This window comes from Rufibacter latericius (assembly GCF_003721515.1).
Taxonomy (GTDB): domain Bacteria; phylum Bacteroidota; class Bacteroidia; order Cytophagales; family Hymenobacteraceae; genus Nibribacter; species Nibribacter latericius.
Genome location: NZ_RJJD01000001.1, coordinates 519,044 through 576,714 on the forward strand (window position 1 = coordinate 519,044; position 57,671 = coordinate 576,714).

The 57,671-nt window shown below is 52.3% G+C and carries 46 protein-coding genes and 1 tRNA gene (2 of these 47 running past the window's edge); 21 read left to right on the forward strand and 26 right to left on the reverse strand.

Translation table 11 applies throughout. The annotated features are described in order from the left end of the window. The 4 genes from EFB08_RS02075 to EFB08_RS02090 all read left to right on the forward strand — a co-directional run. On the forward strand, positions 1 to 652 hold the 3' portion of the coding sequence (locus tag EFB08_RS02075) for a TIGR04290 family methyltransferase (RefSeq protein ID WP_123125240.1). It extends 164 nt beyond the left edge of the window; 652 of the gene's 816 nt are visible here — the last part of the coding sequence; the start codon falls outside the window, past its left edge; its stop codon occupies positions 650 to 652. An 89-nt stretch (positions 653 to 741) separates the two neighbouring features. Next, complete coding sequence (locus EFB08_RS02080; protein WP_123125241.1) at positions 742 to 1,299, forward strand: NUDIX hydrolase; 558 nt, start codon at positions 742 to 744, stop codon at positions 1,297 to 1,299. Between the two features lie 171 nt (positions 1,300 to 1,470). Next, positions 1,471 to 2,052, forward strand: coding sequence for a Pycsar system effector family protein (locus EFB08_RS02085; protein WP_123125242.1), 582 nt, complete (start codon positions 1,471 to 1,473; stop codon positions 2,050 to 2,052). 194 nt (positions 2,053 to 2,246) lie between these two features. Beyond that, on the forward strand, positions 2,247 to 3,713 hold the full coding sequence (locus tag EFB08_RS02090) for a glycoside hydrolase 5 family protein (protein WP_227006169.1): 1,467 nt from the start codon (positions 2,247 to 2,249) through the stop codon (positions 3,711 to 3,713). Positions 3,714 to 3,847: 134 nt separating this feature from the next. Here the strand turns inward: EFB08_RS02090 and EFB08_RS02095 are convergent, their stop codons facing one another. From EFB08_RS02095 to EFB08_RS02105, 3 genes are all read right to left on the reverse strand, one after another. Then, positions 3,848 to 4,132 (reverse strand): hypothetical protein, encoded by a 285-nt coding sequence (locus tag EFB08_RS02095; protein ID WP_123125243.1) that lies wholly within the window; start codon positions 4,130 to 4,132, stop codon positions 3,848 to 3,850. A gap of 164 nt (positions 4,133 to 4,296) precedes the next feature. After that, positions 4,297 to 5,622 (reverse strand): inositol-3-phosphate synthase, encoded by a 1,326-nt coding sequence (locus tag EFB08_RS02100; protein ID WP_123125244.1) that lies wholly within the window; start codon positions 5,620 to 5,622, stop codon positions 4,297 to 4,299. Between the two features lie 257 nt (positions 5,623 to 5,879). Beyond that, complete coding sequence (locus EFB08_RS02105) at positions 5,880 to 6,482, reverse strand: histidine phosphatase family protein (RefSeq protein ID WP_123125245.1); 603 nt, start codon at positions 6,480 to 6,482, stop codon at positions 5,880 to 5,882. 285 nt (positions 6,483 to 6,767) lie between these two features. Here EFB08_RS02105 and EFB08_RS02110 point away from each other — a divergent pair, with 285 nt between their 5' ends. Both EFB08_RS02110 and EFB08_RS02115 read left to right on the forward strand, forming a co-directional pair. Further along, positions 6,768 to 7,880, forward strand: coding sequence for a polysaccharide pyruvyl transferase family protein (locus EFB08_RS02110; RefSeq protein WP_123125246.1), 1,113 nt, complete (start codon positions 6,768 to 6,770; stop codon positions 7,878 to 7,880). Next, on the forward strand, positions 7,877 to 9,265 hold the full coding sequence (locus EFB08_RS02115) for a Coenzyme F420 hydrogenase/dehydrogenase, beta subunit C-terminal domain (RefSeq protein WP_123125247.1): 1,389 nt from the start codon (positions 7,877 to 7,879) through the stop codon (positions 9,263 to 9,265). Before EFB08_RS02110 ends, EFB08_RS02115 begins: the two co-directional genes overlap by 4 nt. Before the next feature lie 293 nt (positions 9,266 to 9,558). On the opposite strand, the gene EFB08_RS02120 is transcribed toward EFB08_RS02115, so the two are convergent. The 12 genes from EFB08_RS02120 to EFB08_RS02180 all read right to left on the reverse strand — a co-directional run bounded on the left by EFB08_RS02120 (position 9,559) and on the right by EFB08_RS02180 (position 25,762). Continuing rightward, complete coding sequence (locus EFB08_RS02120; protein ID WP_123125248.1) at positions 9,559 to 10,494, reverse strand: glycosyltransferase family 9 protein; 936 nt, start codon at positions 10,492 to 10,494, stop codon at positions 9,559 to 9,561. A gap of 280 nt (positions 10,495 to 10,774) precedes the next feature. Then, positions 10,775 to 11,659, reverse strand: a complete 885-nt coding sequence (locus EFB08_RS02125; protein ID WP_123125249.1) for a glycosyl hydrolase — start codon at positions 11,657 to 11,659, stop codon at positions 10,775 to 10,777. 328 nt (positions 11,660 to 11,987) lie between these two features. Beyond that, positions 11,988 to 12,785: an alpha/beta hydrolase gene (locus EFB08_RS02130; protein ID WP_193553953.1), complete on the reverse strand. Its 798-nt coding sequence runs from the start codon at positions 12,783 to 12,785 to the stop codon at positions 11,988 to 11,990. Positions 12,786 to 12,929: 144 nt separating this feature from the next. Beyond that, positions 12,930 to 13,658 carry a carbon-nitrogen hydrolase family protein gene (locus tag EFB08_RS02135; protein WP_123125251.1) on the reverse strand — a complete coding sequence of 243 codons (729 nt, stop codon included), beginning with the start codon at positions 13,656 to 13,658 and terminating at the stop codon, positions 12,930 to 12,932. 72 nt (positions 13,659 to 13,730) lie between these two features. Continuing rightward, positions 13,731 to 14,126, reverse strand: coding sequence for a nuclear transport factor 2 family protein (locus EFB08_RS02140; protein ID WP_123125252.1), 396 nt, complete (start codon positions 14,124 to 14,126; stop codon positions 13,731 to 13,733). Positions 14,127 to 14,206: 80 nt separating this feature from the next. Beyond that, positions 14,207 to 14,740, reverse strand: coding sequence for a gamma carbonic anhydrase family protein (locus tag EFB08_RS02145; protein ID WP_123125253.1), 534 nt, complete (start codon positions 14,738 to 14,740; stop codon positions 14,207 to 14,209). A 133-nt stretch (positions 14,741 to 14,873) separates the two neighbouring features. Further along, a complete protein-coding gene (locus EFB08_RS02150) occupies positions 14,874 to 17,309 on the reverse strand; it encodes a carboxypeptidase-like regulatory domain-containing protein (protein ID WP_123125254.1) in 2,436 nt (811 codons plus the stop codon). 4 nt (positions 17,310 to 17,313) lie between these two features. Further along, positions 17,314 to 18,378: a DUF4249 domain-containing protein gene (locus EFB08_RS02155; protein ID WP_123125255.1), complete on the reverse strand. Its 1,065-nt coding sequence runs from the start codon at positions 18,376 to 18,378 to the stop codon at positions 17,314 to 17,316. 6 nt (positions 18,379 to 18,384) lie between these two features. Then, a complete protein-coding gene (locus EFB08_RS02160) occupies positions 18,385 to 21,084 on the reverse strand; it encodes a TonB-dependent receptor (protein ID WP_165864772.1) in 2,700 nt (899 codons plus the stop codon). 140 nt (positions 21,085 to 21,224) lie between these two features. Next, positions 21,225 to 22,205, reverse strand: a complete 981-nt coding sequence (locus EFB08_RS02165) for a radical SAM protein (RefSeq protein ID WP_123125257.1) — start codon at positions 22,203 to 22,205, stop codon at positions 21,225 to 21,227. 379 nt (positions 22,206 to 22,584) lie between these two features. Next, positions 22,585 to 25,035 (reverse strand): TonB-dependent receptor, encoded by a 2,451-nt coding sequence (locus EFB08_RS02175; protein WP_123125259.1) that lies wholly within the window; start codon positions 25,033 to 25,035, stop codon positions 22,585 to 22,587. 127 nt (positions 25,036 to 25,162) lie between these two features. Then, complete coding sequence (locus EFB08_RS02180; RefSeq protein WP_227006170.1) at positions 25,163 to 25,762, reverse strand: endonuclease III domain-containing protein; 600 nt, start codon at positions 25,760 to 25,762, stop codon at positions 25,163 to 25,165. A 210-nt stretch (positions 25,763 to 25,972) separates the two neighbouring features. On the opposite strand from EFB08_RS02180, the gene EFB08_RS02185 reads away from it, so the two are divergent. Together EFB08_RS02185 and EFB08_RS02190 are read left to right on the forward strand one after the other, a co-directional pair. Next, positions 25,973 to 26,692: an MBL fold metallo-hydrolase gene (locus tag EFB08_RS02185; protein WP_123125261.1), complete on the forward strand. Its 720-nt coding sequence runs from the start codon at positions 25,973 to 25,975 to the stop codon at positions 26,690 to 26,692. Between the two features lie 95 nt (positions 26,693 to 26,787). Beyond that, the gene (locus EFB08_RS02190) at positions 26,788 to 27,447 is read left to right on the forward strand and encodes a DUF2238 domain-containing protein (protein ID WP_123125262.1); all 660 of its coding nucleotides are present in this window, start codon (positions 26,788 to 26,790) and stop codon (positions 27,445 to 27,447) included. Positions 27,448 to 27,501: 54 nt separating this feature from the next. On the opposite strand, the gene EFB08_RS02195 is transcribed toward EFB08_RS02190, so the two are convergent. The 4 genes from EFB08_RS02195 to EFB08_RS02210 form a co-directional block, all read right to left on the reverse strand. Further along, positions 27,502 to 28,137: a hypothetical protein gene (locus tag EFB08_RS02195; RefSeq protein WP_123125263.1), complete on the reverse strand. Its 636-nt coding sequence runs from the start codon at positions 28,135 to 28,137 to the stop codon at positions 27,502 to 27,504. A 282-nt stretch (positions 28,138 to 28,419) separates the two neighbouring features. Beyond that, the gene (locus EFB08_RS02200; protein ID WP_227006171.1) at positions 28,420 to 29,136 is read right to left on the reverse strand and encodes an OmpA family protein; all 717 of its coding nucleotides are present in this window, start codon (positions 29,134 to 29,136) and stop codon (positions 28,420 to 28,422) included. 192 nt (positions 29,137 to 29,328) lie between these two features. Then, the gene (gene accD / locus EFB08_RS02205) at positions 29,329 to 30,225 is read right to left on the reverse strand and encodes an acetyl-CoA carboxylase, carboxyltransferase subunit beta (RefSeq protein WP_123125264.1); all 897 of its coding nucleotides are present in this window, start codon (positions 30,223 to 30,225) and stop codon (positions 29,329 to 29,331) included. Positions 30,226 to 30,233: 8 nt separating this feature from the next. Next, complete coding sequence (locus tag EFB08_RS02210; protein WP_123125265.1) at positions 30,234 to 30,476, reverse strand: hypothetical protein; 243 nt, start codon at positions 30,474 to 30,476, stop codon at positions 30,234 to 30,236. Positions 30,477 to 30,801: 325 nt separating this feature from the next. Here EFB08_RS02210 and EFB08_RS02215 point away from each other — a divergent pair, with 325 nt between their 5' ends. From EFB08_RS02215 to namA, 4 genes are all read left to right on the forward strand, one after another. Further along, positions 30,802 to 31,512, forward strand: a complete 711-nt coding sequence (locus tag EFB08_RS02215; RefSeq protein WP_123125266.1) for an OmpA/MotB family protein — start codon at positions 30,802 to 30,804, stop codon at positions 31,510 to 31,512. A gap of 287 nt (positions 31,513 to 31,799) precedes the next feature. After that, positions 31,800 to 32,795 carry an OmpA family protein gene (locus EFB08_RS02225; protein ID WP_123125268.1) on the forward strand — a complete coding sequence of 332 codons (996 nt, stop codon included), beginning with the start codon at positions 31,800 to 31,802 and terminating at the stop codon, positions 32,793 to 32,795. 209 nt (positions 32,796 to 33,004) lie between these two features. After that, complete coding sequence (locus EFB08_RS02230) at positions 33,005 to 33,469, forward strand: MaoC family dehydratase (protein ID WP_123125269.1); 465 nt, start codon at positions 33,005 to 33,007, stop codon at positions 33,467 to 33,469. A gap of 217 nt (positions 33,470 to 33,686) precedes the next feature. Then, positions 33,687 to 34,754 (forward strand): NADPH dehydrogenase NamA, encoded by a 1,068-nt coding sequence (gene namA / locus EFB08_RS02235; protein WP_123125270.1) that lies wholly within the window; start codon positions 33,687 to 33,689, stop codon positions 34,752 to 34,754. Positions 34,755 to 34,858: 104 nt separating this feature from the next. Here namA and EFB08_RS02240 read toward each other — a convergent pair whose 3' ends face one another. After that, positions 34,859 to 37,762 (reverse strand): ligand-binding sensor domain-containing protein, encoded by a 2,904-nt coding sequence (locus EFB08_RS02240; protein WP_123125271.1) that lies wholly within the window; start codon positions 37,760 to 37,762, stop codon positions 34,859 to 34,861. A gap of 297 nt (positions 37,763 to 38,059) precedes the next feature. On the opposite strand from EFB08_RS02240, the gene EFB08_RS02245 reads away from it, so the two are divergent. From EFB08_RS02245 to bglX, 5 genes are all read left to right on the forward strand, one after another. Further along, entirely contained in the window at positions 38,060 to 41,101 is a 3,042-nt protein-coding gene (locus EFB08_RS02245) for a SusC/RagA family TonB-linked outer membrane protein (RefSeq protein ID WP_165864773.1), read from the forward strand. Positions 41,102 to 41,112: 11 nt separating this feature from the next. Continuing rightward, positions 41,113 to 42,696: a RagB/SusD family nutrient uptake outer membrane protein gene (locus EFB08_RS02250; protein WP_123125273.1), complete on the forward strand. Its 1,584-nt coding sequence runs from the start codon at positions 41,113 to 41,115 to the stop codon at positions 42,694 to 42,696. A 25-nt stretch (positions 42,697 to 42,721) separates the two neighbouring features. Then, complete coding sequence (locus EFB08_RS02255) at positions 42,722 to 44,104, forward strand: PKD domain-containing protein (RefSeq protein ID WP_123125274.1); 1,383 nt, start codon at positions 42,722 to 42,724, stop codon at positions 44,102 to 44,104. Positions 44,105 to 44,170: 66 nt separating this feature from the next. After that, positions 44,171 to 45,307, forward strand: a complete 1,137-nt coding sequence (locus EFB08_RS02260; protein WP_123125275.1) for a family 16 glycosylhydrolase — start codon at positions 44,171 to 44,173, stop codon at positions 45,305 to 45,307. Between the two features lie 128 nt (positions 45,308 to 45,435). Further along, positions 45,436 to 47,703: a beta-glucosidase BglX gene (bglX, locus tag EFB08_RS02265; protein ID WP_123125276.1), complete on the forward strand. Its 2,268-nt coding sequence runs from the start codon at positions 45,436 to 45,438 to the stop codon at positions 47,701 to 47,703. A gap of 99 nt (positions 47,704 to 47,802) precedes the next feature. Here bglX and EFB08_RS02270 read toward each other — a convergent pair whose 3' ends face one another. After that, the gene (locus EFB08_RS02270; protein WP_123125277.1) at positions 47,803 to 48,246 is read right to left on the reverse strand and encodes a nuclear transport factor 2 family protein; all 444 of its coding nucleotides are present in this window, start codon (positions 48,244 to 48,246) and stop codon (positions 47,803 to 47,805) included. Between the two features lie 178 nt (positions 48,247 to 48,424). Here EFB08_RS02270 and EFB08_RS02275 point away from each other — a divergent pair, with 178 nt between their 5' ends. Next, on the forward strand, positions 48,425 to 49,168 hold the full coding sequence (locus EFB08_RS02275) for an SIMPL domain-containing protein (RefSeq protein WP_165864774.1): 744 nt from the start codon (positions 48,425 to 48,427) through the stop codon (positions 49,166 to 49,168). A gap of 125 nt (positions 49,169 to 49,293) precedes the next feature. Here EFB08_RS02275 and EFB08_RS02280 read toward each other — a convergent pair whose 3' ends face one another. Together EFB08_RS02280 and EFB08_RS02285 are read right to left on the reverse strand one after the other, a co-directional pair. Then, complete coding sequence (locus EFB08_RS02280) at positions 49,294 to 49,980, reverse strand: hypothetical protein (protein WP_123125279.1); 687 nt, start codon at positions 49,978 to 49,980, stop codon at positions 49,294 to 49,296. Between the two features lie 441 nt (positions 49,981 to 50,421). Continuing rightward, on the reverse strand, positions 50,422 to 51,561 hold the full coding sequence (locus EFB08_RS02285) for a cystathionine gamma-synthase (protein ID WP_123125280.1): 1,140 nt from the start codon (positions 51,559 to 51,561) through the stop codon (positions 50,422 to 50,424). Positions 51,562 to 51,688: 127 nt separating this feature from the next. On the opposite strand from EFB08_RS02285, the gene EFB08_RS02290 reads away from it, so the two are divergent. From EFB08_RS02290 to EFB08_RS02300, 3 genes are all read left to right on the forward strand, one after another. Further along, entirely contained in the window at positions 51,689 to 52,384 is a 696-nt protein-coding gene (locus EFB08_RS02290) for a TVP38/TMEM64 family protein (protein ID WP_123125281.1), read from the forward strand. A 76-nt stretch (positions 52,385 to 52,460) separates the two neighbouring features. After that, positions 52,461 to 52,534 (forward strand) — tRNA-Arg (locus EFB08_RS02295). 773 nt (positions 52,535 to 53,307) lie between these two features. After that, entirely contained in the window at positions 53,308 to 54,753 is a 1,446-nt protein-coding gene (locus EFB08_RS02300; protein ID WP_165864775.1) for a Kelch repeat-containing protein, read from the forward strand. Between the two features lie 453 nt (positions 54,754 to 55,206). Here the strand turns inward: EFB08_RS02300 and EFB08_RS02310 are convergent, their stop codons facing one another. The 3 genes from EFB08_RS02310 to EFB08_RS02320 form a co-directional block, all read right to left on the reverse strand. Continuing rightward, positions 55,207 to 56,037: an MBL fold metallo-hydrolase gene (locus EFB08_RS02310; RefSeq protein WP_227006172.1), complete on the reverse strand. Its 831-nt coding sequence runs from the start codon at positions 56,035 to 56,037 to the stop codon at positions 55,207 to 55,209. Between the two features lie 745 nt (positions 56,038 to 56,782). After that, positions 56,783 to 57,100 (reverse strand): alpha/beta hydrolase family protein, encoded by a 318-nt coding sequence (locus EFB08_RS02315; protein ID WP_123125285.1) that lies wholly within the window; start codon positions 57,098 to 57,100, stop codon positions 56,783 to 56,785. 33 nt (positions 57,101 to 57,133) lie between these two features. After that, on the reverse strand, positions 57,134 to 57,671 hold the 3' portion of the coding sequence (locus EFB08_RS02320) for an alpha/beta hydrolase (RefSeq protein WP_123125286.1). It continues 386 nt past the right edge of the window; the window shows 538 of its 924 coding nt (coding positions 387–924); the start codon falls outside the window, past its right edge; the stop codon is at positions 57,134 to 57,136.

The window sequence follows — 57,671 nt, forward strand, 5'->3', positions numbered from 1 at the left end:
GCTGGATGTGGGCTGCAACGCCGGGTTTTACACCATGGAACTGGCCAAGCGCGGCGCCTCGGTGCTGGGCATTGACGTAGACCCGCATTACCTTCGACAGGCCGCCTGGGTAGCCCGGCAGTTCGGGCTGGATGACAAGGTGGAGTTCCGGCAGATGCAGGTCTATGATGTGGCCCATTTGCAGGAGAAATTCGATTTGATCTGGTACATGGGGGTGATGTACCACCTGCGCTACCCGCTGCTCTCTTTGGATATCCTGTCGCAGAAAACGACCCGTTTGATGGTGTTCCAGACCCTGACCATGCCGGGTGAGGAAGTGGCCGAAATCCCGAATGATATTGAATTCAATGAGCGCGAGGTGATGCTGGAAGAAGGCTACCCCAAGATGGCCTTCATTGAAAACAAACTGGCCGGCGACGTTACCAACTGGTGGGCACCCAACCACGCCTGCATTGAGGCCATGCTGCGCTCCTGCGGCCTGAAAGTGACCGGCAAGCCAGACCATGAAATCTACGTATGCGAACCAGATCCCAACAACCAGAACAGCACCCACACCTGGAACAGCTCTGAACTATTATCAGCGACGGGACAGGCCTGGCAAGAAGCCGTAGCCGCAAAGGTGGAGGGGAAAAACCGTACCCTCACCCGGTAACCTCCGCCCGTAATTTGTGCTCGATTTTGGCCTCTTTTCAGGAAATCAGGCCAAAATCGAGCATCTTTGTTTTCAATTAGCTTAAAACCATGTCAACCCCGCGCCCCTGGCGATTGCTTCGCTCCCAAATTGCTTTCCAACACAAGTGGTACACCCTGCGCCGCGATGAGGTAGAACTGCCCAACGGCCACGTAGTAGACGATTTCTTCGTTAGCGAGCGCCCCGATGGCGCCTACGTTTTCCCGGTGACCGAGCAGAACGAAGTCATTTTCGTACGCCAGTACAAGCATGCCGCGGGCAAGATCTTTTTGGAACTTCCCGCCGGTTCGTTTTTCCCCAAGGAAGAGAAAGCCGAAGACGCCGCTACCCGCGAGTTGCTGGAGGAAACCGGTGCCGTACTCACGCAAGACTTGGTGCAACTGGCCGTGTTGCATGACAACCCTGCCAAAGACACCAACCGCATTCACTTGTTCCTGGCCCAGAAGGTACGCATAGAACAGGCCCAGATTCTGGATGTGACCGAGGATATTGAAGTAGTCAGGGTGCCGCTTGACCAGGTGCTAGCCAAAGTACTGAACGGCGAGATTTGCGTGTCAGGGTCAGTAGCGCTGTGCTTTCTGGCGTTGCGGCACCTTCAGGCGCTTTAAGTCCGAAATCCTGAAAACGGCTAAGAAACGGCTAACAGAAAGAAATTAGATTCAGACCTCAACCACAAAGCCAAAACTAAGTATAGGGAATGTAACCGTGGCGGGAGGCACTACGCCCCTTCGGCTATCCCTGGTTACGAATCCCCAAGATACTTAAAAGACCGCAGCGCAATGGCTGAAGTGAAAGAGGGTCAACTCCCAGAAGAAAAGAAGAAAAAAGACAAGCTCGAAAAATCAAGGAAGGGGGTGGAAACCATGTTCCGGATCACGGCTGCTAACCAAATGCGGCTCAGTGACATGGCCGACAACAAGGCGCATATCCTGCTCACCATCAATTCCATCATTGTCTCCATCCTGCTTTCGGTGCTTTTCAGGAAACTTGACACCGAACCAGAACTGATAGTCCCGGCCATGCTGTTTCTGCTCACTTCCCTGAGTACCATGGTGCTGGCTATTTTGGTGACCATGCCCCGCATCAAGAAAGACAACCCGGTGCAGAACCCTTCGCCCCAAAAAATCAACCTCATGTTTTTCGGGGACTTCCACAGTATGTCTTTGCTGGAATACGAGGCGGGTATCAACGAGATGATGTCCAGTCCTAAAACCCTGTACGGGAGCATGATCAAAGACAACTATTACCTGGGGTTGGTGCTGCAGAAGAAATATACCAGCCTGCGGTTCGCCTACATTTTCTTCATGGTGGGCTTTGTGGTATCGGTGTTTTCCTTCGTGGTGACTCAGCTTTTTTTCTAGAATTAACCCTTTCATTTCAGGTATTTATTCCTCATCCCTTACCCTATTCTTTACGTTTAGGCTAGGCAGGACAAAGGCCACTTTGTCTGCCCCCTGAACTTCTCCAAGGGCTACAACAGATTTTCAAACCAAAAAACCATGGCAGATAAAGCCACTGCCTTTTAGATTCAAACTTCTATAGCAAGCTCAGATACATGCGCGACGCCTCCATCTTAAAACCCGCTCCTGTTTCAAAAAAGTCACCATTACCTATTTCAGCTTCTCTGCCCTGGATTCAAGTGGCACCAGACGCTCCTTATTTTATCACCGAAGACGGGCATCCTTGGACTCCCGTGGGCCAGAACGATGCCATCACCTGGCCCGAGTTGGAAGGCTTGTTCCGGCGCAAGAACCTGGCCGCGGTAGAAGAGTACCTGGCGTATGTTTCTGAGCATGGCGTTACCTGCCTGCGCCTGATGCTGGAGTACGCCCAGGTGAAGCATCGCTATTTTGAGAAACCGGCCGGCACGTTCAACCCCAGCATGGTCAAACTCTGGGATGATCTTTTCGCCCTCTGCGCCAAGTACGGCCTGCGCATCCTGCTCACCCCTTATGACACCTTCTGGATGTGGCTGAAGTGGAAGAACCATCCTTACAACAAACAACTTGGTGGCCCCTGCGCCTCCCGTGGACAGTGGCTCCTATGCCGCGATACCATGCAGGCCATCAAGGCCCGGCTCACGTTTGTGGTAGAACGCTGGGGCGGCAGTGGCGTGCTTTTCGCCTGGGACCTCTGGAATGAGATGCACCCCGCCCACATGGGCAACAGCTCCGCCGATTTCTCACGGGTAGCCACCGAGCTAAGCCAACACGTACGCGACCTGGAGATTCGCCTTTACGGACGCTCGCACCCGCAGACGGTATCTATTTTCGGGCCCATCCTGCACACGCACCCAGACACCGCCGATACCATTTTCCGGCACCCTTTGCTTGATTTCGCCAGCACCCACTTCTACGATGCCAAAACCATTGACTATCCTAAGAACACGGTAGACTCAGCCATCAAGGTAGGCGAACTGGTGCGCGAAGCCTTGGAACATGCCCCCGAGAACCGTCCATTCTTTGACTCTGAGCACGGCCCCATTCACCTGTTCAAAGACAAAAAGCACACCTTGGCCCCCGAGTTCGATGATGAGTATTTCCGGCACATCCAATGGGCGCATTTGGCCTCGGGAGCGGCAGGCGGAGGCATGCGCTGGCCCAACCGGCACCCGCACACCCTTACGCCGGGCATGCGCGTGGCCCAAAAGAACATGACTGGCTTCCTGGACCTGGTCAACTGGGCTACTTTCAAACGGAAGAACCTGAACCAGGAGATCAAGATTTCAAAAGCAGCATTCGCGGTATTTGGCTGCGCCGATGACCAGCAGGCAGTGGTCTGGCTTCTGCGCCAGGACGCACTCTACCAGCGCAAACGCCTGATGAACCCTGAGGCCTCTCCCCTCTCCGTGGAGATACAAATCCCGGGATTACAGAATGGCCTTTACCAGATCACCACCTGGAACACATCAGAAGGTGCCGTGCGGGAGCAGTTTAGGGTGGAAGTCAAGGATGGTAATTGTAGCTTCACCGTACCGGAAGTACGCACGGATGTTGCGGTAGCGGTGATGAAAGTTTCTTGAGGTAAAACCTGAAATACAAGCCAGAACCATTACACCTTTTTTCATCAACCATGTCACGCATTCCGTCCCCCTTCAAAGGGGGATGATACGCGTGTTAGTAATTATTACAAGTAAGTAAAAGGCTACCTTTTACCTTACAAAAACGCCTTCACCAATTGCTCCCACTCCTCTTGTAAAGTACCAGACGGCCTGGTTTTGCCGGCTCGCTTGTACCAGTAATCTGCATTCCAGAGGTCACCTTCTTTTCGGTGGAAATAGGCATGAATCCAGGCGGCGTTTTGGTCAGGAACATCCTGGATGAGTTCGTGGCCTTTCTCCCAGTTTCCGTGAGCATCATGCCACAAGGCCTGTAAGTACACCGAGGCGCCGGGCGGAGGTGTTTGCGAGGAGATGCTTTTCTGGAAGGCTGCAAAATCCATGATTGTTCTAAATACAGGTTAATGGACTGATTGTCTGCTTTCGTATTGGTAAGAAGCTCTTGCCTGTTTCCAGAAAGCAGACGTCCCTTGTTTTTAAGCCTAATTTAGAAAATCGGCTTAGAAACAAGGGACGTTTTATTGGGCTACGTAAAACGTAGGTGCTGTTACATGGCTTCGATCATGTCCTGGTAGTAATCCATGCCCAGGTGGGTGATGAGGTCTTCGCCCATCATGTGGCGCAGGGTATTCTGCAGTTTCATGAGCTGCTTGAAGATGTCATGCTCCGGAGCCAGGCCCTCGGCGGTTTGCGGGGATTTGAAGTAGAAGCTCAGCCACTCCTGGATGCCCGACATGCCGGCTCTTTTCGCCAGGTCACTGAACAAGGCTAAATCCAGTACCAGCGGGGCAGCCAAGATAGAGTCGCGGCACAGGAAGTTAATTTTGATCTGCATCTGGTAACCCAACCATCCGAAGATGTCAATGTTGTCCCAGCTTTCTTTGTTGTCGCCGTGCGGTGGGTAGTAGTTGATGCGCACTTTGTGGTAAAGATCGCCATATAACTCAGGGTTATCCTCGGGCTTGAAGATCTCGTCCAGCACGCTCAGTTTGGATACCTCCTTGGTCTTGAAATTCTCGGGCGCATCCAGCACGTAGCCGTCGCGGTTGCCCAGGATGTTGGAGGAGAACCAGCCTTTCACGCCCAAAGCTCTGGCGTGCAAACCAGGGGCCAGGATGGTCTTCATCAAGGTCTGGCCAGTCTTGAAGTCTTTCCCGCCGATGGGGGTTTCGGTTTGTTTGGCAAGTTCAATCAGGGCCGGGATGTCGCAGGTTAGGTTAGGGGCTCCGTTCATGAACGGCACGCCCAGTTTGATGGCGGCGTAGGCGTAGATCATGCTGGGCGCAATGGCCGGATCGTTGTTGCGCAGACCTTCCTCAAAAGCGGCAATGGTTTGGTGTACCTCAGATTCCTCAATGTATTTCTCCGTAGAGCCGCACCACACCATCACCAGGCGGGCACAGTCGTTGGCTTCCTTGAAATTCTCGATGTCTTCCATCAGGGCCTGGGCCAGTTCCATCTTGTCAGCGCCCTCTTTCACGTGGGTACCGTCCAGGTTGGCGATGTAAGATCGGTCAAAGACCGCTTTCATGGGCTTAATGGCTTCCAGCTCGGCTTTCACGGCGTGCAGCATCATGGGCTCCAGCACCTTGGCGTTCATGGCTGCCTCAAACACGTTGTCTGCGTACACATCCCATCCCCCGAAAACAATATCATTCAGATTAGCCAGAGGAACAAAGTCTTTGATCTTAGGATGCCGGTTCTCGGTTCTTTTTCCTAACCGGATGCTTCCCATTTGGGTAAGGGCACCTACCGGTTGGGCCAGATCCTTTTTCACGGCTTCAACCCCGGCAATCAGGGTGGTGGCCACAGCCCCTAGTCCGGGCATCAACAAACCTAGTTTTCCTTCTGCTTTTTCAACGGCATTATGCATGTAACACGAGTTTATGGGTAAGTAAAGAGTTTAGTAAGGCTTATAGAGCCCTTTCCGGGCTTCTATTAAGTATTTGAGAGGTAAGAAAGGTATTTCTGAGGAAGCGTCAAAAACAAAGCATGTAATAAAAGCCAACTAGCCCGAGGCTTCTGTTTTAGCCTCCTTTTCTATAAAATGGCATGAAAACAGACCTAACTTCGGCATTGGAAAAGAAGGTAGGTATTCTGCTGCTAACCCGCATTACTCCATTTAGGGGTCTAAGGTTTTAGTTCTCCGGTTGAATTTATTAGCAGAATCCGAGCGGTTTCTTCGTATACTTCAATAATGGTCACCGATGCCGGGCTGATTTCCAGACGTTGGAACATATCCAGCGGAATGCCCGCGTAGTAGGCCACGGCGGCTTTGATCAGGTCTGAATGGCTTACCACCGCCACCGTTTCGTGCGGATGTTTTGCGCACAGTTTCTGCAAACCGGCCATAAAACGGGCCTGCGCCTCCAGCATCATCTCGCCCCCGGGAACGCGGGTACAGCTCCGGAAAGTATTGAACCGCTGGAAATCAGGGTCTCCGGCGAGTTCCTCAAAGGTGCGGTTGGTCCACTCCCCGAAGTTGAGTTCCAGAAAAGCCTCGTCTATGATAGGTTCTATTCCGTGGGATTGCGCAAGATAATCGGCGGTTTGGAGGGTACGCTCCAGAGGACTGGTGTAGAGGGCGTCAAGGGGAATTTTGGAAAGCTGCTGGGTTAGTTGCCGGGCTTGCTCTTTTCCTTCTTCGTTCAGGGACACACCCGGCGTGCGGCCAGACAAGCGTTTGCCCACTGAGTCTGTGGTGGCGTGGCGGATCAATAAAAGTTTGGTCATCTGGTTGGGGTTGCGGAGCTTGGGGTGAGTTGTTATCTTGGTGGAGCGTCTACGGCCCACAAAATAGGAAACCGTGTCCTTAAACGGGCAGGAGTCTAAACCGTTATCACAGTCCCCGGCAGGACCAACCCCTTTAAATCTGTTTTAAGGGCATTTTTCCTGAAACAGGGTATAACCTAAACAGAACAGAACCCGTTGGCATGAATCAGCAGCCAACCTGCGCTTGCTTTCCCTTTTCTAACCGCCCTCTTGGGTTGAGTTTTTAAACCTATTTTTAGAAAAACATTGGAGAAAAATACAGATAAATCCGCTTTAAAAATTGGGGTCCTCACCTTTCACCGCTGCATCAATTTTGGAAGTTACTGGCAGGCGCGTTGCCTGGCCGAGGGCTTGCAGGCGCGCGGCCACGAGGCCGTGATCCTGGACCATGACTCGCGAAGGGTGAATCTGGTGGAGTGGAAATGCGCGTTTCAGCCAGTGCTTCCCACACCGGTTCCGGTCTCAGACCGGCCCTTGTACCGCGAGAAAATCAGGAAGTTCTTTCAGGTGTTTGACACCCTGCCGCTTTCGCCGCGTTTTCAGTTAGACAACCCCGCAGAGATGGAAGACTACGATGTGGTGGTAGTGGGCAGCGACGAGGTTTGGAACCTGTCGCACCCGTGGTACGGCCGTTGTCCCATTTTCTACGGCGATGGCGTGAAAGCCGACCGCCTGATTTCCTACGCGGCCAGTTTTGGGAACTATGATGCTTCCTGGGGCTTGGAGGAAGCCTGGGCCGATAAACTTCGGAACAACTTTGAGTCTATCTCGGTGCGCGACGCCAACTCGCAGACTATTATCAAGAACGCCCTCGGGTTCGAGCCCGAAATGGTACTGGACCCTTGCCTGCAGTTCCCCATCACCCCTGAGGATCGCGACCTAGAGCCATTACAGAAACCGTACATAGCTGTGTACGGCCACAACTTCACCGAAGACTTCGCCCGCGAGATCAGAAAGTACGCTGACAGCAAAAACCTGCCGCTCATCAGCATCGGGTACCGCAACGACTTCGCCGACGAACAATGGATCACCACAGATCCGCATGACTTTGCCCATTTCATGGCAAAAGCCGAAGCCGTGGCTACCAACTTCTTCCATGGTTGCGTGTTTGCTTTGCGCAACGCCAAACCGTTTGTGTGTGAGTCATCGCCCTACCGGCGGCATAAACTGCAAGGGCTCATGTCTAAGATTGGTGGCGAAAACCATCTGCTTCCAGAGGGCACTCCATCTGAGGTGTACCAAACCCTTTTGAGCGATCCTTTGAACCCGGGCATCCTGCAGAAGATTGAGCAGCTCCGGAAAACCTCAGATGCCTATTTAGACCGCGCCCTGGTGTTACATCAAGTACCCGCAGTATGAAGGAATTAGTAAGCCCCCGTGATATTGTCCATTCTGGTTTGTGCATAGGTTGCGGCAGCTGCGTGGCCCAAGCTAACCGGCAGGACACGCGCATGGACTTTGACGGGTATGGCCAGTTGAAGCCCCAGGGAGACCCGCAATGGTTTAAAACCAAATCAGAGAGCTTTTCCAGAACCTGCCCGTTCTCGCCGAAGGCTAAAAACGAAGACTATTTGGCAGCCAACCTGTACCCAACTGCTCCTGTAACGGATGCTGCTTTAGGGCGCTTCCAGGCGGCGTACGTAGGCCATGTGGCTGAGGAGGATTTCCGGATGCAGGGCAGTTCGGGCGGCATGGTCACCTGGGTTGCCACAGAACTCATGCGCCAGGGTTTAGTTGACGGCGTGGCCCACGTCATCGCCACGAAAGACCCACAGGAAGACGGACGCTATTTCAGGTACCGCATCGCCCGTACAGAGGCCGAAGTCCGCGAAGGCGCCAAGTCGCGCTATTATCCCATTGAGTTGTCTGAGGTGCTGGCGCTGGTGAAAGAGGTCCCGGGCCGCTATGCGGTGGTGGGCATTCCGTGCTTTATCAAGGCCGTTCAGTTGCTGCGCGAAGAAGACCCGGTCATCTGGGAGCGTATTCCCTACACCCTCGGCCTTTTCTGCGGCCATATGAAAAGTGCCCGTTTTGTGGAGAGTTTCGCCTGGCAGTTGAACGTGCCGGTAGACCAGGTAGAAAAGGTAGATTACCGCCAGAAAGACCCTAACCGTCCGGCCAACTGGTACAACGCCAAACTCACCCTACGCGACGGCCAAACTGTGAACCGCGACTGGTGGCACCTGGCCGACGGAGACTGGGGCGCGGGTTTCTACATGAACTCGGCCTGTAATTTCTGTGACGATGTAGTAGCTGAAACATCGGATATCTCCTTCGGCGATGCCTGGGTTGAACCTTATTCCTCAGATGGCCGAGGCACCAACGTGGTGGTGGTCCGTTCGCCTCTGGTAAACACCTTGGTCACAAATGCCATCCAGGAAGGTCGCCTGCAGTTAGAAGAAGTTGATGCCAAGTTTGTGGAGCAGACGCAAGCCGCAGGTTTCCGCCAACGCCGCGAAGGCCTGGCTTACCGCCTTACCTGGAGCCGTAGCGGCGTCACCCCGTGCAAGCGCGTCGCACCCGATGACAAAACGCCCACCCGCCAGCGTAAACTGATTTACCGGATGCGCTATCACATCTCCGCGGGTAGCCATAAGATGTTTAAACTGGCCCGAAAGCTAGAAGCACCCAAACTCTACATCAACTGGGCCCGCATGGCCCTGGCCGCCTACCACGGCTTTGCCTACCACCAGGGAAATTTCAAGGAAATAAAGAAACGCTTCACTGACTTGAAAGGCCAATAAAAAAGCGGAGGGTTTCCCCTCCGCTTTTTTATTGTTTTCTTGAAAATGGGCCTAAATCAGAAACGGTTTTTTATCAAGCAGCTTCCTTGCTCTGGCTTTTCTTCCTCCCCTGTCATTTCGGAAAGATCTTGTGGGCAAACTAGAATGGCTCTTCAGTAACGCTATCCTAGTTCGCCCACAAGATCCTTTCAGGATGACAAAAAAGAGATCAGGATGACAAAAAAGGTTGGAAGAACAAAAAAGCAATGTCGTCAAGGAAAGTCCTGTGAAACCAAGGCACTCAGCTCTTCTTCTTACCTCTCTATCTGAACTTGTAATTTAAACTTCTCCAACTCGGCGACTACCCGTTTGATGAGCCCCTCCCAATCATCTGCTACTTCTTGCCGGAAAAGGCGCATGGAAGGGTACCAGGGGCTGTCTAGGCGGTCATCCATCCAGCGCCAATCGGCTTGGGCGTGCAGCAGGGTCCAGACGGGGATGTTGAGGGCTCCGGCTAAGTGGGCGGGCATGGAATCAACGGTAATCAAGAGATCCAGGCCTTTGATCACGCGGGCAAAATCATAGAGGCTGAATTCGCCGGGATGAATACCGAAACCTTCCTGCCAACCGGAGTTTGAAGCATCGGCCTGAAGGATGTAGAGGTTGATGCCGCGTACCTGTGCCAAGGGCAGCAGAAGATCAAACGGAATAGACCGATGGGGTGCCCAATCTCCGGGTTTCCAGACCAGGCCTATGTTTAGTATCTCCTTTGCTCCCCCCAACGGCAGTGGCTCTACCTGAAGGTAAGGGATTTGGGAAGGAATGGTCTTCACGGTAGTCCGAAAGATATGGGGCAGTTCCATAACCTCCACATCCACATCGTACTCTGCGTCGGGAGTGCCGTCGTGCAGGGGCAGCAATTGGTCAATGCCGGCCACGGTTTCCAGTAGCGGAATGAGCGGGACCTGGGCCCACACGATGACTTCTTGGGCGATGGCTTTGATGAGGGGCGCGAACCGAATGAACTGGATGGTATCCCCCAGGCCGTGGTAGCAGCGCACCAGCACGCGTTTGCCTTCCAGGGAAGAGCCGTCCCAGATGTATTGGAAGTGCCTGGGCCAGTGCCAGCAAGGTTTTCCGGCGCGTTCCTTTAACACGGCATCACTGTGTTTCCAGGCCTCTTCAAAGGTACCCCGGCGCATGTTCAGCATCCAGACATCGGTGGTTTCTTCCTGTGTTTCCTGGCTCATAGAATGGTTTGATGGTTTGGGTGGAAGAACTTTTCCTTTTCAGGGTTTCTTTTCAGAAAATGGCCTTAAAGCGGCATTGCTCAGGAAAGGAGTTTGCTGACGCCTTTGTGGCAAGGATTAATCCGCGACTTCCTGCAAGTTGATAGGACCCTGAAGTAAATCAGCACCATAGAAACTCCAGGAAAGGTGGCTTTGATTCTTGGAAAGAAGCATCTCTGTTTAGACTTGTTTTAGGGAAAACGGGCCAGAAACAGAGATGCATGTTGGCGCTGTAAAAAGACTAGGCGTAGCGGCGCATCATGAGCGCGCAGAAATCGGCGAACTCTTCTACGTTTTGGGGTGGGCTGGTGTGGTGCGGCTGAATGCCTTTGGCTTCTGGGGTAAAGCAGAAAGTAGCGGTCACATCGAAATCATCCAAGGCCAGCATCACACGGTCAAACCATTTTTCGGCATCGGGGCGGAGCCAATCGGCCCAGCTTAGGCCGGTGCGCAGTTTTTTCACGCCCAGGTTCTTGAGGTGCCGAACGGCATCGTCCAGGCGGTGGTCTTCGAAGTGGAACCACTGGCAAATGCCCATTTCGGGGGTATAATCAGCGAAGAATTTATGCGAGAGTTTGGGTGTTCCGTCTTCGCGCAGCAAACCCATGTGGAAATGGCGGTAATACGAAGAACCTTCGGCTTCGCGGTGCCGCGTGGTGGCTTCCCAGGCCTGCGGCAAGTCATAGAGGCTGTACCAGAAAATGCGGTCCACGCGGCCCATCAGCAACTCGGCGGTTTTCTGGAGACCGAACTCCTGCACTTCCTCGGCCCCGAAAGAGGAAATCCCCACCTCGGTCACCCACACGGGAAGGTTAGTCACGGCTTCAATCTCAGCGATCTTGCTTGGCCACTCATGGATGCTCCATAGGTTCCAGTCCAGCGGAAAACCATGCACGGCCACGGCATTTAGATCATCCAGGGTTCCCTGTTCCTTGAGCTTGTTGATAAAGTGTGGATCAATGGGCGAGATGCCTCCCAGCACCCTGAGGACATCGGGCCTCTCGGCTTTCACGGCTTGGGCGGCCTGTTTTACCATCTCAGAGAAAATGCGCCACTCAGGGTCAATCTCAAAAGCCCAGTGCGATTTGTTGTTCGGTTCGTTCCAGAATTTAACTGCTTCTATCATGGTTTGTTTCTTAGCATTTCTTTTCGCCGGGCAAGCGGCACGCGGTCAGGCGTAGGGATGCGGTAGGTACTGGCAAATTCCTTTCCTCGGGACTACTCTGCCCCTTCAGGTTTCCCGGAGGTGCATGAGGCTGAACTTAACCAATCAGTTACTGGCAGGAATCTGGTGCCTTTAGCCGTTTACCGTTGTTTAAAGCTTAGGTTGTACACAGCATCTACATTCCTCGCCTGAATCAATGCCTACTACGCACATCTGTCCCGTCCGTTACAGGTATATTGAAAATTTACGATATTTATGGAGTTGGCAACTTGGAAAAGTCTTGCGCTTTTTATCTCTGGAGAACCCTTTGCAGCTGGGTTAAATACGCCGGATTGCTGCTCATGCCGTTGTGGGTTTGCCCTTTCAGGGTGATCAGGGTGTCTGTGTCTTTGAACAATTGACTCAATCTGAGCGAAGAACCGTAATAGATGATCTCGTCCTGTTCCCCGTGAAAAAGTACCACGGGCATGGTACATTTCGGAAGGAACTTGTAGGTCTCAAACTTGTATTTCAGGATCAAAGGTGGAACGAAGGGAAAATAATGCCGCATAAGATCCGTCAGGCTGTAATAGGGTGCCTGCAAAATCAGGAGCCGGGGCTTGTTCTCCGCCGCAAGCTTAGTGGCCGGCCCCGTCCCGATGGAATAGCCCAGCACCACAATGTCCTGCTCGGCGTAGCGCGCCTTTAGGAAATCATAGGCTACCTGAACGTCTTGGTAAATCTGCCGCTGACTGCTTATTCTTCCTTCGCTTTTGCCGTATCCTCTATAATCCAGCAGGAAAACGTCATAGCCCAAATTGGTATAGATGGGAGCCACATCCCCCCAGGAGTGCACCGAACCGGCGTTGCCATGCAAGTACAGAATCACACCCTGAGGTTGGTTTGCCTTAAACAACACCCCATGAAGTTGCACCTGATCTGGCGTTTGGAGGCTGATTTCCTGAAAAGTCTGCGGAAACCGGAACTTGAATCCCGGGCTTAGTTTCTCAGGGAAGAAGATGAGTTTCTCTTGCAGGAAATACAACACCGCACAGACCGCCACATACAACAGGAGCCCTATTTTAAGGAAAGAAAGGAGTATCCGCATGATGGTTGCCGCAAGCTAAAGAGGAGAAGTCCAGACTACTTTCCGGTTCCGGAAAGAAACATTTCCTTAGGTACGCATGCAGGGGAGCTTTGATGTAAAAACCAGCAGAAAGTGACGCGGGGCAAGCTGGGCCAAACCGGTGTTTTAAAGAGTAATAGAAGTTACTTCCTGGGTGACAGTATCCAACAGAAGGATTCCTTCCTGAGTGTCATTCAACTGCCCCAGCAGATTGCCTTGGTTGTCCCAGATCGCAGATTTGCCCGCACATTCTTCTCCGTCAGCCAGGCCCACGGAGTTTGCCATTAGAACGGTCATGCCAAAATGCTCCGCGATGTCCGACAGACGCTGCCAGGCCTTGTCTATCCCCCTCACAGATTTCACCACGCTGGCCAGGTACATCTCTGCCCCACTGGTAAAGGCGTGTTGGGCATGTTCGGGCACTGAGAGTTCATAACAGATAGCCAAAGCAATGCGATTGTCTTCCCCAATGAAACCAGTGGCGTTTTGCCCGGCCACAAAGTACGGCTCTTCGTCTGCGTGCAGGTATTGTTTAGAGTAGATTTGCTTTTCCTGATAAGGTTTCAAAAGAATCAAGCTGATGCAGGTGCCCGCTTCTTGTTTGGTAGGCACTCCTACCCCGATGATGATCTGGTGGGTGTCACTCATTTCCTGGAAAGCGTCCAAGCGGGGATCCTCCGGATGGGTTGCCAGCTCCTGCGCGAGACTAGGTTCATACCCGGTCAGGGAGAGTTCCGGAAAAATAACCATGTCTGCCGCATTGGTCACCGCCAGGTCAATTAGTCTCCGGTGCCCTTCCAGATTTTGTTCAATATCACCGGCTACAGGTCTGTTCTGCGCTACCCCTATTTTCATATCGTTGAAGTCTTATTTGATTTACAGCACCGGATGTGCACGAAACAGGCCTTCGGTTGACTGTCTCCGCCTTTAGCTGATGTCTGTTAACTTGGCGATTTTACCGGATGAGAAAGTAAAAATAGACTTTCCCTGCAATTGCAGTTTTTCTCCCTTTTTAAGCCCGTTTGGTAAATCTACCGCTAAAACCGCTTCATAATCCAGGATGATTTCGGTCTGGTTTTCCTGGTGTTTGAAAGACTTCACCGTTTGGGTGCGGGTTGTGAAATAGGCTTTGGCTTGTTCTGCTTGTTTTATGAAATCTGCCAAGCCTTCCAACTTTAGGTTTACCTCACCGTTAGACACATTTTCAAAGACTATGGCCTCGTCAAAATGCGCCACCATTTTGGGGATGTCAAAGGTATTGTACCCTTCCAGGTAATGCTGAATTACATTTTCTCTTTCGGTTTCTTCCACAGATATTTTCATTTAGGGTTTAATGCATTGGCTTTGCTCCTACCTCCGGATTCAGGATGTTTTCCTGCCTGTTTCTGAAAACCAAGCCAGAATCAGGAACCTACCTCTTTTACCTCTTCCTGGAACCAGCTGGCGTAGAGCACATAATTGTTGGCGGTTTGGGCCATGGCGGAGATTTGTTCCGGGGTGAGCTCCTTTACTTTCTTGGCCGGAACCCCGGCGTAAATAGAGCCCCGTTCGCAGATGGTTCCTTCCAGCACAACCGCACCGGCGGCAATGATGCAGTGCTCCTGCACCACCGCCCGGTCCATGACAATGGAGCCCATGCCAATGAGCACGTTGTCTTCTACGGTGCAGCCGTGCACCAGCGCGTTATGCCCGATGCTCACGTTGTTCCCGATGACGGTGGCGTTTTTCAGGTAGGTGCAATGGATCACGGCCCCATCCTGGATGTTGGTCTTCCGCCCAATGCGGATGCTGTTCACGTCGCCGCGAACCACGGCGTTGAACCAGACGGTGCACTGTTCGCCCAGCACCACGTCGCCCACCACAGTGGCGTTAGGAGCCAGAAAACAACCTTCGCCCATGACCGGGAGAATGCCTTTAACCGGTAAAATAAGTGCCATACTATTTTTTAATTTATCAAATCGAATTGTCAGTCACTCGGAAGGCTTCATCCCGGAAATCTCCCCTAAATAAGCTTTTCACACCTGACGTTCCTATACCTATTAAAGAACCTTTTCTAACCTATACGGCCGGTTACAGGTTCGGCACGACAGAAAACCGGTAGAACTGAGATCCCAGCAACCCACTTTTACTGTACGCCTCCACCTCTACCTCAAAATCGCCAACGTCGTCTGAGGTATAGAACGTAACCGATCCGTTGCCTTTGGCATCAGTAAGGATTTGCGGAGCCCAGAAAAGCAGGTTCCTGAAATCTGGGGCTGGTTTTGGGACCGTGTACTCATACGACGGAGTGTTGAACGCATGAACCGGGGCTAGCCCAGACCACCCAAGGGTGCGGTTGTCCTGGAAATCTTTCGGAGCGGGGTGCGGGGCCTGGGTAGTAACCGACAAAACGCCGTGCCTTCCAATGAGACCTAGATTGCTTAGTTTCCGCTGGGCATAGAAAAGATCTATTTTCCGGATGGAGTTACCCGGCAGTTTCAGCAACCAATCATTGTTGAGGGTGGGTACGCCGTCTATAAAGTAAAGGGGATGCTCCTTGAATTTCGCGCCCACCCGCTCAGGGGAGAATATCCGGATCTGTTTTCCGTCATCGGTTTCCACCACGCTCGCCAGCGGCAGCGTTTCCTTGACTACTTCCGCCAGGTCTTTAAAAGTGATGTACTTGCTTAAGTCGATGGACTGATCTGGGCGTCCCAACTCTGAAAGCAACGCGGCCACTGAATCTTGCTGCCCAGATTTGATGATGCCGCCCTTAGAATGGAAAAGGGAGTTGGAGCGACGCTGCAGGGCAATTTGTTTCAGGTACCGGGCTTCGGTTTCGGTTAGTTGCAGGGGCAAGGGGCTGGCAGCAGCAAAGATGGGCAAGTTGATCCACTCCAGTTTTGCCTCTCTAAGCCTTGATCCGCCGCGTAACACCTCAAAGGTGAACTGGTCTGGGTGAACGAACTCAGGCGACTGAAAGGAGAAACGGCCATCTGGCCCTGGCGTGAAAAGCATAGGTTCTTCGCTTCGCTTTCCGTACAAAAGTACCGTGGAGGTTTCCATTGGCGCTCCGTTGGCATCCACTACCCTTCCTTCAATTTGCAGCCCCTCAAAGGCCACAGCTTCGTTTTGGGTTGATTTTCCTGAAACAGGGCCAAAACGGAAATCTTTCAAGCCAGTTTGGGTAAGAAGAGACCACTCAAGGGTAGAATCAAGCAGTTGGGAAGCAGATTTGCCCGGAATGAGAGCGGGTACTCCGCGCCCAAGTACGGTTTGTTCCAGCGAGGAGGCACGTAAAGCATCGGCCTGGGAGCGGGTCCGGACGGCAAACGACAGGGAAGCTTCTACAGGGTTACCAGCGGCATCAATCACCGAAGCCGTGATGCGCACGGGTTCCCGGCGGCCATAACGTATCCGGTCTGTCTTTACTTGGATTTGAAGGTGGTTGGGGTGTTGCAGCAACACGAGCCGCTGCGCCTCTACCTGACCATCGGCGTTGGCGATAGTGACGGCAAGCAAACCAGCCGGAAATTTGCCTCGGGGTACCACTACTTCGGTGCCTTCAGGTTTGCTCAGTTTCTCACCTGTAGAAAAAACGGTTTTGCCATCGGCTTGGAACATCACCTGTACCCGTTTATCGCCTCTTTTCTGCAACCAGGCCGCATTCGGCAACAAAGTCAGGCGCAACAAACTATCGGGTCCGGTTTGTACCCTGAGACCCACTCCCTGTGTTTCTACCGTTGGGAATTTAGCTTCGTTCAGGCTCAGCGATGCACTCGTATTTTCCAGCGCCCACCGGTACCCATCGCCGCTGCCTTGGGGTGTGAAAAGCACCAGACCTTCACCGCGCTCATTGGTAGAGAAAGGCGTGGCGGCACCAGAAGCACCTATGATCCTGCCTTTGGTAGCCACTCCCATTCCGGACTGATCGGTGGCTTTGATGGCTACCCGGCTTTGCACCTGCGAAACCAATTTTCCGCCCTCAGGGAAAGCAGTCAGGGTCACCGAAATCGGAGTTGTCGCCTCGGCTTTTGATTTGTCAGTGGCGGGGCCCAAAACCCGAAGCCTTTGCTGGAAGGCTTCTTTTTTACCTCCTGCCAGCATGGCGGGCGTGTAAGCCACTACTTCATACTGCCCACGGGAAAGCGAATCTGGCAAGACAAAACTCCCCAGGGCAATCCCGTCCTGTACCGCAAACCGCAAATGTTGCGTGGTAGCCATAGCCGGGGTTCTGAATTCCACTTCCAACACGTGGCTTTGCCGTGTGGGCTGCAATGAGGCGGCATTTAGCACATATGCTTTGAACCGCACGGTGTCGCCGCTGGCATAGTAGGGTTGGGAAAAGCGGACATGGATCTGCTCTTTTTCTTTGTTCTCCTGCTGAACCAATCCTTGTTTCAGGGCCGTTTTCCAGGAATCTGCCATAAAGGTAAATCCGGTCAAAGGAACCAACAGGAGCAACAACAGACCTAAGAAGGCAAACGACTTTTCCCCTCGGTTTTTAGTGACGTGACGTGTAGGCATACTTTTACCAGAAAGAAGGACGGATGGTGGTACTAAACTTCATGGTTAGGCAATCATCGGGGTACTTCAGGAGAGGAGGCACCACGGGCACATCTTCCCGGTTAATGAAAATAGTTTTTCGGGTTACCGCCGAAGCCCCAAAGTACCCATAGACAGGTTCATCGGGATCAGAGGTACTGGTAATATTGCCTCTTGGGTTAGCCGGGGGCGGATCCAGCACGGAGCCGGTGTTGCGTGTCTGGGAAATGAAAACCCGCCAGAAATCATAGGCTTCCGCCGAGACGGAGTATTGGGCAACATCCAGCCGGTAGCGCACATTGATGTTTTCAGCGGTCAGGGGAAGATAGCCTATGATCTGGCGGTACCGGTTTCCGTCAAACAAGCGGTCTTCGCCTACCTCGGTAACATGGATGGTGTCATACACCCAACAGGTCTTACAGCAGGATTTAGGCATCGGGATGGGCCCATTCCCCAAGGGAGGCCAGTATTCATAGTCCCAAGGCTGGGTGGAGACTTCAAAGATGCCTCCCCACTCCCAACGGTAATAATTCTTTTCCAGGGCCGGATCAGTGACATCAACCGAAACCTCGTAGCGGTAATTTTGGGTAGTTTCACCCTCCTGCAGGGGCACCTTCTGAAACTGCAACTGTATGTTTTCTACCTCGGGGCTTGGGGTGAGCAATTGAGCGGTGGAAGTATAGGAACGCCCGTCTTTCAGTCTCACCTGTAGGGTATAGGCCTCGCCCACCTTGCCCCTTATTCCGTTGGGTAAGGTCTTAAAGATACCCAACCCATGTTCGCTTAAGACTTCCCGCTCGCCGGTACTGCTGGTGATTTCTACCTGGGCACCTTCTAACTCCACGTCTTTCAATCCGGTGGGCCTGCCGTAGGGTGCCGTCATGGAGAGTTCTACGGTGTATGGCCCGGGCTCATTCGTGACCAAACCCTGTACCACCAGGTTCCTTACATTGGTCGGCAGTTTCAAGTCAACGGGCTCTACGCAGGAGAAAAGCACGAGAGAAAGAACCAGGAGAAGGCTATTTTTCAGACCAGATTTATGTTTTGCCATGGGGGACTAAAATTTGAAGTCATACGTGAGGGAAGGCAGGGGCACGCCCACCACTGAAAGCTTATAGCCTTGGGGTGGAGCGCCAACATCGCGCCGGAAGAAGACGGAGTAGGCATTCTGGCGGCCGTACACATTGTACACTGAAAGGCTCCAGCGGCCTTCCCATTTTTTATCTTTCCGATGGTTGGGCTCTATGGTCATGGACAAGTCCAGGCGGTGGTAATCTGGAATGCGCGCCTGGTTTCGGTCTCCGTAGACCGGCACTTCTACTCCCCCGATCTTGTAAAGCCCAATGGGCGCAGTAGTAGGTCTTCCGGAGCTGTAAACGAAATTAGAGGTAAAGGCCAGGCGTTTGGTTAACTGGTAGGCGGCCACCACAGAGACGGTATGCGGCTTGTCATAGTTGGTGGGGTAAAAAGCCCCTTTGTTTACCTTCTCCTCAGGGAAAGAACCGTTCACCTGAATCTCTGACTTAGAATAAGTGTAGCTAGCCCATCCGGTTAAATCACCCTGTTTCTTAGCGAGTTGCACCTCCACGCCATACGTACGGCCTTTGCCCGGCAACAAATCGGCTTCAATGGTGGGGTTCAACCAGAGGTCTGCTCCTTCTTTGTAGTCCAACTGGTTTTGGATGCGCTTGTAGTAAGGTTCCACCGAAAATTCAATGGAGTTGCCAGCGAAGTTGTGGAAGTAGCCAATAGACCACTGGTCTGCCACTTGGGGCTTGAGATGGGTGTTACTGGTTTGCCAGAAATCAATGGGAGCCACCGCCATGGCACCCGAAACCAGGTGCAGATACTGCCGCATGCGCTGGTAACCTGCCTTGATGGAGTTAGCCTCGGTAATGCTGTATTTTAGCGAAACCCGCGGTTCCAGGCCATGGTAGAACGCAATACCTTCTCCTGAACTGTAAGAGAGCGTGTCTATAATGGTGCGTTCCTGCTTTGGTTGGCCCGGCGCATACACGTACACCTGGCCTGGCCCCTGGTTCTGGTAAAAGGAATACCGAAGCCCCAGCATCAAAGTCCACTGCGGGGTAATGGTGTACTCGTCACTTGCGAAAATCCCCCCTTCTATGGCCTTGTTTTGAGCCAAGGAAATGGGGTTAACGCCTGAGTTGCCGGTGGCGGGTTCCAGTTTGCCCGGCTGAAAGGTATAGTACGTTCCTTCCGCGCCAAACCCAAGCTGGTGCTGGCGGGCATCATAATTTCCCTCGGCCTTTAAGCCAGCCGACCAGATTCCGTTGCTGAACTTGGAGGCATTGGTTGAATCCTGGTCCTCAATGCCGAACCGGTATTTACTGAACACTCCGCTCAAAGAACCTACCAGTTGCTCACTGAAGGAATGGGTATGTTTCAGTGAAGCGCCCATGTTCTGCCAGGAATAGATACTGTCCTGGGTGAAGCCAAAGGCATCATGGCTCAGGTAACTGTTGAAACTGAGTTTGTCTTTGGGGCTGAACGTATGGGTTACGTTGGCATTCCCGTCGTAAAAGGCCGCGTGGGTTTGGTTTAACTGTTTGTCTTTGAGGCTGTGCAGTATCCAATTAGGGTAAGAAGCGCGGCCTGCTACCAGAAAAGTGGTTTTCTCTGAAAACAAAGGCCCCTCAATGGCCAGGCGGCTGGTGATAGGCCCCACCCCTCCTTTGCCGGTTACCTTGGGCTGTCCTTCTTTCTGCTGCACCTCCAGCACTGAGGAGAGCCGTCCGCCATACCGTGGCGGGATGCCGCCCCGGTAAAAGGTCAGATCTTTCACCACATCTGGGTTGAAGACCGAAAAAAAGCCGAATAGGTGCGATGGATTATAGATAGGAATCTGGCCCATGAGCAATAGGTTCTGGTCTGAGCCGCCGCCCCTCACATTGAACCCCGCCGACCCTTCGCCTACCGAGCTGACACCCGGCAACAACATCACGCTTTTCACCACGTCAACCTCCCCCAGGAACGTAGGCATTTTCCGGATGACGCCAATGTCCAGCTTGTTCATGCTCATCTGCACGCCGTTCACATTGTTGTCGTTGAGGCCACTGGCGCGCACCTCCACTTCGTTCAAAGCCACCACCGACTGGTGCAGCTGTATGTTCACGGTGCCTGCGGCGTAAAGGCCTACCTGTCTTTCTTCGGGGAGTAACCCAATAGATTTAAAGGAAACCAGATGCTCGCCCATGGGCAGAGAAAGCCGGTATTCGCCGTTGGCATCGGTCTGGTCTCCTAAAGCCAGGGAGGGCACAGAAACAGTGGCTCCAATAATAGGTTCACCCGTTTTGGCGTGGGTTATTTTTCCGCGCAAAACTACCTTCACGTTTTCCTGGGCGTTTTTGGGTAACCCGAATAAAATGCGGTTCAGGGGGTTTCCTTTGGCGTCTTTGTAGACCACCGCCGGATGGTTGGCCGCCGAAGGAAAAAGAAGCACAGCATAGTCATGGTACCAGGCGGCCTCCAGGTCAGTGCTCTCCAGCAGGATCTGGATTACATCAGCTACCTTTTCCTGCTCAAACTTCTGGCTTACCCGGACCTCCTGCACCCACTCTGGTTTAAAGTAAATCCTGACGGGGGTTTTACTTTGGATATCCTGCAGCACCTGCTGGAGCGGGGCTTGGTTGTAACTTCCACTAAACAAAGTCCCGGATGGGGTCTGCGAAAAGCCTACCAGCGGGAAAAAGAAAGTAAGAACGAGAAAACAGAGGCAAAGGGGGTGACGCAACATATTTTGAGGGGCCATCTTGCTATGAATCTCAAAACAAGCAAAATTTATATAGACATCCGTATATAGTATCGCATATTTTTTCAGCCTGCTGCCAGGTTCCCCCAACTTTCAAAGAACACCAGACGCTCAGCAGGATAGGGTTATCCCAGCATGCGTTTCCAGGTGCCTTTCCGGAGGTTGTATTTGAGGGTGCTGGGCAGGGCTTTCCACCAGTAGCTGTTCATCTCCACGGCAAAACTGGGTTGCATGTAGCAGTTGATGGTGCAGCCTTCGCAGGCAGGCAGTCGTCCCTCCAGGGCAATGAGTTTCTTTACCTCCTCAGACTTGTAGAGGTCATACAGCTTGCCCTCAATAGGAAATTTCTGGGCGCCCAGATGATAACACGGCAAGACCAACTCATTTTCGGGAGAGATCACCAAGGTGGTGCTGGCGGCTTTGCAGACCGGCTTTTCTATGTGGTTTCCGCCGTCTTTGCGCAACTGCACAAAGGCCTCGTTCAAATACACCCACTTCTGCTTGCTGAATTTCACCAGGTAATCCAGTTCTTCTTCAGAAAGCTGATCGCCGGTTTCCACCTGGTTGTACTCAAAGGCAGGGTTCAAAAGCAGCATCAGGTTGTTGGGCAGACAAATCTCCTGGTACACCCGCTCAATCTGGTCTAAGTTGCGCTTGAAAACCGTGAACAGAATATCGGGGCGCTCTCCCAGGCTTTTGGCCATTTTTATGGATTCCAGCACGAAATCAAAACAAGCCACACCCCGACCGGTGTCATGCTCGGTTTTATCAGCGGAGTCCAGAGAGAAATGCAGCATGTCTACCTTGTCCTTAAGCCGCTCGGCCCACTTGGGGTACAGCATGCCGTTAGTGGTAAGGGTGGTGATGAAACCCAGCTCCTGCGCCACCTCCAGGAACTGGTCAATCTGCCGGTGCAGCAAAGGCTCTCCGCCAGTAAAGTCCACCACGTTCACGCCCAATTTGCGCAGGTCTTTGAGGTTCTGCTTCACATCTTCCAACTGGATGTACGGCGAGGGCTTCTCCCAGATGTCGCAGAACGAGCATTTGGCGTTGCAACGGTACGTCACGTAGTAATTGGCCAGTACGGGATGATGGATTAAACGCATTCTCTTCTTTTAAACGGTTGCCGGAGCAGTTGCAAGGTACGCATTGCCTACGGAATTAAAGCAGTAACGGAGGTAAGGCCGAGGCCGTACCTGGCCGATCTTAAGTCGTTTCCCAGAAACCAAGCTAAAAACGCCGCTCTTTTGTATCCCCCTTTGAAGGGGGATGATAAAGCCAGCAGAAGAACCATCCGCTAAAGAAATGAAACGTAAAGGAATGATTCTCGGGAATAAAAGGAATGATTCTCGGGAATATTCGAATCTTCAAAGGTTGTTCCCCACGAGAAAATCATCCCCCTACCCCCTCCAAAGGGAGACGGAATGCGTGAAGAAAACCATGCTTTGGGCCTGATTTCCAGAAATTGACCTTAAAACACACTGCTTAGAATTCCAGTACAAATCCTACCGTGGGCAGAAAGGTCACATCATCCTCGTCCAGAAGCAGCGGGATGGCGTTGGAGCCGTCAGGGTTGAGCGGCTGGCCGTTGGTGGTGGCAAAACCGGTATTCTCGGTGTTGCGCTGGAAGGTGTACTGGGGCAGAGACGGGCCTTTGAACCGGAAAATGTTCTGGATATCGACGTACACGTCTAGGGTGGTGCGTTTGAAGTTCCATTTCTTGTCTAGGCGTACGTCCAGTTGTTGGAAAGAGCGCAGCCGTTGGGTGTTGAGGCGGTCGTAGTCCAGCAGGCCGGTGCCCAGCGAGGCGTAGTTCCGTTGCGAGGCCTCCAGGTCAAAAGGCGTGTAGGGCGATCCTCCCGCAAAACGGTACTTCCCACCCAATTCCCAGTTCCTGCCAAACTGCCAGCCCAGCAACGCCGATACCAGATGGCGGTTGTCCCAGGCCGAGGCCACGTAGTTATTTCTATCCAAACCGGTGAACTCGCTCCGCACCAAGGTATAGGAAACCAAGCCATACAAGCCCTGGGTCAGTTTCTGCTGAAAGAAAAACTCGGCCCCGTAGGCACGCCCTTTGCCCACGCTGGCTACGTCTTCGTTCCCGATAGCACCAAACTCAATGCCCTGATTGGCCAACGAGACCCCATCTCGCACCGAGACCGGATAGTTGGCGTATCGTTTATAGAAACCTTCCACGGTGAGGCGGTTGGCAATGGACGGCAAAAACTCCACCCCGGCCACGTAATGCGTGGATTTGATGTACTTGCTGTCTTTGTTGGCGTACCCACCGTTCGCATCTTTATAGCCTAGCACCGTGTAAATGGGCAAGCGGTAATAAGTCCCCACCGAGGCGTTCAGTTTCCAGCGGTCGGCTAAGGCGTACGAGGCCGAGAGCCGGGGCGAAAGCGTTTCCAGCGGATTATTCCCGTCCGAGGTAAAGGAGTTCATGTCTGAGCGGATGCCTAGGGACAGACTCAGTTTGTCTTGCAGGAAACTCCTGGAAGTTTGCCCGTACAAGCCGTAGCGAAAGAAATCTAGGTTGGTGTCAAAGTCCACAGTTACCCTAGGCTGCACCACGTTGCCGTTCTCGTCGCGCAGTTCCTGGCGTATCTGGCTGAAGAAGCGGTTGTCATAGCTCACGTACTGCCCGATGGCGCCATAGGAGAACTTCCAGCCACCCACAAACTTGTTTACGTCCAGCCGCAGTTTGTTTTCCCTTTCCTGTGACCGGCTTTTCAGGAGCCTGCGGGTTTCATCTCCGTACTGCGCGTCTTCAAAGCGGTCTAGCTGGTTTTCAAAAACGTTTCGGCTAAGCGACACCTGCACAAACCCGTTCTCCAGAGACCGTTTCAGGCTTGCCCCCACCGTGTAGTTCCACTGGTTTATCAAAGGGTTAGATCGAAGGGCGTATTCTTTCTCCGGTGAGCTTTCCTTGGGCACCGCGAAACTGAAATCGTCAATGGCCCCAATTCCCAGCGTGGTCAAGGTAGTTTTAGAATTAAGCTGATGGGTGACTTTGTACTGGAAATCCCAATAATTGGGCCTGATGGGGAGGTCAATGGCTTTGAAGAGCAGTTGTAGGTAAGACCTTCGGGCCGAGGCCAGGAATGTGGTTTTAGGAGCCAGTGGCCCTTCCAGCGTAGCAGCCAACTCGGTGGCGCTGAGGCGCACGTTGCCCTGCAACCGATCGGGGTTGCCGTCGCGCTGCCGGAACTGGAACACGCTGGAAAGCGCGTTGTCATAGCGGGCATCAAAGGCGCTGGTGCTCAACGTCACGTCCTCAATAAACGACACGTTCAAAATCCCCTGCGGACCGCCGCTGCTGCCCTGGGTGGAAAAGTGGTTGATCACCGGGATCTCAATGCCATCCAGGAAAAAGACGTTCTCGCTTGGCCCACCGCCCCTTATCACGATATCGTTCCGGAAACCAGCGCCCGTGCTCCCGGCCCCGGCAACTCCGGGCAAGGTTTGGATTACCCTAGAGATGTCAAAGTTGCCGCCCGGGTTGCTCTTGATTTCCTCGCTGCTCAAACTCTGAACAGACAAAGGCGTCTCTACGGTGGCCACCCGAATGGAACGGTCTACGGTGATGTTCACCTCCTGCAACCGGTTCTGGCCCGGCGACAGCTCCAGATTCAGGGTAAGGGCGTTGCCCGAAGTCACCGGCACGTTGTAGCGCGTCACCGGTTCATAGCCCAGAAAAGAGGCTTTGATGTTGTAGCTGCCCGTGGGCACATCCTCCAGACGGTAGCGTCCCTGCGCGTCAGTAGAGGCGCCGATGGTGGTTTCTTCCAGGGTCACCGTGGCGCCAATGATGGGTTCCTGCGTGTTCCTGTCCCGCACTACCCCCGTAACTCTTCCCGTACTTTGAGCCCACCCTTCCCCAGCGTTCAGGACGAGCAAAAATAAGATCAGGAAAGCGTAAAATCTATGCATGAGAAAGAGGAAAAAGCGTGTACGCCTTCAACCAGATAATCGCCTGGTTGTTTTCAGAAAAGGATAGGCTTTGGTAAGGGTTAGGTTGCTTTCCGCCTGTTTTCCGGAAAACAGCCTCAAAACAACTTTATAGGTCAATGCCTTTCAGGCGCACCTCGGCGTAATAATTACAGAGGTCCTGCAAGACGCAGCTTTCGCATTTGGGACGGTTCCAGGTGCAGATCTTCTGGCCGTGTTTGAGCATGTGGCGGTGCAGGTTGTACAAGACAAGCGCGTCTTTGGGCAGCATGTCCAGCAGAATCTGGTGGGCTTTGTCATGGGTGACCTTCGCCCCAATGAGCCCCACCCGCTGACTGATGCGGTGCACGTGCGTGTCTACGGGGAACACGGGTTTATGGAAGTTAAACAAAAGCACCAGGGTGGCGGTTTTCAGCCCAACTCCGGGTAAAGCCATCAGCCAGGCCATGGCCTGGGGTACGTCCAGGTCGTTCAGGAAATCGAGGGAAAAGTCTGGGTGGTCCTGCTGAATGAGCCGGAGGGCTTTCTGGATGTTCACCGCTTTGGCACCTGGGAACTCAGACGGAGCCAGGGCCTGGGTGAGTTCCTCCACGGGGGCGGCCATGACGGCTTCCCAGGTAGGGAATTTCTCCAGCATCTGGGAGTAGGCTTTCTCCTCGTTGGCATGGGTGGTACGGTGCGAGAGCATGGTGGAGATGAGTTCCCGCATGGGTTCGCGCCGCGGATGACCGGAAAGATGTCCGAAAACTTCATTCAACCGTATATGAACTTGCCATATCTTTTCTGAGGGAGGAAGATGCTGATTTGCTTCAGCCATAGTCATCTATTTTTCCCTCTAAACGAGCCCCCCGATGGTAAAGTTTGCGTGTAACAGCCCTTTAACCAGTGTACACAGAATGGTTTCAGAAAGACAAAAACTATGAAATTCACCTTTTTAGGGACAGGCGGAGCGTTTGACGTGGCGTACGGCAACTCTGCGGCATTAGTAGAATTTAAAGGACACACCCTCCTGCTGGATTGTGGCTTTACCGTGTACCCCACTCTCCGGCAGCATCAACTTACCCGGGGCATTGAATACATTTTGCTCACCCACCTGCACAATGACCACACCGGCAGCTTAGCCAATATCCTGCTGCATTGCCACTTTTTCAACAGCAACTGCCGGCCCACCATCCTGTACCCCGATGATGATTTCCGGGACGAGGTATATGAGTTTCTGCGGCTACAGGTGCAAAAACCAGAGGAGTACGTAGATTTCACCCCGCTGTCTGAGTTGCCGGGCATCACTGCCGTAGACACGTATGGCCTGCATGCCGAGCGGCTGCAAACCTACGCCTATATCTTTGAAGAAAACGGTGAAAGAATAGCATTCTCAGGAGACCTCGGGCAACCCGAGTCGCTTTTTGCCTACTTACGCGGAATGCCCCCCAAAGCCACCACGGTTTTCCATGACATCACGTTCTCTGAGCAGAACACCGCCCATACCTACTATAAAAAGCTGATCCCGATGGCGCAGGATTATCACATTTACGGGTACCACTGTGACCCGTCGCAGAACCCCTCAGACAATCCGTTTCAACTGGTGTACCACCGGCAAGACCTGATGCTCACAGATAGGTTACAAGAAGCAATCAACTAACCAACCCTTTCATTCTCGCTAAACTACTGCCTCAGGAGCACCAACGCCTTCACCCGCTTCTGATCCATTTGACAGCCCTTAAGACCTTCCTTTGCATGGCCTTCTCCTTCGCGACTGATCAGGAACATACCCATTTCCGTAAAAACCCGCTTCTCATTGCCTATGTTATCACGTTTGGGTTGTTCTGGGCCTATACCGGGTTTACCACCACAGACGCCAAAAACTGGTGGCTGGAAAACACACTCACGCTCACGGCTGTCATTCTGTTGGTGGCCTTCTACAAATACTTGCGGTTCTCAGACCTCAGCTACACCTTTATTTTTCTGTACCTGATGCTGCACGCGTACGGTGCCCAGCACACTTACGCCGAAAATCCGCTGGGGTACTGGGTGCAGGAAAAACTCCACCTGGAGCGCAACCACTATGACCGGTTGGTGCATTTTGGGTTCGGTTTTTTCCTGGCCTATCCCATGCAGGAGGTTTTCTGCCGGGTCACCAACATGCGTCCTATTTACACCTACCTCTTGCCCGTAGAACTCACCATCAGCATGGGCGCTTTCTACGAACTGATTGAATGGGCTGTGGCCGATATTTTCTTCCCGACCCAGGGCATGACCTACCTGGGCACTCAGGGCGATGTCTGGGATGCGCAGAAAGATATTGCCGTTGCCTTACTGGGAGCTTTGATCACCATTTCAGCGGTGGTATTTGCCCGTAAAAAAAGCCATCGGCCGGTTTCAAAGGTATTTTCCTGAAAACACCCTTGAAACCGGCCGATGGCAGCGGTTATATTTCCTCAGTAAAAGAAGTTAATCGTACTTCACTTTGATGTCATTTCCCTCAATCTTCACTTTGCCCAGGGGCGTCTCTATCTTGGTTTCCTCGGTGGAGATCTTGATTTTGGTATCGCCGGCTACGTATTTGATGTCTTTGGTAGCCCGGCGGTAGTAATGTTGCCGGCGCAGCCAGTAGTTTCTAAGCTGCGGCAGATCCATCTGGTTTGATCGGCGGGCATCCCGCGCCAGGGAATTCTGCAACTGCTGCCGGGTAGGCCGCACATATTTTTTCTTAACCGAAGCGGCTTTGTTTCCCGAGGTTCCAGCGGCGGTAGTTACGCTCGCTTTCCCCTTCTCGGTGGAAGCACTGGAAGTTCGGGTGCTAGATGTACCAGAAGCACCGGCACCAGCTACATTATGTGACTCAGCACCGGTTTGGTTTTCAGAATCTGTCTCGTCTTGGTAAGAGGTTTCGGTTCCGGACGGGTAATTCTCGTCGGTTTCGTTGAGGAGGGTGTCAATTTCCAGGGTGTCTGGGGTGAGGACCAGCGTGTCTTCTACCGATGTTTTTGGCAGATCAGCGACAGCTTCTTTGTCTTTCACCCGTTCACATGCGCCTAAACCGGCCAGCACCAGCAACAGAAAGAGCCCGTTTCTAAGTTTTCCCATTCTCTACATTCCATTGGTTTCCTTCCCTAAACGGGTAAAATGGACGGAGGTTAATCAAGGCAGGTTCCGCTAAGTTGGTACGAAGTATCCTTCGGCAGCCATAACGTCACTCTGTTTTATCCTGCGCCACGGTTGCTTCCTGACAGGAAGAACCCAAAGAAAGTCTTTCCCTCAGCCCAGTTTTGAGGCCGTTCTATAGAAATCAACCCTAAAACAAGTTGGAAAAGGCATAAAAAAAGGCTAACCACTTGGGTTAGCCTTTTCAATATTGAGGTTGTTTTATTATTTGATCTCACCACGCTCAGCGGCTTTCTTCAGTTCTTCGCTGGCAAAAATGGCTACCTCCACGCGACGGTTCTGCTGACGGCCAGCGGCAGTAGTGTTATCGGCTACAGGCTGGGTAGAACCATATCCACGGGTCTGGATGCGGCTAGACTCTACTCCTAACGAAGTGGCATAGTTCGCAACAGACTGGGCTCTGCGCTCAGAAAGTGGTTGGTTGATGGCATCGTTCCCGGTGTTGTCGGCGTGGCCTTCAATCAGGACGTTGGTGCCTGGGTATTTTTTCAGGGTTTCGGCCAGTTTCTGGATATCAGCTCTGGAAGAAGCTTGTAGTTCAGCAGAGTTGGTGGCAAACAGCAATCCGGCATCGAAGGTAACTTTGATCCCTTCCCCTACACGCTCTACCTGGGCGTTCTGCATTTCTTTCTCTAGTTCAGCAGCCTGCTTGTCCATCCGGCGACCAATCACAGCTCCGGTAGCACCACCTACGGCAGCACCAATGATGGCTCCGCGGGCTGTGTTTCCAGTGGCTTTACCAATAATACCGCCTAAAACGGCACCGCCACCGGCTCCAAGAATACCACCTTTGGCGGTTTTGCTCATGCCTTTTTTCTGGGTAGTGGTTGTATCAGTGCTAGCCGTCTGACTTGATTTGCAGGAAGAGAAAAGTAAGCTTCCTACTAACATGGCGGTGAATGTTCCTTTCAAAAATTTCATAGTCGTTGTTTTTTGGTTGTAAACGTAAGCTTAATAATGGTTAGTATCGGGGATACATACTGATTTCGAAATAAAATGTTCCCATATAGCCCCTGATCTATATAGACTGCAATAATAATCGTGCCAGACCGAAAATAAAAAACCTGCCTTTTGACGAAGCAGGTTTTTAGGTCATTTATGGGGTAAAAAGGCCTATTTGACCGTTACCGTTTTCTTTTCGGTTTCTGCCGTGGCAGGGATTTCTTCGGGCCGAAGAAGGGTAATCAGGTCCGAAATGCGCGTTTTCAGTTCTTTGCGGTGCACAATGAAATCCAAGAAACCGTGCTCCAGCACAAACTCGGCGCTCTGGAACCCTTTAGGCAAATCTTTCCCGATGGTTTCTTTGATCACGCGTGGTCCGGCGAACCCAATGAGGGCACCCGGCTCAGAGATGTTAAAATCGCCCAACATAGCGAAGGACGCGGTCACGCCGCCAGTGGTGGGGTCAGTGAGCAGGGAAATGTACGGAACTTTCTCCTCGGCCAGCAAGGCCAGCTTCGCCGATGTCTTGGCCATCTGCATGAGCGAGTAACCGGCTTCCATCATGCGCGCCCCGCCAGATTTGGAGATCATCAGGAACGGGATCTTGTTTTCGCGGCTGTAGTCAATGGCACGGGCAATCTTCTCCCCTACCACCGAGCCCATGGACCCGCCAATGAAGTTGAAGTCCATACAGGCTACCACCAGGTCTAACCCGTTGATGGTACCGTGGGCGGTACGAACGGCGTCTTTCAGGTTGGTTTTGCGCTGAGTGGCCTTGATACGGTCTGGATACGGTTTCGTGTCCACGAAATTCAAAGGGTCTGAGGACGTCAGGTTCTCATCCAGTTCTTGAAACTCGTTCTCGTCAAACAATACCTCAAAGTACTCCTGGGAGTTGATGCGGTCATGAAAATCGCACTTGGCGCAGGTGTACAGTTGTTGCCGGTGCTCGGCGGTACTGATGACGGTCTTGCACTCGGGGCACTTGTGCCAAAGGCCGTCTGGGGTTTCTTTTTTCTGCTCCGTTGGGGTGACGATCCCTTTTTCTACTCTTTTAAACCAAGCCATATGATGCTCTAAAGGTTTTTATCAACAATGAAGCCTCCAGTGGGGAAACCGCAAGCAGTTACTAATACGCGTGCAAAGATAAAAAAGAAAAGATAGCTCCCTAGTTTACCCTTCAAATCCACCTGTTCTCCGGTAAAAGGGGTTGTACCGGTTTTTACTTTCGATAGTTTCTGGTTTGCCGCCCACCTATCCATTTTCTTCATGAGCCCTTGAGAACCAAAAACCATCCAACGAAGAGCGGTTTGGGGCATGTTTTCAGAAAAGAAGGCTTAAATCATCTACTACTTGTTGCCGCCTGCCCTCCTTCAACGCGGCGTTTTGCCTCCGTTTTCTGGAAAAGCTGCCTTAAACGCAATTGCCAGGGCTTGGCGGGGTTCATCAGGCAAAACCTGCGCGATTGTTTTGTAAGCAGCACCTCCCCAATACTTTACAACGAGGATAAAGTAAATTAGAATACTTCAGGCAATTATTATTTATTTGCGTCCGTTTCAAAGCCAAGGTCTCTGGCAGGCGCTCGTTTGTTCCAGCGGCCTTTTCAAACCACCACCGTTAACCTTTATTGTAAAATTGCCACCTATGAAGAAAACACGTTTCGCCTCATCCGCCGCCGCCTTGATTTTGGGAGTAGCTGTCCTGGGTTCTTGTGTCTCCTCTAAGAAGTACAAAGAGCTGGAAGCAAGCAAAGATGCACTGGAAAAAGAGAAAACTGCCGCCCAGCGCAGCCTGGAACAGGCCAACGCCGATCTGCGTGACCGTGATGCCAAACTGGCTCAGTACCAACAGCAAATTGCCCAGAAAGAAAGAATCCTCAACGAGCTGCGCGAATCTGTGAACGAAGCCCTGGCCGGTTTCAAAGAGCAGGGACTGACCGTGGCCGTAAGAGACGGCAAGGTGTATGTGACCATGCCAGAGAAACTGCTTTTCGCCTCAGGCAGCACCAAAGTAAACCCCAACGGACAGAGTGCACTGGGCAAACTGGCCAACGCCATCCGGTCACAGCGGGACACTGAGATCCTGATTGAGGGCCACACCGATGACGTAGCCGTAGCCGCTGCCAACGTCACTTACAAAGACAATTGGGATTTGAGCGTGCTGCGTGCCACCGAGATTACCCGTTTACTGATCAACAACGGGGTTCCGCCGCAGATGGTGGTACCGGCCGGCCGTGGTCAATTCACTCCGGTAGCCATGACCCGTACCCCGGAGGCCCGCCAAAGCAACCGCCGTACCGAGATTATCCTGGCGCCTAACTTTGAGAAGATCCTGAAGCTGATCCAGACAAACTAAGCGTCTTCCTGTTGTCCAGATTCTTTCCTGTTACCGGGCACGGACACATAAAACAGCATTAATCGAAGAAGCCGGGCGCATGGTCCGGCTTCTTCTGTTTTTGGCCACTTTTCAAGAATCGAGGCAAAAAACGTACCCTCAGGTTTGGGGCAAAGGCCTTGCTGCTTATCTTTGGGTAACGTCTGGCTTTCAGCTGGTCAGAAAACTTGTTCTTTTGCACTGGCCCGTCTGGTACAAAACCACTATACCCTTTGTATTTGCATCTTCCACACTTACTAACCCCTGTCATGTTTCACTCATCTTTGCTCCGGTATGCCGGAGTAGCCGTGCTGAGCACCTTTTTACTGGGTTCCTGCACCACCACCAAGAAATACAACTCGCTCCTGGCCCAGAAAGTAAAACTGGAACGTGAGAAAGCCGATTGCCAGAGTGCCCTCTCCAAAACCAGGAAGGAAAGCTCAGACCTATCCAAGCAGGTAGCCGACCTCACCGAGTACCGCTCGCAACTAGCCGCCGACACTACCCTGCTGGGCGGCACCCTGCGCAAAACCCAGGCTTTGTACGCAGACCTGAGCAGCACCTATGACAAGCTCATCAAAAACCATGACCGCCTCATGGCCAACAGCGCACTGGAGTCTTCCAAACTCTCCAAAGACCTCTCGCGCCGCGATGAGGAGCTGAACAAACTAAACGAAACCCTCACCAAGAACCGCTCCCAACTTGACCAACTGAGCAAGGACCTGAAAACGCGGGAAGAACGCCTTAACGAACTGGAACGCATCTTAGCCGAGAAAGACAAAGCCGTAAATGCCCTTCGCACCAAAGTAAGCAACGCCCTGCTAGGCTTCAACAGCAAAGACCTGTCGGTGAACGTGCGCAACGGCAAAGTGTATGTATCCTTGTCTGAGCAGTTGCTCTTCAAATCTGGCTCCACCAAAGTAGACGTCAAAGGACAGGATGCTTTGCGCAAACTGGCCGCGGCTCTCAAGGACCAGCAAGACGTGAACGTGCTGGTAGAAGGCCACACCGATGATGTTCCCGTCTCAAAAGGCACCGCCGGCATGCAGGACAACTGGGACCTAAGTGTACTGCGCGCCACCGAGATCACCCGTATTCTCACCAACGCAGGCCTGGCTGGCACCAAAATTACGCCATCGGGCCGCGCGGAGAATGCGCCTCTGGATGCCGCCAAAACCGCCGATGCTCGTCAGAAAAACCGCCGCACCGAGATCATCCTCACGCCCAAGTTAGACGAGTTGTTCCAGATTCTGGAGGCCAACTAGTTTCTGGGCCGTTTTTCCAAAAGGGAGCCAAAACACCGGGAATATTCACCGGCGTTTTGGCTCCTTCCTATTAGATATATGCCCAACAAGCCTCATTGATTTCACAGCCTTCTAGGGGCATACTTTTACAAATACTTAAAAGAAGTTACCTTTAGCCCTTTATCCCCGCCACCTTACAGGTTCTACCTAACAGACAAGACCAAAATTTCATGAGCAAGATCATCATCCGCAGTTTCCAGGACCTGCAACAATACGAGGAGACCGAAATTGGTGTATCAGAGTACCACACCATCACCCAGGAACAAATCAACCTTTTCGCCGATGCAACCCTGGATCACCAGTGGATTCACCTGGATGCGGAGCGGGCCAAAACGGAATCGCCTTTTGGGGGCACCATTGCCCATGGCTATCTAACGGTTTCGCTGCTGCCCTATTTGTGGGGCCAGATCATTTCCATTGAGAACCTGAAGATGCAGGTGAACTATGAGATTGAAAGCCTGCGGTTCAACCAGGCCGTGGCGGTAAATAGCGCCCTGCGCCTGCGGGTGAAACTGCTCTCGGCAAAAGACCTGCGCGGCGTCATCAAAGCCCGTTTAGAGGTAACCATGGAAATTGAAGGCAGCAAGAAACCTGCGTTCACCGGCGTGATTACGTTCCTATACCACTTCAACTAAGAAAATCCTTCCCTTCGGGGCTTGGTAAACCAGAATAAGAAAGGCCGCTCAAGTAGGAGCGGCCTTTCTTATTCTGGACATCAGCGAGCTTGCTTTGGGCCTGATTTGCTTAAACTAACCGCAAAAGCATGAGCTGGCACTTTTTCCTTACCGACTGATATCAGCAAACCCTTTGGTACCGGAGGAAGTATGAAGGATTTCAGTAAAATCAATTCCTATGAGCGCGCTTTTCACTCCTTTACAGATAAAAAGTGTCCGGCTGAAAAACCGGATCGTGGTATCACCAATGTGCCAGTACTCCAGCCAGGATGGGTTTGCCAATGACTGGCACCTGGTGCATCTGGGTAGTCGGGCCGTGGGCGGAGCCGGCCTCATCCTCCTGGAAGCCACCGGGGTTTCGCCTGAGGCCCGCATCACGCCCCATGACCTAGGCATCTGGAAAGACGAACACCTTCCTAACCTGAAACGGATTGTCTCTTTCCTGGAGGCGAACGGATCTATTGCGGGCATCCAGTTGGCCCACGCCGGCCGCAAAGCCAGCCACACATCGCCCTGGCAAGGTGGCAAAGCCCTGCATCCGGGCGAGGAAGGCGCCTGGACTACCGTGGCTCCAAGTGCCATTCCCTTTCAGGAAGGCGGCATCACCCCAGAAGCCTTAGACAAAGTCGGCATCCAGAAGGTGGTCACAGATTTTAGAACTGCCGCCGCTCGGGCCCTGGAAGCTGGGTTCAGGGTGGTGGAGTTACACGGGGCGCATGGCTATCTGCTGCACCAGTTCTTCTCGCCCCTGAGTAACCACCGTACCGATGAATACGGCGGATCCTTTGAAAACCGCATCCGGCTGCTGCTGGAAGTAGTGGACAGCGTGAAAGAAGTCTGGCCAGCTGAGTATCCGCTTTGGGTACGCATCTCGGCTACAGACTGGACCCCAGACGGCTGGAACGAGAACGACTCCGTGGCCCTTGCCCGTGAACTGAAAGCCCGTGGCGTAGACCTCATCGATACCTCCACAGGCGGCAACGTACCCAAAGTCCGGATCCCGGTAGGCCCCGGTTACCAGGTGCAGTTCGCCGAGAAAATAAAGAAGGAAGCAGACATCATGACGGGTGCCGTGGGCATGATCACCACACCGCAAGAAGCAGAAGACATCATCTCCAGCGGCCAAGCCGATGTGGTTTTGCTTGCCCGCCAATTACTGCGCGACCCATATTTCCCGCTGCGGGCAGCCAAGCAACTGGGCGTGGACCTGGAATGGCCGGTGCAATATCAACGCGCCCACGATTAACCGCCGTTTCGTTTCCGGAAAGATAAAAGCCACCCTGCCGTTTAGAGCCTGTTTTCTGTAAAACAGGCTCTAAACGGCAGGGTGGCTTACGTATAAAGAGCGCGTTAAAACTTGAGCATAAAATCGGTGAGGTTTTCGCTGCGGTCCAGGCAAAGGCGCTTTCTCAGGCGATAGCGGCTGATCTCCACGCCTCGCACCGAAATGTTGAGCAGCTGCGCGATGTCTTTGGTGGTCAGGTTCAGGCGTAGATAGGTGCTCAATTTTATTTCCTGCGGGGTAAGATTCGGGAACTGGCCCTGCAAACGGTGGATGAAATCGCCGTGGACGTGATTGAAGTGCAGCTCAAACTGTTTCCAGTCTACCTCGCTGGTGATGTTCTGGTCAATGCTGCGGATAATCTTCTTCAGTTCCTCCTGTGGGGCCGTGCGGCCGCCGTTTTCCAGAATCTCCTGCAACTCCACCTTCACGTTGGTGAGCAGTTCGTTTTTGTTGATGAGGTGAATGGTGGAATAGGTCAGCTCACGGTTCTTGTGGTCCAGCTCGGCCTGGAACTTCTCGTTACGGAGGCGGTCAATCTCCTGTTCGCTCTGGTTGGTGATGTGCCTGATCTCAATCTCCTTCTGCCCCAGTTTGCGCTCCTTATCCAGCAGAATGCGGCGTTTCTCGTTCTTAAACCGATGGTCTACCTGGTAGAAAGCCGCCCCCAGCATCAGCATGCCCAATACCGTGTACACCATGTACGCCCAGGTGCTCCGGTAAAAAGGCGGAGCCACCACAAACTCGAAGCTCTTCGCCTCACTGATGGTGCCGTATATGTTGCGAGCCCGTACCTGGAAAAGATAGGTTCCCTCGGGCAGATTGGTGTATTCCTTTTCGGTTTTGGTGGTCCACTCAGACCAACGGTTGTCGAAGTTCTTCAGGAAGTACTGGAACTGCGTTTTCTCGGGCTTTTCGTAAAAAGAGGCCGCATACACAAACCGTAACGAATTTAAGGCGAAAGGCAGCTCCAAATCCGTGGCCTTTTCTAAGCTACGCCCAGACAGCAACAGGGAGTCTGCTTCGTTGGAGATGGTGTACACGCGGGCTAACTGGGTATGGAACGGCACCATCCGTTTGGTTTTGGCGGCGTTGTAATGAATAAACCCTTCCTTGGCCCCGAACAGCACATTGTTGATGTCCAGCACCTGGATTGAACTCAGGTCATCGTTGAGTTGCTCGCGCAGATTTTTAAACAACTGGTCTTCCAGCGTGGGTTTCCCGAATTTATCAAACGTGATTTTGCCCACGCGCTGGTTAGAAAGGAAATAGATGTTGCCCTGCACATCTTGCTCCATCTCAATCACGTGCTCATTAGGGGCGAACAGTTTTGAGTACTGCTGATCCATCACGAAGCGGTCCTTGGCCTTGTCAAACCGATACACGCCAAAGAGCGCGGGAAAGATGAGCTCATTGCCAATCTTCTCCATGTTCACCAACTGGTCTGAGGGCAAGCCGTTTTTGGAGTTGTAGAACCTGACGGAAGTGATCTTCTCCTGAACCGGGTCCAGCTTTATCCGGAAGATGCCTTTGTAGCCATGGGCCATCCAGAGTTCCCCGTCCTTGTCAAACGCCAGCACCCTGGACGATTCATCCAACCCGGGAAGATTCTTCAGGAAATTGATTCCTTGATCAGAGGCAGAAAGCAAGCCTATGCCATTGTAGCTACCCATCACCACCTTCTCTGGGGTGTTGGGCAGCGGCACAAACTCCCAGGCACCAACCCCGGTCCCCGAGTTTATCAGGGTAGCCTGACCATCTTTGATGAGATAAGGGCCATTGTGGTGCCCCATGAGCACCTGGCTTCCTACCTGGTCCAAGTGATACACTTGCCCGGTGCTGTTGGGCACCAGAGAAAACCGCTTTTTATTAGAGGAAACCTCAGAGACATACAACCCGCTGTTGGTACCCACATAAAGCGCATTCCCTTTTTGCAAAGCCGAATAACCTGTCCCAGACAAACCCGTGGTCCCGTCAAGGCGGCTAAAAGGCGAACTCAACTCTACCATAGAAATGCCGTTGTTCATGCCCAACCAAAGGTTCTCCTGGGTATCCTGGTACACCGTATGGATGGTATTGTCCAGCAGCCCTTCCTGCATGGTGGTATTCAGTAGCATCTGGCCTTGGTTGTTCATCAGCACCAGTCCTTTGTTCTGGGTGGCTAAGGCAAAATTACCGTCTTTCAGCAGCAAAGCCTGGTTGATGATGAGCCCGGCTCCTGCTAAATCCGGGGCCATCTGGAAAGGAGTCACTGACCTCCCATCATAAAGGTAAGCGCCTTCTTTGATGGTGAAGATGATGAGTTGGTTCTTGGCGAAGGGCAGAATGGAGGCAATTGGTTTTTCAGAGAAAAAGTTGGTTCCGGGCAGCAGACGCAGTTTGTTGTTCTCCAGAACAGAAAGCCCCTTGCCTAACACCAGGGTGTAAATCTCTTTGTTCACCTGGTAGGAGAAACTCAAGGGGTTGCCCGGGGCAATCACCTGAAGCTTTTTGCCGGGTGTATAGGCATAGATATTCTTGAAGGTAAAGAAGTAAACCCGGCCATCCTGTTCATAGATGCGCCAGACCTCATCAAAATTCCGGTATTTCTGGGGTAGGCTGTCGGCCAGGGAATGGTACTGGAGAACCCCTTGCTTGTTGGGCTTGTAGAACCCGAAGTTAGCCTGACTGCCCACGTAGATCCTGTTGTCAGAACCCACATACACAGATCGCATTTTAATGCCGTTTTTGGAAAAGTACAGCTGCCAGGTAGCCCCGTCAAACTCCAGTAAGCCAAAGTTATTGGCGATGTACAGCACCTCCCGCTCGTCCTGCACAATCCCCCAACTCTGGATACCTCCTTTGAATTCCTCGGGTTTATAATTGCGGATGATAGGATTGCCAAAGAAGTAGTGCTGTGCCTGAACTGATGAGCCCGCCAGCAGGGCCAGACACATCAGAATCAATCGAACAAAACCTACTTTGTCTAGCATTTGGAATATCACTTTAGTATATTATCATATAAATGTAATGATGTAATTATGAAATGTTAATTCTAACCGTAACTATTTTTAAAAAACAGCACAAAACATTGAATACAAGCTTTTCACCTTCCTTGATGTAGTACTGATGTACTGGCTAATCCACCTTTGATGTAGTATTGATGTACCGGCTTATTAGGAGAGACCTTACCATCTCCCCTACATTTATCCACTGTTTTACCACAAGTGAAATAACCACCTTAAAACATGAAGAAAAATTTACTAGTATTCTTGCTATGCCACCTTTGTGTGATAGCATTTGCCCAGACCTCCATCACTGGGCGCGTCACTTCGGCCCGGAACGGGGAACCATTGCCGGGCGTAAGTGTGGTGGTGAAAGGCACCACCGCCGGTTCTTCCACAGACGTGGAGGGTAGGTTCCAGATTCAGGCTCCTGCCACCGGTACTACCCTGGTTTTCTCTTATATTGGTTTCGTTTCCAAAGAAGAGCCTATCAATGGAAGAACTACCGTAGACGTAAGTTTACAGGAAGACCAAAGAGCACTAGAAGAAGTGGTGGTAGTTGGGTACGGCACGCAGGTTCGGCGCGAAGTTACCACGGCTATCTCCTCGGTTAGCGCAGAGGAAATCACCCAAACCCCGATCACCCGTATTGAGCAGGCGCTCCAAGGCCGGGTAGCGGGTGTGCAGGTGACCAACGTCTCCGGCCAACCAGGCGATGCGCCTACTGTTCGTATCCGGGGGATAGGTTCTACCGGCAATGCAAGTCCGCTTTATATAGTAGACGGTTTTCCGGTGGGCGGTATTGATTACCTGAACCCAGGCGACATTGAGTCCATGGAGGTTCTTAAGGATGCGGCCTCGGCAGCCATTTATGGCGCAAGGGGCGGTAACGGGGTAGTGATCATCACCACCAGACAAGGCAAGAGAGATGGCACCATGAATGTTTCCTATGACGGCTACATGGGTGTTCAGAACCCCTGGAGGAAGCTGGAACTGCTTAACTCCCGCGAGTATGCCACCCTCATGAATGAAGGTGCTGCTAATGCCGGCATGACTCCTCCTTTTGCAGACCCCAGCCAATTTACTGGCGGCACCGACTGGCAGGACGCTATCTTCGAGAAGAACGCTCCTATTCAGAACCACCAGATAACCGTGACCGGCGGCACCGAGAAATCAGCTTACTCTGCGGCCCTCTCCTACTTTGACCAGGACGGAATTGTGGGTGGCGACAAGTCTAACTTCCAGCGCTACACTGCCCGGGTGAACGCCGACAACCAGGTGAAAAGCTTCCTGAAATTCGGGACCAATCTGGCTTATACGCACATCAAAAGAAGATCCTTTGACCCCAACCAGGAGTTTGGCGGCATCCTGAACAATGCCCTGAACATGGATCCCCTGACTCCCGTTTATGAGACGGATCCTGAAAAACTGGCTCAAACCACTTATACCCTTAACCCGGTGGTCAGGGATGCAAACGGAAATGTGTTTGCCATCTCTCCTCACGTGTCACAGGAAGTAGTAAACCCGTTAGCGCGTCTGCAGGTAATGAATGGCCTCACCAACGTAGACAAATTTGTAGGCAATATCTACGGCGAGGTTAAACTGCTGGAAGGCCTTACTTTCCGTTCCACCTTGGGCATTGACTTAGCCTATGTGGTAAGCACCAACTACAACCCGGTTTACTTCCTGAATGCGGCTCAGCAAAACGCCACCTCTTTGGTGTCCAGAGGGACCGATCGGTACTACACCTGGCAAGCCGAGAACTATTTCAACTACAACAAGAACTTCGGGGATCATAGCCTGGGCTTGACCGCTGGTACATCCGCTCTTAAAAGACGCAGTGAGGGGTTATTCGGCTCAAACACCGGATTGGTTACGGCTGACCCTAACATGGCTTACCTGAACTTAGCCGTTGGCGCAGGAACTGCCCGGGCTACCGGTGGTTTCGGCGAGGGTTCTATCCTTTCCTTCTTCGGAAGAGCAAATTATGCCTACCAAGGCAAATACCTGTTAACAGCCACCGTGCGGAGAGATGGTTCTTCCAGATTCGGGCGTAACAACCAATACGCTGTCTTCCCTTCTTTCTCTGCCGGCTGGGTACTTTCAGACGAATCTTTCTTCCCGCAGGGAAACCTCATCAGCCTGGCCAAGATCAGAGCTTCCTGGGGCCAGAACGGAAACGAAGAGATTGGAGGTAACTATCCTTGGGCCGCCCAGATTGGCGTTGGCCGAGGCTATACTTTCTACAACGGAGGCAGTGCGATTGGCTACCTGAGTGGTGCCGCCGCCTTGGATGCTCCTAACCCTGAGCTGAAGTGGGAAACCTCTGAGCAAACCGACTTAGGTATTGACCTCGCTTTCTTCAACAACGCTCTTTCCGTTACCGCTGACTATTACATCAAAACCACCAAAGGCCTGCTGGTTCGTCCGCCCATCTTAGGACACACCGGTTATAATGCGCCCTTTGTGAACGGCGGCGAGGTAAGAAACTCTGGTTTTGAGTTTGCCGTCAACTACCAAGGTGATATTCGTGACTTTGGCTATAACATTGGCCTGAACGGAAGCTTCAACAAAAACGAGGTGATCGCCATCAACAATGCAGAAGGCATCTTAACAGGAGCCAACTTCATTACCTACGGATTAGCGTCTCAAAGCAAAGAAGGCTTGCCAATTGGCTACTTCTACGGCTACAAAACAGCCGGCATTTTCCAAAACCAGGCCGAGGTAGAAGCACAGACGCTTCAAGCCAATGCCGTACCCGGTGATGTCAGATTCGTGGACGTGAACGGAGATGGTGCCTTGAATGGCTCAGATAGAACCATGATTGGGAATCCTACCCCTAAAACGGTACTTGGCCTGAACCTGGGCTTCGACTACAAAGGATTTGATGTAAGCGCCTTCTTCAACAGCGCGTTCGGTCACCAGATCTTCAACGGAATCCGCCGCTACGATATCGTGCGGGCAAACCAGCAAACCAGGTTCCTGAACCGCTGGACCGGCGAAGGCAGTACCAATGAGTTCCCAAGATTCACCTGGAACGATACCAACGGTAACTACACCCGGGTTTCTGACCTGTTTATCGAAGACGGAGACTATGTGCGCCTGAAAACCTTACAGTTAGGCTACAGCCTACCGGCAGGTGCCCTTTCCAGCATCCATTTACAGAAGCTACGCATCTACGTTTCTGCTGACAACCTGTTCACCCTTACAGACTACTCAGGATTCGATCCGGAAATTGGAGCCAGAGGCAGCTTAGACATAGGCTTTGACCGCGGGGTTTATCCGCAGTCTAGAACGTTCAGACTTGGAGTTAACGCCACTTTCTAAAGATTTTACAGATGAAAAATATAGTTAAAAAGACATCCACCCTTTTGCTTGCCGGGCTGCTTTTGGGTACTGCAACCAGTTGCAGTGACTTTCTGGATTTAGACCCCAAAGACACCAGAACCGAGGAAAACTTCTACAGAACACAGGCTGATGCCACAGAGGCGCTGATTGGCGTGTACGATGTGCTGCAATGGAACACAGTGGTTGGGTTCCATCCAACTCCGCTGGTCCTGGATATTCTTTCCGATGATGCTTACTCCGCGGGTCAGCCTAGCTCAGAGCCGAACCTGTTGCAAATGGACCGCCACCAGGTCCTAACCACCAATGGGGAGGTGCTGGGCCTCTGGCGGAAAGGGTTCATTGGCATTGCCCGGGCAAATACCCTGTTGCAACGCATTGCGGATATAGACGCGCCAGACGATTTCAAAAAAAGAACCATTGCCGAGGCGAAATTCCTCAGAGCCCATTTCTACCTGGACTTGGTTCGCTTGTTCGAGAATGTTCCGCTGCACCTTACTCCGCTTGCCCCTAGTGAGTACAACCAGCCGCAGGCCACTCCAAAAGCCGTGTACGATCAGATTGCGTTGGACTTAACCGAAGCCATGGCTGATTTACCCGCCTCAAACCTTCGCGCCAGCACTGGCCGCGCTACCAGATGGGCCGCCAAGGCGTTGTTAGCCAAAGCGTATCTGTTCTACAAGGGCGTTTACAACCAGGACTTGCAAGCGGGCAGCACGGCCATCACCGCTCCGGTGGCTTTGCAGCACCTGAACGACATCATCGCTACCAGTGGTCATAATCTGCTACCGAACTATGCAGACAATTTCACCAGAGCCAATGAGTTCAGCGTGGAGTCTGTGTGGGAGATTTCTTACTCAGATGAAAACCCGTGGTTTGACTGGGGGTATGTACAAGGTGGCGAAGGCAACATGCAGCCGCAGCAGCAAGGTCCCCGCATCAAGAACACGGCCATAGAAAACTACTTGGCCGGTTGGAGCACAGGAACCCCAACCCAGGAGCTGTATGATGCCTTTGAAGCCAATGACCCTCGCCGTGACGCTACCATTCTCGCCGAAACTGAATTAGAAGGCGGCAAGGATAACCTGAACATCGGGTACCAGCACACCGGGTACTTCAGCCAGAAATACACCACCTCCAAAGAGTACGCGCCATCAGCCGGGCAATTGGAGTTGAACTGGGGAAACAACTACCGCGCCATCCGTTTTTCAGACGTGTTGCTCATGGCCTCAGAACTCATGGTAATGACCGGCACCAGCGATGCCCAAGCGCCTTTGACCCGCGTGAGAGCCCGGGTGGGTCTTGCCCCCGTACCGGCTACCCTGGAGAATATCTTCAAAGAGCGCCGCGTAGAGTTGGCCCTGGAAGGACACCGCTACTGGGATTTGCTTCGCCAGGGAACCGCCGCGGCGGCGGCAGCCATCACCGTCAACAGAACCACCCTTCCAGAGAACTACGAAGGAACTTTAACTGATTACAACCTTCAGTTCAACACTGCCAGAAGAGGATTCCTGCCTGTTCCTCAAAGCGAAATAGACCTTTCAGCGGGTCTTCTCAAGCCAAATGCAGGTTATTAATTTTCATCTTAAAAGAAACAAGACCATGAAGAAATATATATCATATGTCACCCTCCTGTTTCTGGCCTGTTTTGCCTGGACTGGCTGCGAACTGGAAGATCCGGAGTTAGGCACGCCGCCTACCGCAGAGCAGGTCACCTTCACCCACACCTATGATGCCGCAAACCCCAACATCGTGCATTTCAAAAGCACGGCTCCCGGGTTCAAAGCGCTCTGGGACTTTGGCAACGGAACCACCGCCGAGGGCATGGAAGTAGACGGTGCCTTTCCGCTGGAAGGGAATTATACCGTGAAACTCACCATCTACACCAGCGGCGGCTCGGCTAGCAGCAGCAAAACCATCAACATCGCACAAACCAACCCTGTCATGCTGAACCGGGAAGACTATAACTTCCTGACAGGTGGCGCCAGCCAGACTGCAGGCAAAACCTGGGTGTTCAGTCCGGTAGGGCCTATGAACTTTGGCGGACAGGTGGCCGCGGGCGGTAATAACTGGTGGAGCCAGCCCCTTTCCGAGCAGAACGACTGCATGAAAGATGATGAATACACCTTCTCCCTGGCCGGCTTCAAGTTCGAAAACCAAAGCAAGGGTGCCATGTGGGGTATCAACAACGGGGCAGAAAACCAGTGCGTTCCCCAACCCGCCACCCCGGTAGCCAGCACCTGGAACCTGTACGAAGAAGACGGCAAAACCATGCTGTCAGTGAGCAACGGAGAAACCATCGCTTGGGATGACAACGAAGGCGTGTACCAGGTCATGGAGCTTTCCGAGAACAGACTGGTCATTCGTAAGGTTTGCTGCGGCGGGGAAGGAGTTCGTAATTACGTGCTGGTACCCAAGGGATACACCCCACCGGTAATTCAGAAGCCTTTCAAGGTGGTAGACATCAACGACACCTTTGATGAGCCTGGTAACTTCACCTGGTCTACTGATAGAGCCCTGTTCAACGAAAGCTTTGACAACCCGGCCCAGGTAGGCATCAACACCTCAGACAAAGTAGCCCGTTACACCAAGTCCGCTGGTCAGGCTAATGAATTCGCGAACATCTTCATTGACCTGGGCTACCGCATTGACCTGTCACAGCGTAACATCATCAAACTGAAAGTGTTTGTGCCTTCCTTCAACGACTATACCAGCATGTTGGGAGCCGAGGACTGGGCCGTGAAAACCCTGCAGAAACAGGTATCGGTGAAACTCCAGAACTCACTGTTGGGAGGGAATGCTTATACCACCCAAGCCGAGGTGATCCAGAAAGTAACCCAGATGGATCAGTGGGTGGAGCTTACCTTTGATTTCAGCAACGTAAGCGCCCGCACCGATTTTGACAAAATTGTAGTGCAGTTAGGGGGCGAAGGCCACTTCAATCCGGGTATTTTCTACCTAGACGATTTCCGTCTGATGCCTTAACCCTTCACCAGAAAGTAAGCCAAAGACTTCCCGTTTTTGGCTTACTTTTTATGAACCTCCTCTAAAATGCAGAAAATATACTATCTGACCCTTTTCCTCTGCTTGGCCCTCGGGTGGCAGGCAGTGGCCCAGACCCCTACGTTTAATGAATTGATCTGGAGTGATGAATTTGAAGGCGAAGGCGCCCCCAATCCCGCTTACTGGAGTTATGACCTAGGCAACGGACACGACGGCTGGGGAAACCACGAGCTACAGTCTTACACAAACCAATTGGCCAATGCGCGCCAAGCCAACGGCAAGCTGGTGATAGAAGCCCTTAAAAAGGATGGCAACTGGACTTCGGCTAGATTGAAATCACAGGGCAAAATCAAATTCACGTACGGCCGGGTAGAATTCAAGGCCAAACTGGCACCCGGGGTGGGCACCTGGCCCGCGTTGTGGATGCTGGGTGAATCGGTGACCACGAAAGGCTGGCCCGCTTGCGGCGAAATTGACGTGATGGAATACATTGACAAAAGGCCGGGCATTGTGCAGACCGCCTTACATTCGCCTTCCAGCTACGGAAACACGCAGAACCTAGCCTTTACTCCCGTGCCGGATGCCACTACCGCTTTCCACGTATATGCCTTGGAATGGACCGAAAACGACCTGAAGGTTTTCGTGGACAATACGCTTTACTACACCTATGCTCCTCCCGTGAAGGACGCCAAAACCTGGCCCTTTGAGGATGATTTCTTCCTTATCATGAACATCGCCGTAGGCGGAAACCTGGGCAGCGAACCTTCGCTTGAGACAAACGGCCTGAAAAACGGGATCGACCCAAACCTCACCAGCACCCGCATGGAGGTAGAGTATGTACGCGTGTACCAGCAGTTCAAAGACCTGGCCCTCACCGGCCCGGCAGTAGTGGAACCAACGGCCCAGAACGTCACCTTCAAAGCCAGCCGCCTGGCCAATGCCACTTACAATTGGAAACTTCCATCAGGCGCTACCCTTGTCAGGGGCCAAAACTCACCCGAGGCGGTGGTCAACTGGGGAACAAAGCCAGGAAAAGTGAAAGTGCGGGTACAACACAAAGGCCAGACCTACACTAAAACTCTAGCGGTGAAAACCCAGAAAGCCTCCACCGGTACTACGTCTTTTCTCCCGAAAGGCCTCTTCCCTTTTCTCGCGAACACCTTACCCACAAATCGGCACCAATAAGGAGCCAGTCCGGAAAACGCTTTTTTTCCTACCCGTTTTCCGGGCTTTTTCCTTAAAACGGCCTTATTTCAAATCCCTTTTCTTCAGACGGAAGAAAGGGGCAACAACTTTCACCTAAAACCAAACCCATGAAAAGGTTTACCACCTCTATTTTAGTACTAAGTTTTACATTCTTCACCTTTACCTCATTCACCTCACCCCAGAAAGCAGCCAAAGAGCCCATTGAAGAACGAATTGAGGCCCTTTTGGCCAAAATGACCTTAGAAGAGAAAGCAGGTCAGCTCAATTTTGTGGTGGGCGAATTGTTCAACACTGGTCCAACCCAGAACTCTCCCAAGGCGCAGCAATTCAACGAATCTATCCGGAAAGGCCAGATTACCGGCGTCTTCAACATCCACGGAGCCGAGTACATTGGCAAATTACAGAGACTGGCCGTGAAGGAGTCTAGGCTGGGCATTCCGCTGCTGATTGGCGCCGATATCATCCATGGGTTCAAAACTATTTTCCCTATTCCACTAGGCGAATCTGCCAGTTGGGACCTAGCGGCCATTGAAAACGGTGCCCGCGTGGCAGCCCTGGAATCAACAGCCGGTGGTATCAACCTCACGTTTGCTCCCATGGTAGATATTACCCGCGACTCCCGCTGGGGACGTGTGGCCGAAGGTGCCGGCGAAGACCCGTATCTGGGTTCATTGATTGCCGCCGCCCGCGTGAAAGGTTTCCAGGGCAAAGACCTGGCAGATCCACGTACCATGGCGGCTTGTGTGAAGCACTTCGTGGCCTACGGTGCCGCTGAAGCCGGTCGGGATTACAACACCACAGATGTATCTGAGTACCTGTTGCGCGATGTGTATCTTCCGCCGTTCAAGGCTGCTTTGGATGCAGGTTCCGCCACGTTGATGTCGTCGTTCAATGAATTGAATGGCGTGCCTGCCACGGCCAACATGTTCACCATGCAACAGATCCTGCGCAAAGAGTGGGGGTTCAAAGGTGCCGTGATCTCTGACTGGCAGAACATCACCGAGATGGTCCAACATGGCTATTCCAAAGACCACGGGCAGGCTGCCCAGCAAGCCCTATTAGCCGGCACCGATGTAGATATGATGGGCGAGGCGTACCTTCGCTTCATCCCCGAGATGGTGAAAAGCGGCAAACTGGACCAGAAAGTTCTGGATGAATCAGTTCGCCGGGTGCTATGGCTCAAATTCAAGCTGGGCCTTTTTGACAAGCCTTACCAGTACTCAGACACCAAGCGCGAGAAAAAAGAAATCCGCTCCAAAGAGAACCTGGCAGCCGCCTTTGACATGGCCCGCAAATCTATTGTGTTGCTGAAAAACCAAGGCAACTTGCTTCCGCTCACCGCAAACGTGAAGAGAATCGCCGTGATTGGGCCGTTGGGTAACAACAAAGCCGACATGAACGGAACCTGGTCTTTCTTCGGGGAGGAGCAACACGCCGTGAGTTTCCTGGAGGGAATCAGGAAATACGCCAAAGGCGCGGAGGTAACGTATGCCCAAGGTTGCGACCTTTACAGCAACACCACCGCTATGTTCGCCGAGGCCGTAGCCGCCGCCCAGAAAGCCGATGTGGTAATCATGGCCATTGGCGAAAGTGCTGTGATGAACGGAGAGGGTGCTTCCCGCGCCGATGTGGGTTTACCGGGCAATCAACTGGACTTGGTAAAGGAAATCCATAAAACCGGCAAACCCATTGTGGCGTTGGTGAGCAGTGGCCGCGCCCTGGAACTGAGCTGGTTGGACCAGAACATCCCGGCTATCCTGGCTACCTGGTCTTTGGGATCTGAGGCTGGTAATGCCGTAGCCAGCGTTTTGTATGGTGAGTACAACCCAGCCGGAAAACTGCCGCTCTCTTTCCCAAGAGCCGTGGGACAGTTGCCGCTGTACTACAACTACAAAAACACTGGCCGCATGTATGAAGGCAACCACTCTGAACCGGGCAGCGAGCGCGTGTACCGGTCCCGCTACCGCGATGTGCCTAACACACCGCTGTACCCATTTGGGTACGGTCTAAGCTACACCACATTCAGCTACGGCAAACCTACCCTGAACAAAAGCAGCCTGGCGGGCAATGAAACCTTAACTGTAACGGTAGAGGTCACCAACACCGGAAAAGTAGTCGGCGAAGAAGTGGTGCAGCTATACATCCGTGACTTAGTGGGTAGCACTGCCCGTCCAGTGAAACAACTGAAGAAGTTCCAGAAGCTATCCTTCGCCCCCGGCGAAAAGAAAACCGTCACCTTCACCCTGAACGCCACCGATCTTTCTTTCTGGCGCCAGGACATGACCTTCGGGGCAGAGCCCGGCGACTTCAAAGTAATGGTAGGCGGAAACTCGCGTGACACGCAGGAACTTCCTTTCACGTTAACCTCCATTTAAGGAAGTCGGTTTAAAGCCTCTTTTATGAAACTGAACCAAAAACGCCCGCTTTGCAGCGGGCGTTTTTTTTGTGTAAGCCTATCTATTGACCGATTCAAATCATAATTTGAAGGATTGCCGGGCCAGGAGTTTCCAAGCACTTCCTTGCTTCTGCCAAACCAGCATTACCCCCAATTTTACCGTACTAGGTTTGCCGCTGTCATTGGTTTCGCCGGTAAGTTGATGCCGCACAATGGCGGTTTTGCCGGTGACCCGGATGGTTTGGTTCGTCAGGTCCATGGTCACGAAATCGGAGGTGCCGCTTACAATGGCTTCCACGAAGGCCGCTTTATCTTCTACTTTTCCGCTGGAGTGGCCGTAACTCAGCGCATCAGAAACTATCGCTTCCAAGGCTTTTCGCTCACCCGAGATCATGGCTTGTTTCAATTGCTCCACCGCCGCGGCTACTTGTTTTTCCTCTTTCGTTTGCGCCTGGGCGGTGGCAAGAAAGCCAATCAGGGAAATGCTTAACAGAATCAGCCATCTGTTTAGGTAACGTTTCATTGACTCAGGGTTTGTTGTATGTTCTAAATGTAGACATTCTTCTTTTAGCGCTCTTCTTCTGCTTTAGAATTTACTAGTACAGACAGCACCACCTAAACATTTTTCCTTCGTCTGTTTATGGAAAACCACGCTGGCGTGAATCATGGTATCTGACGCAAACCCTTTATCTTCCTCCTATATGAAAAAATTTTGTCTCCGCCCGTTTGCCTTGTTCCTGGGGCCATCTCTTCTGGTGTTAGTTTTGCTGGCCTCCTGCACTCCGCAGGCTGCGGCTCCGCCCCGGCAGGTAAAGGTTCTTGGCTTCGGCAGCCTCACCTCTTATCCAGACCTGGCCGAGATTACCGTGGAATCCTCTTTTACCAGACCCCGCATGAGAGACGCCGTGCAGGAGATGAAGATCGTAACGGAGGAGGTACTGGCCTTGTCCAGACAATTCACGTCCCAGCCCGAGGACATCAGAATCAGCAGTGTCTCGGCCAATAAAGAGTACCAATACCTGCAGAATCAGAATAAATTCGTGGGCTACAACACCTCGCAGTCCATCACCATCAAGCTCACCAACCTCAAGCAGTTGGAGTCTTTCATGGAAGGCCTCTTGAAAACCCGCATCAACCGCATTCAACACATCCGGTACTCCCACACCCAAGCTGATAGTCTTCAGCGCGAGGCTGATTTGCTGGCGCTCAAAGAAGCCTCCAAAACCGCCGACCAACTGTGCCGAACGTCACAGGTGACAAAGGGCAAACTGCTGGAAATGGCAAATTACAATTCTAGAGGCAGTTCTATCATTGGCGATGCTGTTATGGCGCAGGAAACCAGTATGCGGCTTGAGGCCAAAGGCATTGGAAACACTGGACTACGCATGACCCCAGACCTTATTATTTTCAGCAGCACGTGCCACGCCACCTATCAGATAGATTAATCCGTTTGGCTGGTGTTCTGGCTGAGCGGAAGAGGTACGGGAAACCTGTCAAGCTTTGTTTTAGGGCCGTTTTACGGAAACCAACTCCAAATCTGCTCGGGCAAGATGTTGCCATCCCCTCCCTTTTACATGGTGAACGGCGGCTCAGCCTTCGGATTCCAGACCTGGTGGGCCAGTTCGTTCAAGGCCAAGCGGGCGTGCCGGAATCCTTCGGCTAGTTGATGATAGATTTGGGCCAGTTCTAATTGGGAGGCTAGTTTATGGTGGGCGGCGGTCCGGAAACTGGATCGGCCTACTTCCTCATAGAAAGAAAAGTCTGGGGCTCCGCGCTGCTGCCGGCGTTCAATCCACGCCCTGAACATGCCCGACAAAAACAGGGCATAGTTCCCGATGTGCACGCGAATCAAAAAAGCCTCGGCCGCCGACGCAGTGGTCAGGGCCTCCAGCATCTCCACGATGTAGTGGAACTGGTGCGGCAGTTTGTCATGGGGCGAGTGCATGCTCTGCACGGTGGAGAATCTCCAGAGAAGCGCTCCCAGGTAATCAGCCAGGTCGCGGTCTTCTATCCCTTGCCGACGCAGGGCCGTACGGGCCAGCACATAGAAATACAGTTGCTGAGATACCTCCACCTGTCCTTCTCTAGAAAGCAGGGCTTTGGGCAGGGCCTCATGGTCCAGCATCTCGTCACGGCACTCAGGGTCACTGAGCAGTTCTACCAGGCTAATGCGCTGGCTGTTCTGGCGGGACAACACGCTGGCCACGAAATCAAAATCATTGGCGGTGAATTGGGCTCGGCAATTGGCTAATACCATCGTTCACACTCCTCTCCCTTGGGTAAGTGAAATAAATAGATTGAATTCTGAAAAGCCCAGATGGCTCTCTCTCCTTCTCTATTTAAAACGGAATTGAATTTTGGAAGGTTATCCACCGTAGACTAGGAATTGTCTACCGAGCTGTTTCAGGGCTCTTTTCAGGAAATCTGTCTTAAAACGCAACTTCCAACCACGAATGGTTTTCTCCTCCTAGACTTGTAGGGACAATTCCTTGTGGTTGCCCATTACGTTTGCATTCGTATGAGGGCAACCACAAGGGATTGTCCCTACAGAATTGGCTATCGTTTCAGGGCTTCTTTTTGGGAAACAGGTTAAAAACAGAGAAGCCTGCCCGGCACAAACACCAGACAGGCTTCTAGTTCTATTTACAGGAACCCAGCAACCTGAATTCTTTCAATCAATCATTCTCTCAATCTCACATTAACCAATGGCCTGCTCCAGATCGGCGATCAAGTCTTCTACGTCTTCAATGCCCACGCTCAGGCGGATAAGTGAGTCAGACAAGCCACCTTTGAGACGCTCAACCTGCGGGATGCTGGCGTGCGTCATGGTAGCGGGGTGTCCGCACAGTGATTCCACTCCGCCCAGTGACTCGGCTAGCGCGAAATAATGCAGTTTCTCCAGCACCTGGATGGCGTCTTCCTGGCGGTCGCCCTTCAGCACGAAGGAAATCATCCCCCCGAAATCACGCATCTGGTCGCGAGCGATCTGGTGATTAGGGTGGTTCTCAAAGCCGGGCCAGAACACTTTCTCCACTTTGGGGTGCTGGCGCAGGTACTCGGCTACGGCTTTCCCGTTCTCGCAGTGGCGCTGCATACGGATGTGCAGGGTCTTGATGCCGCGCAGCACCAGGAAGCAGTCCTGCGGACCAGGCGTGCCGCCGCAAGCATTCTGGAGGAACGCCAGGCGCTCGGCCAGTTCATCGTCCTGAACCACAATGGCACCCATGACCACGTCTGAGTGACCGGCCATATATTTGGTAAGCGAGTGCATGACAATATCGGCGCCCAGGTCCAACGGCGTTTGCAGGTACGGCGTGGAGAAAGTATTGTCCACCACCAGCAGCAGGTTGCGTCTTTTACAAATCTCGGCGGCACCTTTGATGTCAATGATGTTGAGCAGCGGGTTGGTAGGCGTTTCCACCCACACCATCTTGGTGTTCTCGGACACGTACTGCTCAATGGTACTGATGTCGGCCATGGACACGAACTGGAACTTGATGCCGTACTCCTGGAACACCTTGGTGAAGATGCGGTAGGTGCCCCCGTACAGGTCATTGGTGGCGATGACCTCATCGCCGGGCTTCAGCATCTTGATGATACAGTCCGTAGCGGCCATACCCGAGGCGAAGCACAGCCCGTGTTTTCCATTCTCCAGCGCTGCCAGCGAGTTTTGGAGAGCCGTGCGGGTAGGGTTGTGGGTACGGGAATATTCATAACCCTGATGGTCTCCGGGGGAGCGCTGCACGTAGGTCGAGGTCTGGTAAATAGGCGTCATGATGGCGCCGGTGGTAGGATCTGGCGATACGCCAGCGTGTATGGTCTTGGTTCCGAATTTCATAGAGTCTTATACGGTAGTATCGGCGCAAGTTAGAGAAAATGCCTTCAAGTTTCCAAGCCAGGCCCTTGGACAGCCCTCGGCACGTTTTCCCCGTACTTTCCTAAAAATCCCCGATATTCGGACGCTTATGTGGAAGAAACTCCTGAAACAAAATACCGGTACGCTTCTTTATTCTCTTTTGCTGGTGGTGATTCCTGTGGTGGCTAGTTCAGGCTTAGCTCTTTGGCTTTACCACAACCAGGACCTGCTGGAGTCCCTCACCCCGTTGCAACTGATTCTCTACTTTTTGGTGGTTTCCCTCACCATGGCCTTTGCCATCACTCCTACTACCTTCGTGGCCCTTGCCACGGGTTTTCTTTTTGGTTGGGCCGCCTTCCCGGGAGTGGTTATTTCCTATGGAGTGGCCGCTTTGATTGGCTACGGCGTAGCCCGACTCATTGATCACGGAAAGATGACCGCCTTTCTGCACCAATCCCCCAAAGCTGAAGGAGTGATGGACGAATTGCGGGAGCACAGCTGGAGTTTGATTATTTTGACCCGTATCTCTCCTGTCCTGCCTTTTGCCTTCATGACCTTCGTGCTTTCTCTGGTGCAGGTACCCCGTGGTCGTTTCCTGTTGGCCAGCATGGCGGGCATGTTACCCCGTACACTCTTTTTCTTCTGGGTTGGCACTCAGGCACAGGACCTGCTTACCCTCTTAAAAGACCCTAATGCGGGCACCATGGGCAAACTTCTACTGGGCGGCTTGGTCTTGATTTCCTTAGGTGGGCTGTATTTCTTGCTGAACCGTGCAATTAAAAAGGCCTTAAACAGAAGCAGATAGCAACTTTTTAAAGTTTTTTCAGCCAAGGACTTGCGCAGCACCGTAAAAGCTTCTACATTTGCATCACTAAATAACTGGTCACGTAGCTCAACTGGATAGAGCATCTGACTACGAATCAGAAGGTTTGGGGTTCGACTCCCTACGCGACCACCCTGTTATTTAAAACAGCCTGTAAGACAACATCTTACAGGCTGTTTTCTTTTTCTACGTACACTTATTCGTACAACTTTTGATTCCCTGCTGCACTTCATTCCTTAGAGAGCCATGTCTTAGGGTGCGTAATTTTCTGCGCACTTTCATCTTTAAGCAGCATAGGGCTTTGCCCCGGTAACTAGTTTTTTTTGAGTGGGGTTATAGTTCTATGATTGAACGCTTTGGGTGTGACCGGGTGGGTCTGTTTGGGCCAGGCTATACCATTTCAGACAATGATAGGTATGAATCTGGCAGAAATGGCCTGCCTCAGACTTTCACTTCTGGCGCAATCTGCACTTTAATCTACCTCACATCGGGGTGTCATGGCACTGGTCAACCCTCCGCCAAAAATTTTCTCCTTCAGGGAAAGCGGTAGATCCTGGTAGGATGGCAACCGCCCTACTCGGTAACCTAGGCCAAGGATACCATCCTCTTATGTGGTAAGCTTTTACGACTAGTTTATTTACCTTTTATTCTTTTAGATATTTTCAAATAAATTGTAAATTATAAAAAGCATAAATTAAGAGCAGCCGCCGGCTATTCTTTCGGGTAAAAGGCCATATAGCTGCCGCTCCTCCCTTCCCGTTGACTGACATATCGGTAGATACCCTGTAATTTCAGATTTACCCTTTATGTTTCCGTTGGCCCTTCAAGAAAGCCATTCGTCTCCCTCACGACATTGGTTTGTGCCCTGCCTTTCACCTCAAACGAAGCATTTCAAAGGCACTTTTATGAAATCAACCCTGAAACTATCAATTGTTGCCCTGCTGTTGGCGATCCTGCCCTTCGCCTCCTGCACAGAGGATGACGAAGGTACCGGACCGGACACGACCCTTAAAGCAGACGCCGGACCGGACCAGACCATCACGCCGCCGCCGAACAGTGTTGGCCTAAACGGCAGCAACTCCACCAGCCTCGACTCGTATATCGTCGGCTATGAATGGACCAAGGCTTACGGTCCCGACACCTTCCGGATAGCAGACGGGAAATCTGCCTCGGTCTTTGTGGACAGACTTGTCCCGGGCACCTACGGATTTGCCCTTACCGTGCGGGACGCGGCGGGCAGAGTGGATAGCGACACCGTGCAGGTGACTGTGAACCCAGGGTTCATAGATGTCGAATGCGATAGCACCGGCCGCCCTCTGGTCAACGCCCGGCTAGTACCCATAGGGACCCTCTCTGAGGCCAGAGCCATGATGGCGGGAGTAGCGGTCGGCACTAAGGTCCTGTTCGCCGGCGCGGCATGGTCGAATGCAAGCGCCAACGGCCAAGGCTCCTCCCGGGTGGATATCTTTGACGCGGCCACCGGCCGATGGTCGACGGCCCGTCTGAGCCAAGCTCGCTCCGCCATCGCCACCGTGGCCGCTGGGGACAAGGTGTTCTTCGCCGGAGGCAGGTTGCACGGTGGAGGCACCGGCGACTCTGACGTTAATTTCTCCACGGTGGATATCTACGATGCGGCCACAGGTTCCTGGTCGGTGGCCTCGCTGAGCGAGCCGCGGGCGTACGTCGCCGCGGCAGCCCTGGGCGACAAGGTATTTTTCGCGGGCGGAGAGAGAGGCGGGGATTTCCTTCCATCTGCTAGGGTAGACATCTACGACCTGTCCACCGGCCAGTGGTCCGCCGTCTCCCTGAGCGAACCCCGGAGGCTTGTCACCGCCGTGGCGGCAGGAGAGAAGGTGTTTTTTGCGGGTGGGCACAAGGATGACATTTGGGAGCCAACCCTCTCTAACAGGGTGGATGTGTACGACGGTGCCACGGGCACCTGGTCTACGACCTCCCTGAACTATACCTTGGGGCACTTGGCCGGCCTTGCCGTGGGGGATGATGTCTACTGGCTGGCGGGTTGCGCAATGGAGAGGGTAAACGCGAATACGGGGGAAACTTCCTTTGGGCGATTGTTCCAGCCTACTCTCTCAGTGATTTGGTTCATGAATAACCATGCCGTGGTGAAAGACAACAAGCTGCTCTTCTTCCGGGATGCAGGGGAGGATGCCCACCGGTTCGATATATACGACCTGGGGACCCGGACCTGGTCTATCGGGATGCTGCCCCAGGATGCGATCCAATATAAAACAATCGTCGCCGCTGGCAATGAAGTTTACCTGGCGGGGGGCGCTACCCTGGGGGACAATCTACTCTCTCTTTCAAACCAGGTCTGGAGGCTGGAGTTCTGAGGCAGGTGCATCGTGGGCCGTGACTTATGAGTTCAGACAGGGAGGGGTGTGCCCTCAATCGACATGCTTTGGGTCTGAGCGGGTGGGTCTGTTTTGGCAGTGGTACTTCTTTGCGAATCTATATAATTCAAAAACTGCATACACCCCTTTAAAGGGGTATATGCAGTTTTTGAATTGATAAAGGTGAGCGCCCCCGCTGGAGTAAGCTCCAGACCCATTAGCTCATCGGAAGCACTTCGTGGCCTTTTTGTCCTTTTATGAAGTACTTCACTGCTGGTATTTGTTAGAATTGAAGCGAAAATAAGAATGGCAAACTGCACAGGCTAGCTATAAAGAAGGTACTTAAAGCAAGGGTAATTTTTGAAGTGAAAATACATTGCGCAGAAGACTACCAGCATCATCATCCTGAACTCTGAAACATCGCACCTAGGGAACTTCCCTTTACCAACACATTTATTTCAGCATCCACCATTCTGCTGTCTTTGTTTCTCCCGGTATTACTTTCTGCCCCATTATGGGCGTTACTATTTCTATGTTGTTCTTTGAGGCCAGATCAGCCACCATATTGATAGATTCATCCCAGGGATGTAAGGCTAAATCAAAGGTGGAGAAATGGATTGGGAACAAGATTCTGGCATTTACATCCTGGCAAGCTTTGATAACCTGCTCAGGGAAAAGGTGGGTGTTTGGCCATCCATTGTTCCAAGCATCTATCTCCATAAAAGCCAGGTCAAAGGGGCCGTATTTGCTGCCAATCTCCTTGAAATGCTCCCCATAGCCCGTATCACCGCTCCAGTACACGTTCTTCTCTTTCCCCTTGATTACATAGGAAGCCCATAGAGTCTTGTTTCTGTCATTGTAACTTCTTCCTGAGTAATGCACCGTAGGGCAGGCTGTTATTTTCAGTGATCCGTGGGTCACAGATTGGTACCAACCAAGTTCAGTGATTTTGTTTTTCGGAACTCCCCAGCCCTGTAACCTGCCCCCCACAGCCAGCGGTGCGATGAACTGGATGTCCTTATCGGCCAAATACTTTATGGTTTCTGCTTCCAGGTGATCATAGTGGTCATGGGTGATGATGACGGCATCAATGTTAGGGAGTTCTTCCCGAAGCAATGGAGACACACTCATCCTTTTGGCAATCATAGGTAAGGGGCCCGCGTTCCCAAACACCGGATCAATCAGAACACGGTGCCCGTCAAGCTCAATGATAGCTGTGGAATGCCCTAACCAATAGGCCGCATAAGACGAAGGTACTTCCGGAAAACCATTTTTCGTAAGCATACGTTTCGGCAGCTCAGACTTTGGGGCATTGGGAGAGGTTTTGAAAAATCTTGCAAAACCAGAGTTTCCCCCAGTTACCTTTTCGGCGTAATAGACTATCTCTTTGGGGCTAACGAATTCATCTTTCCTAGGTGAATAATAGGGGATTTTGGAATATTCACTTTTGCGCTCATCTTGGGAGTCTACTTTGCCAAGCTGGTTATTTACATAACAACCAGTTACGCCTAAAGCAAGGACCAGTGCCATGGCAAAAAAACTTAAAATGTATTTTCTTTTCATTAAGAGGTTCTTATGCTGTCTGTGCTAGTGGGAAGAAGGAGTCTCCCAAATTGTTTGAACGGCTTTCTGGGTGGAAGCATTGCAATAAGGTTGTAAACTTAAAGATTCACATGGTATTTCAGCCATACTACACTATTTTCCTACAGTTTTACCTCCGTTAACTGCAGATTTGTAGAGGGCTTCTTTGCAGCTATTCGCTTACTTGGAAGTGATCGGCCACGTTATTAGGGGAGAGTATTTTCCAGGTTTCTACAGCTCTTCTTCAATACAAAAGAGCCAAGTTTATTGTAAAACAGCTCCTTTTGTCGCTCTTAGAGATATAAAAGGGCACTAGACTTCAACTAATCTATTCCAGGTAGGTAAGGTTCACCCAGCCGATAATTTAAGCCGGATGAACACAGTTTTTTTCCCAAAACCATAAGTTTATTGGTTGTTTTTGGCAATAGCATGCAGGAACCAGCTACTTTCAACCTTTGTAAAAAACGTGGTCGAAGAAGGATTGCATTTCAGCTGCATACTTCACCCCGTACCTGGCGAAAGTCGCCTTCCTTGCCGCATCCGGTTTCCAGTCGAAAAAGGCATGCCCGGCACCCTCCACCTGGATATATTGCACGGGCTGCCCGGCTGCCTTCAGTACATCCACATACCGCTGCACCATGGCATGGTTTACTATCGGGTCTTCGGTGCCACGTACCATGAAATGCGGAAGGATGCGTTCGCTTACATTGGGCACATGCTTTAAAGGAGAAATAGCGTCCCAATACTTTTGATCGGTTTGCTCCAGTAATCTTTTGAAATCGGACGCATCGGAAGCGCCTTAACTGGGAGCCACGGCTTTGATCGCGCTAGTGATCTCGCTCCTCACCTGGTCCACCGATTTACCCTTCGGCAAGTAGGTGGGCATGTACTGGTATACCCCATTGTTTTCCCCGAAGCCACCTGCGCCGATAAGAGGGCTTAGCGTTGCCGCAGCCTCCGCCAGATGCCCTCCGGCACTGTCACCTGTTACCCCTATGCGGGTGGGATCGCCCCCGTACCGCGCGGCGTGCTCCTGGATATGGGCGATGGCCCCAAAGACATCCTCTATCAGTTTTTGCATGTAGGTGGGCTGGGCTTCCCCGTCCAAGTTGTTTATCCAGCGGTAATCGATGCTGAACACCACATACTTGCCGCCTTTCACCAGTTCGCGGGCCAGTCCGCGCATGATGTCCTCGTTGTTGGAAGACCAGCCGCCCCCGTGTAAGATCACAATGATGGGAAGCTTCTTGGCGCCTTTGGGTGAATAGACATCGTACTTCAGGGGCTTCACCCTGGGCTTTGCATAGATTACGTCTTGAGTTACCTTCACATCCTTC

Bases quoted from the DNA above. Each gene is read 5' to 3' on its own strand.
- EFB08_RS02080 (WP_123125241.1), top strand. From the start codon at position 742: ATGTCAACCCCGCGCCCCTGGCGATTGCTTCGCTCCCAAATTGCTTTC.
- EFB08_RS02085 (WP_123125242.1), top strand. From the start codon at position 1,471: ATGGCTGAAGTGAAAGAGGGTCAACTCCCAGAAGAAAAGAAGAAAAAA.
- EFB08_RS02090 (WP_227006169.1), top strand. From the start codon at position 2,247: ATGCGCGACGCCTCCATCTTAAAACCCGCTCCTGTTTCAAAAAAGTCA.
- EFB08_RS02095 (WP_123125243.1), bottom strand. From the start codon at position 4,132: ATGGATTTTGCAGCCTTCCAGAAAAGCATCTCCTCGCAAACACCTCCG.
- EFB08_RS02100 (WP_123125244.1), bottom strand. From the start codon at position 5,622: ATGCATAATGCCGTTGAAAAAGCAGAAGGAAAACTAGGTTTGTTGATG.
- EFB08_RS02105 (WP_123125245.1), bottom strand. From the start codon at position 6,482: ATGACCAAACTTTTATTGATCCGCCACGCCACCACAGACTCAGTGGGC.
- EFB08_RS02115 (WP_123125247.1), top strand. From the start codon at position 7,877: ATGAAGGAATTAGTAAGCCCCCGTGATATTGTCCATTCTGGTTTGTGC.
- EFB08_RS02120 (WP_123125248.1), bottom strand. From the start codon at position 10,494: ATGAGCCAGGAAACACAGGAAGAAACCACCGATGTCTGGATGCTGAAC.
- EFB08_RS02125 (WP_123125249.1), bottom strand. From the start codon at position 11,659: ATGATAGAAGCAGTTAAATTCTGGAACGAACCGAACAACAAATCGCAC.
- EFB08_RS02130 (WP_193553953.1), bottom strand. From the start codon at position 12,785: ATGCGGATACTCCTTTCTTTCCTTAAAATAGGGCTCCTGTTGTATGTG.
- EFB08_RS02135 (WP_123125251.1), bottom strand. From the start codon at position 13,658: ATGAAAATAGGGGTAGCGCAGAACAGACCTGTAGCCGGTGATATTGAA.
- EFB08_RS02140 (WP_123125252.1), bottom strand. From the start codon at position 14,126: ATGAAAATATCTGTGGAAGAAACCGAAAGAGAAAATGTAATTCAGCAT.
- EFB08_RS02145 (WP_123125253.1), bottom strand. From the start codon at position 14,740: ATGGCACTTATTTTACCGGTTAAAGGCATTCTCCCGGTCATGGGCGAA.
- EFB08_RS02150 (WP_123125254.1), bottom strand. From the start codon at position 17,309: ATGCCTACACGTCACGTCACTAAAAACCGAGGGGAAAAGTCGTTTGCC.
- EFB08_RS02155 (WP_123125255.1), bottom strand. From the start codon at position 18,378: ATGGCAAAACATAAATCTGGTCTGAAAAATAGCCTTCTCCTGGTTCTT.
- EFB08_RS02160 (WP_165864772.1), bottom strand. From the start codon at position 21,084: ATGTTGCGTCACCCCCTTTGCCTCTGTTTTCTCGTTCTTACTTTCTTT.
- EFB08_RS02165 (WP_123125257.1), bottom strand. From the start codon at position 22,205: ATGCGTTTAATCCATCATCCCGTACTGGCCAATTACTACGTGACGTAC.
- EFB08_RS02175 (WP_123125259.1), bottom strand. From the start codon at position 25,035: ATGCATAGATTTTACGCTTTCCTGATCTTATTTTTGCTCGTCCTGAAC.
- EFB08_RS02180 (WP_227006170.1), bottom strand. From the start codon at position 25,762: ATGCGGGAACTCATCTCCACCATGCTCTCGCACCGTACCACCCATGCC.
- EFB08_RS02185 (WP_123125261.1), top strand. From the start codon at position 25,973: ATGAAATTCACCTTTTTAGGGACAGGCGGAGCGTTTGACGTGGCGTAC.
- EFB08_RS02190 (WP_123125262.1), top strand. From the start codon at position 26,788: ATGGCCTTCTCCTTCGCGACTGATCAGGAACATACCCATTTCCGTAAA.
- EFB08_RS02195 (WP_123125263.1), bottom strand. From the start codon at position 28,137: ATGGGAAAACTTAGAAACGGGCTCTTTCTGTTGCTGGTGCTGGCCGGT.
- EFB08_RS02200 (WP_227006171.1), bottom strand. From the start codon at position 29,136: ATGAAATTTTTGAAAGGAACATTCACCGCCATGTTAGTAGGAAGCTTA.
- accD (WP_123125264.1), bottom strand. From the start codon at position 30,225: ATGGCTTGGTTTAAAAGAGTAGAAAAAGGGATCGTCACCCCAACGGAG.
- EFB08_RS02210 (WP_123125265.1), bottom strand. From the start codon at position 30,476: ATGCCCCAAACCGCTCTTCGTTGGATGGTTTTTGGTTCTCAAGGGCTC.
- EFB08_RS02215 (WP_123125266.1), top strand. From the start codon at position 30,802: ATGAAGAAAACACGTTTCGCCTCATCCGCCGCCGCCTTGATTTTGGGA.
- EFB08_RS02225 (WP_123125268.1), top strand. From the start codon at position 31,800: ATGTTTCACTCATCTTTGCTCCGGTATGCCGGAGTAGCCGTGCTGAGC.
- EFB08_RS02230 (WP_123125269.1), top strand. From the start codon at position 33,005: ATGAGCAAGATCATCATCCGCAGTTTCCAGGACCTGCAACAATACGAG.
- namA (WP_123125270.1), top strand. From the start codon at position 33,687: ATGAGCGCGCTTTTCACTCCTTTACAGATAAAAAGTGTCCGGCTGAAA.
- EFB08_RS02240 (WP_123125271.1), bottom strand. From the start codon at position 37,762: ATGCTAGACAAAGTAGGTTTTGTTCGATTGATTCTGATGTGTCTGGCC.
- EFB08_RS02250 (WP_123125273.1), top strand. From the start codon at position 41,113: ATGAAAAATATAGTTAAAAAGACATCCACCCTTTTGCTTGCCGGGCTG.
- EFB08_RS02255 (WP_123125274.1), top strand. From the start codon at position 42,722: ATGAAGAAATATATATCATATGTCACCCTCCTGTTTCTGGCCTGTTTT.
- EFB08_RS02260 (WP_123125275.1), top strand. From the start codon at position 44,171: ATGCAGAAAATATACTATCTGACCCTTTTCCTCTGCTTGGCCCTCGGG.
- bglX (WP_123125276.1), top strand. From the start codon at position 45,436: ATGAAAAGGTTTACCACCTCTATTTTAGTACTAAGTTTTACATTCTTC.
- EFB08_RS02270 (WP_123125277.1), bottom strand. From the start codon at position 48,246: ATGAAACGTTACCTAAACAGATGGCTGATTCTGTTAAGCATTTCCCTG.
- EFB08_RS02275 (WP_165864774.1), top strand. From the start codon at position 48,425: ATGAAAAAATTTTGTCTCCGCCCGTTTGCCTTGTTCCTGGGGCCATCT.
- EFB08_RS02280 (WP_123125279.1), bottom strand. From the start codon at position 49,980: ATGGTATTAGCCAATTGCCGAGCCCAATTCACCGCCAATGATTTTGAT.
- EFB08_RS02285 (WP_123125280.1), bottom strand. From the start codon at position 51,561: ATGAAATTCGGAACCAAGACCATACACGCTGGCGTATCGCCAGATCCT.
- EFB08_RS02290 (WP_123125281.1), top strand. From the start codon at position 51,689: ATGTGGAAGAAACTCCTGAAACAAAATACCGGTACGCTTCTTTATTCT.
- EFB08_RS02300 (WP_165864775.1), top strand. From the start codon at position 53,308: ATGAAATCAACCCTGAAACTATCAATTGTTGCCCTGCTGTTGGCGATC.
- EFB08_RS02310 (WP_227006172.1), bottom strand. From the start codon at position 56,037: ATGCTTACGAAAAATGGTTTTCCGGAAGTACCTTCGTCTTATGCGGCC.